The organism is Chitinimonas naiadis (assembly GCF_054780835.1).
This window is the reverse complement of the sequence record NZ_BAAGVO010000004.1, coordinates 1,236,690-1,292,573: the sequence shown is the minus strand read 5'-3', so window position 1 is coordinate 1,292,573 and position 55,884 is coordinate 1,236,690. Positions and strand designations below refer to the sequence as shown.

At 63.5% G+C, this 55,884-nt stretch carries 53 protein-coding genes (2 of these 53 running past the window's edge); 18 read left to right on the top strand and 35 right to left on the bottom strand.

The window, feature by feature from the left end; all coding sequences use genetic code 11:
- On the bottom strand, positions 1 to 250 hold the 5' portion of the coding sequence (locus ACYVHK_RS12305; RefSeq protein WP_460532082.1) for a hypothetical protein. 104 nt of this gene lie to the left of the window's left edge; the window shows 250 of its 354 coding nt (coding positions 1–250); it begins with the start codon at positions 248 to 250; the stop codon falls past the left edge of the window.
- 2 nt (positions 251 to 252) lie between these two features.
- Positions 253 to 1,962 (bottom strand): tetratricopeptide repeat protein, encoded by a 1,710-nt coding sequence (locus tag ACYVHK_RS12300; protein ID WP_460532079.1) that lies wholly within the window; start codon positions 1,960 to 1,962, stop codon positions 253 to 255.
- 391 nt (positions 1,963 to 2,353) lie between these two features.
- On the opposite strand from ACYVHK_RS12300, the gene ACYVHK_RS12295 reads away from it, so the two are divergent.
- Positions 2,354 to 3,157 carry a hypothetical protein gene (locus tag ACYVHK_RS12295; protein ID WP_460532076.1) on the top strand — a complete coding sequence of 268 codons (804 nt, stop codon included), beginning with the start codon at positions 2,354 to 2,356 and terminating at the stop codon, positions 3,155 to 3,157.
- A 114-nt stretch (positions 3,158 to 3,271) separates the two neighbouring features.
- On the opposite strand, the gene ACYVHK_RS12290 is transcribed toward ACYVHK_RS12295, so the two are convergent.
- The 21 genes from ACYVHK_RS12290 to ACYVHK_RS12190 all read right to left on the bottom strand — a co-directional run bounded on the left by ACYVHK_RS12290 (position 3,272) and on the right by ACYVHK_RS12190 (position 29,944).
- A complete protein-coding gene (locus ACYVHK_RS12290) occupies positions 3,272 to 4,063 on the bottom strand; it encodes a peptidoglycan-binding protein (protein WP_460532072.1) in 792 nt (263 codons plus the stop codon).
- An 82-nt stretch (positions 4,064 to 4,145) separates the two neighbouring features.
- Positions 4,146 to 4,535 (bottom strand): hypothetical protein, encoded by a 390-nt coding sequence (locus ACYVHK_RS12285; protein WP_460532069.1) that lies wholly within the window; start codon positions 4,533 to 4,535, stop codon positions 4,146 to 4,148.
- Positions 4,525 to 8,568, bottom strand: a complete 4,044-nt coding sequence (locus ACYVHK_RS12280; protein ID WP_460532065.1) for an eCIS core domain-containing protein — start codon at positions 8,566 to 8,568, stop codon at positions 4,525 to 4,527. Before ACYVHK_RS12280 ends, ACYVHK_RS12285 begins: the two co-directional genes overlap by 11 nt.
- Before the next feature lie 58 nt (positions 8,569 to 8,626).
- Complete coding sequence (locus tag ACYVHK_RS12275) at positions 8,627 to 10,093, bottom strand: eCIS core domain-containing protein (protein WP_460532062.1); 1,467 nt, start codon at positions 10,091 to 10,093, stop codon at positions 8,627 to 8,629.
- A gap of 27 nt (positions 10,094 to 10,120) precedes the next feature.
- On the bottom strand, positions 10,121 to 13,456 hold the full coding sequence (locus ACYVHK_RS12270; RefSeq protein WP_460532059.1) for a DUF6519 domain-containing protein: 3,336 nt from the start codon (positions 13,454 to 13,456) through the stop codon (positions 10,121 to 10,123).
- Positions 13,457 to 13,527: 71 nt separating this feature from the next.
- Positions 13,528 to 15,234 carry a phage tail protein gene (locus ACYVHK_RS12265; protein ID WP_460532056.1) on the bottom strand — a complete coding sequence of 569 codons (1,707 nt, stop codon included), beginning with the start codon at positions 15,232 to 15,234 and terminating at the stop codon, positions 13,528 to 13,530.
- Positions 15,235 to 15,258: 24 nt separating this feature from the next.
- Positions 15,259 to 18,222, bottom strand: coding sequence for a baseplate J/gp47 family protein (locus ACYVHK_RS12260; RefSeq protein WP_460532053.1), 2,964 nt, complete (start codon positions 18,220 to 18,222; stop codon positions 15,259 to 15,261).
- Positions 18,223 to 18,227: 5 nt separating this feature from the next.
- On the bottom strand, positions 18,228 to 19,433 hold the full coding sequence (locus tag ACYVHK_RS12255) for a baseplate J/gp47 family protein (RefSeq protein ID WP_460532050.1): 1,206 nt from the start codon (positions 19,431 to 19,433) through the stop codon (positions 18,228 to 18,230).
- Positions 19,434 to 19,832 (bottom strand): GPW/gp25 family protein, encoded by a 399-nt coding sequence (locus tag ACYVHK_RS12250; RefSeq protein ID WP_460532047.1) that lies wholly within the window; start codon positions 19,830 to 19,832, stop codon positions 19,434 to 19,436.
- Between the two features lie 2 nt (positions 19,833 to 19,834).
- Positions 19,835 to 20,653: a phage baseplate assembly protein V gene (locus ACYVHK_RS12245; RefSeq protein ID WP_460532044.1), complete on the bottom strand. Its 819-nt coding sequence runs from the start codon at positions 20,651 to 20,653 to the stop codon at positions 19,835 to 19,837.
- Complete coding sequence (locus ACYVHK_RS12240) at positions 20,650 to 21,873, bottom strand: phage late control D family protein (RefSeq protein ID WP_460532041.1); 1,224 nt, start codon at positions 21,871 to 21,873, stop codon at positions 20,650 to 20,652. Before ACYVHK_RS12240 ends, ACYVHK_RS12245 begins: the two co-directional genes overlap by 4 nt.
- Entirely contained in the window at positions 21,870 to 22,226 is a 357-nt protein-coding gene (locus ACYVHK_RS12235) for a hypothetical protein (protein ID WP_460532038.1), read from the bottom strand. Before ACYVHK_RS12235 ends, ACYVHK_RS12240 begins: the two co-directional genes overlap by 4 nt.
- Complete coding sequence (locus ACYVHK_RS12230) at positions 22,226 to 22,876, bottom strand: hypothetical protein (RefSeq protein WP_460532035.1); 651 nt, start codon at positions 22,874 to 22,876, stop codon at positions 22,226 to 22,228. Before ACYVHK_RS12230 ends, ACYVHK_RS12235 begins: the two co-directional genes overlap by 1 nt.
- Positions 22,873 to 23,127 (bottom strand): hypothetical protein, encoded by a 255-nt coding sequence (locus tag ACYVHK_RS12225; protein WP_460532032.1) that lies wholly within the window; start codon positions 23,125 to 23,127, stop codon positions 22,873 to 22,875. The genes ACYVHK_RS12230 and ACYVHK_RS12225 overlap by 4 nt, the downstream gene beginning before the upstream one ends.
- The gene (locus tag ACYVHK_RS12220) at positions 23,114 to 24,460 is read right to left on the bottom strand and encodes an ATP-binding protein (RefSeq protein ID WP_460532029.1); all 1,347 of its coding nucleotides are present in this window, start codon (positions 24,458 to 24,460) and stop codon (positions 23,114 to 23,116) included. Before ACYVHK_RS12220 ends, ACYVHK_RS12225 begins: the two co-directional genes overlap by 14 nt.
- Entirely contained in the window at positions 24,457 to 25,491 is a 1,035-nt protein-coding gene (locus ACYVHK_RS12215) for a Pvc16 family protein (RefSeq protein WP_460532026.1), read from the bottom strand. The genes ACYVHK_RS12220 and ACYVHK_RS12215 overlap by 4 nt, the downstream gene beginning before the upstream one ends.
- Complete coding sequence (locus tag ACYVHK_RS12210; RefSeq protein ID WP_460532022.1) at positions 25,491 to 25,910, bottom strand: hypothetical protein; 420 nt, start codon at positions 25,908 to 25,910, stop codon at positions 25,491 to 25,493. Before ACYVHK_RS12210 ends, ACYVHK_RS12215 begins: the two co-directional genes overlap by 1 nt.
- A 547-nt stretch (positions 25,911 to 26,457) precedes the next feature.
- The gene (locus tag ACYVHK_RS12205) at positions 26,458 to 27,288 is read right to left on the bottom strand and encodes a hypothetical protein (protein WP_460532019.1); all 831 of its coding nucleotides are present in this window, start codon (positions 27,286 to 27,288) and stop codon (positions 26,458 to 26,460) included.
- Positions 27,289 to 27,323: 35 nt separating this feature from the next.
- Positions 27,324 to 27,833, bottom strand: a complete 510-nt coding sequence (locus ACYVHK_RS12200) for a phage tail protein (RefSeq protein WP_460532015.1) — start codon at positions 27,831 to 27,833, stop codon at positions 27,324 to 27,326.
- A gap of 15 nt (positions 27,834 to 27,848) precedes the next feature.
- Entirely contained in the window at positions 27,849 to 29,432 is a 1,584-nt protein-coding gene (locus ACYVHK_RS12195) for a phage tail sheath family protein (protein ID WP_460532012.1), read from the bottom strand.
- A gap of 110 nt (positions 29,433 to 29,542) precedes the next feature.
- The gene (locus ACYVHK_RS12190) at positions 29,543 to 29,944 is read right to left on the bottom strand and encodes a hypothetical protein (RefSeq protein ID WP_460532009.1); all 402 of its coding nucleotides are present in this window, start codon (positions 29,942 to 29,944) and stop codon (positions 29,543 to 29,545) included.
- 614 nt (positions 29,945 to 30,558) lie between these two features.
- On the opposite strand from ACYVHK_RS12190, the gene ACYVHK_RS12185 reads away from it, so the two are divergent.
- The 5 genes from ACYVHK_RS12185 to ACYVHK_RS12165 all read left to right on the top strand — a co-directional run bounded on the left by ACYVHK_RS12185 (position 30,559) and on the right by ACYVHK_RS12165 (position 34,620).
- The gene (locus ACYVHK_RS12185) at positions 30,559 to 32,166 is read left to right on the top strand and encodes an eCIS core domain-containing protein (protein ID WP_460532006.1); all 1,608 of its coding nucleotides are present in this window, start codon (positions 30,559 to 30,561) and stop codon (positions 32,164 to 32,166) included.
- Positions 32,167 to 32,311: 145 nt separating this feature from the next.
- Positions 32,312 to 32,644: an antibiotic biosynthesis monooxygenase family protein gene (locus ACYVHK_RS12180; protein ID WP_460532003.1), complete on the top strand. Its 333-nt coding sequence runs from the start codon at positions 32,312 to 32,314 to the stop codon at positions 32,642 to 32,644.
- Positions 32,645 to 32,771: 127 nt separating this feature from the next.
- Positions 32,772 to 33,332, top strand: a complete 561-nt coding sequence (locus tag ACYVHK_RS12175) for a hypothetical protein (RefSeq protein WP_460532000.1) — start codon at positions 32,772 to 32,774, stop codon at positions 33,330 to 33,332.
- 348 nt (positions 33,333 to 33,680) lie between these two features.
- Positions 33,681 to 34,199: a DUF1993 domain-containing protein gene (locus tag ACYVHK_RS12170; protein ID WP_460531997.1), complete on the top strand. Its 519-nt coding sequence runs from the start codon at positions 33,681 to 33,683 to the stop codon at positions 34,197 to 34,199.
- Positions 34,200 to 34,227: 28 nt separating this feature from the next.
- Positions 34,228 to 34,620, top strand: coding sequence for a VOC family protein (locus tag ACYVHK_RS12165; protein WP_460531994.1), 393 nt, complete (start codon positions 34,228 to 34,230; stop codon positions 34,618 to 34,620).
- Between the two features lie 125 nt (positions 34,621 to 34,745).
- Here ACYVHK_RS12165 and ACYVHK_RS12160 read toward each other — a convergent pair whose 3' ends face one another.
- Positions 34,746 to 37,271: a S9 family peptidase gene (locus ACYVHK_RS12160; RefSeq protein ID WP_460531991.1), complete on the bottom strand. Its 2,526-nt coding sequence runs from the start codon at positions 37,269 to 37,271 to the stop codon at positions 34,746 to 34,748.
- Positions 37,272 to 37,646: 375 nt separating this feature from the next.
- Here ACYVHK_RS12160 and ACYVHK_RS12155 point away from each other — a divergent pair, with 375 nt between their 5' ends.
- Entirely contained in the window at positions 37,647 to 37,940 is a 294-nt protein-coding gene (locus ACYVHK_RS12155) for a hypothetical protein (RefSeq protein ID WP_460531988.1), read from the top strand.
- Positions 37,941 to 37,985: 45 nt separating this feature from the next.
- On the opposite strand, the gene ACYVHK_RS12150 is transcribed toward ACYVHK_RS12155, so the two are convergent.
- On the bottom strand, positions 37,986 to 38,621 hold the full coding sequence (locus tag ACYVHK_RS12150; protein ID WP_460531985.1) for a hypothetical protein: 636 nt from the start codon (positions 38,619 to 38,621) through the stop codon (positions 37,986 to 37,988).
- 96 nt (positions 38,622 to 38,717) lie between these two features.
- Between ACYVHK_RS12150 and ACYVHK_RS12145 the strand changes: the two genes are divergently transcribed.
- From ACYVHK_RS12145 to ACYVHK_RS12135, 3 genes are all read left to right on the top strand, one after another.
- Positions 38,718 to 39,767, top strand: coding sequence for an AraC family transcriptional regulator (locus tag ACYVHK_RS12145; protein ID WP_460531981.1), 1,050 nt, complete (start codon positions 38,718 to 38,720; stop codon positions 39,765 to 39,767).
- Between the two features lie 128 nt (positions 39,768 to 39,895).
- Entirely contained in the window at positions 39,896 to 40,357 is a 462-nt protein-coding gene (locus ACYVHK_RS12140; RefSeq protein WP_460531978.1) for a hypothetical protein, read from the top strand.
- 149 nt (positions 40,358 to 40,506) lie between these two features.
- A complete protein-coding gene (locus ACYVHK_RS12135) occupies positions 40,507 to 41,073 on the top strand; it encodes a hypothetical protein (protein WP_460531975.1) in 567 nt (188 codons plus the stop codon).
- Between the two features lie 73 nt (positions 41,074 to 41,146).
- Here the strand turns inward: ACYVHK_RS12135 and ampC are convergent, their stop codons facing one another.
- From ampC to ACYVHK_RS12105, 6 genes are all read right to left on the bottom strand, one after another.
- A complete protein-coding gene (ampC, locus tag ACYVHK_RS12130; RefSeq protein ID WP_460534055.1) occupies positions 41,147 to 42,304 on the bottom strand; it encodes a class C beta-lactamase in 1,158 nt (385 codons plus the stop codon).
- A 74-nt stretch (positions 42,305 to 42,378) separates the two neighbouring features.
- Positions 42,379 to 43,260: a serine hydrolase gene (gene bla, locus ACYVHK_RS12125; RefSeq protein ID WP_460531972.1), complete on the bottom strand. Its 882-nt coding sequence runs from the start codon at positions 43,258 to 43,260 to the stop codon at positions 42,379 to 42,381.
- A 36-nt stretch (positions 43,261 to 43,296) separates the two neighbouring features.
- Positions 43,297 to 44,187 (bottom strand): serine hydrolase, encoded by an 891-nt coding sequence (gene bla, locus ACYVHK_RS12120; RefSeq protein WP_460531969.1) that lies wholly within the window; start codon positions 44,185 to 44,187, stop codon positions 43,297 to 43,299.
- Positions 44,188 to 44,446: 259 nt separating this feature from the next.
- A complete protein-coding gene (locus ACYVHK_RS12115) occupies positions 44,447 to 44,788 on the bottom strand; it encodes a YbjQ family protein (RefSeq protein WP_460531966.1) in 342 nt (113 codons plus the stop codon).
- 110 nt (positions 44,789 to 44,898) lie between these two features.
- The gene (locus ACYVHK_RS12110) at positions 44,899 to 45,597 is read right to left on the bottom strand and encodes a DUF2711 family protein (RefSeq protein ID WP_460531963.1); all 699 of its coding nucleotides are present in this window, start codon (positions 45,595 to 45,597) and stop codon (positions 44,899 to 44,901) included.
- A gap of 569 nt (positions 45,598 to 46,166) precedes the next feature.
- A complete protein-coding gene (locus ACYVHK_RS12105) occupies positions 46,167 to 46,799 on the bottom strand; it encodes a TetR/AcrR family transcriptional regulator (protein WP_460531960.1) in 633 nt (210 codons plus the stop codon).
- A 102-nt stretch (positions 46,800 to 46,901) separates the two neighbouring features.
- On the opposite strand from ACYVHK_RS12105, the gene ACYVHK_RS12100 reads away from it, so the two are divergent.
- The 3 genes from ACYVHK_RS12100 (at position 46,902) to ACYVHK_RS12090 (ending at position 50,027) form a co-directional block, all read left to right on the top strand.
- Entirely contained in the window at positions 46,902 to 48,095 is a 1,194-nt protein-coding gene (locus tag ACYVHK_RS12100; RefSeq protein ID WP_460531957.1) for a TCR/Tet family MFS transporter, read from the top strand.
- 268 nt (positions 48,096 to 48,363) lie between these two features.
- Positions 48,364 to 48,861 (top strand): GNAT family N-acetyltransferase, encoded by a 498-nt coding sequence (locus tag ACYVHK_RS12095; protein ID WP_460531954.1) that lies wholly within the window; start codon positions 48,364 to 48,366, stop codon positions 48,859 to 48,861.
- A 170-nt stretch (positions 48,862 to 49,031) separates the two neighbouring features.
- Positions 49,032 to 50,027, top strand: coding sequence for a choice-of-anchor tandem repeat NxxGxxAF-containing protein (locus tag ACYVHK_RS12090; protein ID WP_460531951.1), 996 nt, complete (start codon positions 49,032 to 49,034; stop codon positions 50,025 to 50,027).
- A gap of 79 nt (positions 50,028 to 50,106) precedes the next feature.
- On the opposite strand, the gene ACYVHK_RS12085 is transcribed toward ACYVHK_RS12090, so the two are convergent.
- Complete coding sequence (locus ACYVHK_RS12085) at positions 50,107 to 50,526, bottom strand: hypothetical protein (RefSeq protein WP_460531948.1); 420 nt, start codon at positions 50,524 to 50,526, stop codon at positions 50,107 to 50,109.
- A gap of 456 nt (positions 50,527 to 50,982) precedes the next feature.
- The gene (locus tag ACYVHK_RS12080; protein WP_460531945.1) at positions 50,983 to 52,038 is read right to left on the bottom strand and encodes a S24 family peptidase; all 1,056 of its coding nucleotides are present in this window, start codon (positions 52,036 to 52,038) and stop codon (positions 50,983 to 50,985) included.
- Between the two features lie 104 nt (positions 52,039 to 52,142).
- Between ACYVHK_RS12080 and ACYVHK_RS12075 the strand changes: the two genes are divergently transcribed.
- On the top strand, positions 52,143 to 52,343 hold the full coding sequence (locus ACYVHK_RS12075; protein ID WP_460531942.1) for a hypothetical protein: 201 nt from the start codon (positions 52,143 to 52,145) through the stop codon (positions 52,341 to 52,343).
- A 99-nt stretch (positions 52,344 to 52,442) separates the two neighbouring features.
- Here the strand turns inward: ACYVHK_RS12075 and ACYVHK_RS12070 are convergent, their stop codons facing one another.
- Positions 52,443 to 52,682 carry a hypothetical protein gene (locus ACYVHK_RS12070; RefSeq protein WP_460531939.1) on the bottom strand — a complete coding sequence of 80 codons (240 nt, stop codon included), beginning with the start codon at positions 52,680 to 52,682 and terminating at the stop codon, positions 52,443 to 52,445.
- A gap of 173 nt (positions 52,683 to 52,855) precedes the next feature.
- Between ACYVHK_RS12070 and ACYVHK_RS12065 the strand changes: the two genes are divergently transcribed.
- From ACYVHK_RS12065 to ACYVHK_RS12050, 4 genes are all read left to right on the top strand, one after another.
- The gene (locus ACYVHK_RS12065) at positions 52,856 to 53,101 is read left to right on the top strand and encodes a hypothetical protein (protein ID WP_460531936.1); all 246 of its coding nucleotides are present in this window, start codon (positions 52,856 to 52,858) and stop codon (positions 53,099 to 53,101) included.
- Between the two features lie 171 nt (positions 53,102 to 53,272).
- On the top strand, positions 53,273 to 54,070 hold the full coding sequence (locus tag ACYVHK_RS12060; RefSeq protein ID WP_460531933.1) for a YdaU family protein: 798 nt from the start codon (positions 53,273 to 53,275) through the stop codon (positions 54,068 to 54,070).
- Positions 54,054 to 54,812 carry an ATP-binding protein gene (locus ACYVHK_RS12055; protein ID WP_460531930.1) on the top strand — a complete coding sequence of 253 codons (759 nt, stop codon included), beginning with the start codon at positions 54,054 to 54,056 and terminating at the stop codon, positions 54,810 to 54,812. The genes ACYVHK_RS12060 and ACYVHK_RS12055 overlap by 17 nt, the downstream gene beginning before the upstream one ends.
- An 80-nt stretch (positions 54,813 to 54,892) precedes the next feature.
- Entirely contained in the window at positions 54,893 to 55,429 is a 537-nt protein-coding gene (locus ACYVHK_RS12050) for a hypothetical protein (RefSeq protein WP_460531927.1), read from the top strand.
- A 73-nt stretch (positions 55,430 to 55,502) separates the two neighbouring features.
- Here the strand turns inward: ACYVHK_RS12050 and ACYVHK_RS12045 are convergent, their stop codons facing one another.
- Positions 55,503 to 55,884: the 3' portion of a type 2 periplasmic-binding domain-containing protein gene (locus tag ACYVHK_RS12045; RefSeq protein ID WP_460531924.1), read on the bottom strand. 410 nt of this gene lie beyond the right edge of the window; 382 of the gene's 792 nt are visible here — the last part of the coding sequence; its start codon lies off the right edge, out of view; the stop codon is at positions 55,503 to 55,505.

Below are 55,884 nucleotides of genomic sequence, written 5' to 3'. Positions count from 1 at the left end.
CTGCCCAGCGAACATGCCCTGGCGTGGTCGAAGTGGCGCTGGTCATGTCGTCCACTACCGGACCGTCGCCGATACGTGCGCCGCGTGCCATCAGTGCGCCCAGGGCAACGATCACGATCGCGACGATGGTGCCGGTATCCGCCAACTGGAGTGGGCTGGTGCGCTTGAGGAGCAGAGCGGCAACTAGGGTCAGGATCGCAGCCACCAGATTGGTACCTGCGATGAATTTAAAGGCGGATTTCAGGCGCATGATCAGGATGGATCGGGTTTGGACTTGGCAAGGTATTGTTCGAGTGCACGGGCTTCCTGCTCTCGCTTGAGCTCCTTTAGCATGGGTACCAGTTGCGCCACTCGCTGGATATGTATCGGGTCGTTTAATGGTGCTGATTTGGCCAGTGTCAGGGAGGCTGCTTTCATCAAGGCCTCGGCATCTGCGTTTTGTTCGTGGAGCGCCAACAGCAGCGCACGTTCGAACTGGTCCATCATCAGGTTGGGGAAGTCGGGCTCGGGTGCTTGGCTGCGAATATGCTCAGCCCTGTCGAAATAGGACTTTGAGTCGGCATACTTGCCTAGCATGATCAGGTCAGCGCTGATGCCCAGCAGGGCCGGGATGCTTGCAGGCGTCAGTTCACCTTCTCGTGCGGCGATCAACTTCAAGGCCCGCAGATACTGCGATTCTGCTTCCTCTGCCTTGTTATCCATCGTGTTCAAATTACCCAGCAGGGTCAGGATGGTACCGGCTTCCTCAAAGAAGATTTCGGGATGCTGGTCCACGATGGCAAGGGCACGGTTAGCATGAGTTTTCGCTCGATCCCATTGCTTTGCCCGGTTTGCCGCGGTTGCTATTACTGATAACACGCGTACTTGATCAACAGGTCTGGCTTGCTTGTCTCTATCGAGGAAGCTTATCAATTGCTGGCCGTAAAGCGCGACTTGCTCATTGTCTTTCCGCTCAACGCTGTCCCTGAAGAGTATGGTGAGTGGCAAGAGGCGCTGCGCACTGGTAGAGCCCCACCGCTTTTCGAGTATCTGTAGTGAACGCTTCGCCTTGGTTGTTGCTGGCAGGCTCATTCCATTATCTCGCTCGATTCTGGCTAGTGTGGCCAGTGGAATGGCCAGGCCTTCGTAGTCCTCTCCAAGCTGCTGTTCAAGCAGGGCGATGCCTTTCTCTAGCAAAGGACTAGCCTCATTATCACGCCTCAACTCGGCGAGATTGATGCCCAGATCGACCATGTTTTGTGCAGTATCCGGATGTGTTGGACCGAGCTTTTTCTCTCGTATTTTGAGTGCCCTAGTCAGTAGCGGAGCCGCTTTGTTGTAATCGCCATGGATTTGGTAATGCAGGCCTAAATGGTGGAGGCCTGCGGCGGTATTCTCATGTTGCGGTCCGAATACCTTCTCGCTGATAGCTACGCCACGTTGTTGCAGTGCCTCGGCGGCGGCGAATTCATTGGGGGCTGAATACGTATTGGCAAGGTTGTTCAATATGGTTGGGAGAAATTTTCCCTCCTTCCCTTCTGCGCTCTCCGCAAGTTCTAGCGCTTTTTGCAGGGTCGTCCTGGCTTCTTGCAATCGATTCTGCAGGATATACAGATCGCCAAGGTTGCTCAGCGCCTCGCTCACCGACATGGCATTCGGCTTCGGAGATTGCTTACTGAGTACCAATGCACGCAGGTAAAACGGTTCTGCAACCTCCAAACTCCCTTGCATTCGGTGTAGTACGCCGATGGCAGCTATGAGGGATACAAGGGCTGGTTCGTCTTGGCCATATTTCATTTCTGCGGTTTGCAAGGATTGATAGGCCAGTTCAAGTGCTGCCTGATAGTTACCCTTTAGATAGAGCGCCGAAACCTCTTTTTCGGCCCGCTTGATAGCTGCATCGTTCGCAGCCCCTGCTGCGGCGGAAGCGGTGAGTGTCAGTGAGAGGGCTAGGGCGGCAATACTCAGTGAGTGAAATCGCATCAAGTCATCTACTCAAATATGGTTGAAAACCGACGAAAATTGGGTCGAGCCAGTTTGCATAGAATGGACCGAGCAAGGCTGCCAATACTGGATTTGACGCTATTTCAGGGTTACTTAGGTAGGCCGTAATTTGTCTATACGAGCGCTATACGGGCATAAAGAATGCCAGGGAAGATCGTAACAATTACTTACAACAAAATCAGTGCAGCCTTATGTAGCTGTTGTACATTAGAGCCTTCCTCCTCCTCTGGCCCACCCGCTTCGGCGACGTGGGCCTCTTTTTTTGTGCGGCGTGGGCGCCAGTCTAGCCCGAAGCGGGGTGAAAACGGCTATAAACCCAGCTGCCGTGCGCCCTGGTGGGCCCGGCGCATACCCAGCTACGGTGACGCCCATGCTTCAGTCCTTACTCTCTACTCGTTGGTTCGCCTGCCTGATCCTGCTCACCGGCCTGTTGAGCGGTTGCGGTGCACCGCTCTCGCCCGATGCCTTTGGCAAGACGCCCGAGGCCTTGTTCATGCGCAATATGGTGGAGCAACTATCGCGGCGGGATTATGTGGCGATCGAGGCGCAGGGTGATAGCCAGCTCGATACGGCCAATATCCGCCATGGGCTGGAGCGCATGGCGGCCTTGCTGCCCAAGGAGGCCCCGCTCGCCAGCGAGCCGGTGGCCTGGAAGGTGACGACGGTGGCCAACGGCACCCGGGTGGCGACCGTTGCGGCGGAGTACAGCTACCCCGGCAAGCGCTGGGTGCTGGTCTCGGCCCAATTGTCGGGCGAGCCGGGGCAGTTCCGCATACTCGGGTTCCGCATCGAGCCCTTGCCGGTTCCCTTGGCCGAGCTGCATGCCTTCAACTTCCATGGCAAAGGCGCTGTCCACTACCTGTTCCTGCTGCTGACGGCCGGTGCGGTCATGATCACGCTGGCGGCGCTGGTGCTGTGCGTGCGGACCCGTGAGCTCAAGCGCAAGTGGCTGTGGATCGTGTTCATCCTGTTCGGCGTCGGCGCGGCGACCTTGAACTGGACGACCGGTGAGATCGGTCTGAACCCGCTCTACTTCAACCTCCTCAGCGCGGGCGTGATGCGCACCGGCTGGTCGGGGCCGTGGCTGGTCACCTTCTGCCTGCCCGTGGGCGCGCTGGTATTTTTATGGAAGCAGCGGCAGCGGCTGGTGGAGGCCGATGTGGTGGTGGAATAAGCCTTAAGGGTCTGCTGCCGGCTGGGCGAGCGTCGAGATGGCGAAAGAATACGGCGCAAGCTCCTCGGGACCTTGCGCCGTATTGCATTGGTCAGCCAAAGCGGGGCGATGTATTCAGGACAGTAACCTGGCACCCGTCTGGTAGGCCGACTGGAAATCCTCCCAGCCATGCGTGCCGCCGTTCACCTGGCGGCGGGCGGCCTTGAAGTCGCCTTGCAGGATGGCGGTCTTGATGGCGAGGGCGTGGTCCTTGAGGAAGAGTGCCAGCAGGCTGGCGGCGGTGTCGGGGTCGTTGGCGGCTTCCGGGTTGCTGACGAGGTCTACCGGTGGGTTGAGCTTGGGGCCGTAGTGGGTGTAGTTGGCGCGGCCAGTAAGCTGGATGAAGCCACGACCGGCGAAGGAGGCACCGTCCGGCGCGCCGCGGTTGCCGAGGTCCTTGCGGTTGTCGTACAGGTCGAAGTGGTGACCGTTCGGTGAGGTATTGAAGCGCGAGATGCCTTCGGTGATGGGGCGGAAGCTCGCGGTCTCGGCCCGGATGGTGGCGAGTGCGGCGAGGGTCATTACCTTGTCCTGCAGCCCATAGCGGGCGAGGGCGGCGAGGACGATGGGCAGGTGGGTGCTGATGTTGCCGAGCGGCGTGCCAGGGAACATCTGTGCGACGATCTGCACGTTGACCACACCGGCGATGCTGGGCAGCGGGGTAGTCGGAATGAGCCCGAGTGCCGAGAGGGTGATGGGGCCGGCGATGCCGTCGGCCAGCAACTGGCGGCTGAGTTGAAAGGCCATGAGGGCGGCGCGCGTGCCCTCGCCGAAGATGCCGTCGGCCGCGCCGGGCGGGAAGCCGGCGTCGAGCAGTGCGCGCTGCAATTTGATGATTTCTTCCTTGGTGCTGAACTGATTGATCATGGCTTGCTCCTGCTGACTAAGTGGAACGTAGAAGCCGGGTGATCGCCGGGCTGCGCGGCCAGGGGCCGTAGGTGCGCTGCGTTCAGGGCTCGAGTGCGGCGGCTTGTGGCCGCGAGGTGGGTTGTCGTTGGGTGTTTTGCAGCCTGGCCCGCTGAGCGGCGTAAAGCCCGATCAGCAGCACCGGCAGTTCCAGCGCCACCCAGGGTGAGGGAAAGCTGGCGGTGGCAATGACGACGCTGACCGAGAGCACCAGCAGCAGGTTGCCGAAGGCCAGCCCGCGTTGGCGGCCATAGGCGGCCAGGTGAAAGACCGCCAGCCAGACCAGGGTGGCGATGCGATAGCCGTTCTGGCCGGTGTGCTGGAAGTACTCGACCAGCGCGGCTGCGGGCCAGGTCAGCAGCGCGAAGACATAGGGCTCTGCCAGCAACTGGTAGTGCAGGCGGCTCAGGGGGGCGAGGGGCTCAGAGTTCACTGCGGTGGTCCTCCAGGATGCCGTCACGGGGCGAGACACCGTACTGGTTGATATCGCGCTCGCCGCTCGGGATGTTCTCGACGGCGTCGCCCGAGCCGATCTGGGCGTCGCGGGTACCGTCCGGCCGCAGGGTGTGGGCGATCAGGCTCACGTTATTGGGTACCGAGGCTTCTTCCTGCACCACCTCGCGCACGGCCAGCCAGCGGCGTTTCTCGGCATCGGTCCGGGCGGCGCGGGCGTTGGCGAGGGCGCGGTTGGCGTCGCTGGTGCGCGAGGGCATGTTGTAGTTGGCGGTGACGACAAAGTTGACGATCTTGCGATTGGCCGGCCGGTCGGCATCGACCGCATCCTTCACCAGTTTTTCGAAGCCGTGCAGCATGGACGTGTCGCGGCGGTTGTTGGCGCCTTGCGAGAGCGGGGTCAGGTTGGTCCAGGTGGTGCCGGGGCCGCCGAGGTTGTGGTTGAGCAAATGGCCCAGCACGTAGTAGCTGCCCGTCGCACCCAGGCTGGAGCGGCGCTGGTTCAGCCGGGTATAGGCGGGCGTGTGGAGGGAGCGGCTGGGGGCGCTGCCGGTGAAGCTGCGGTTGTGGGTCAGCCGCAGTACCGTTGCGCTGCTGCCATAGCCGGCACCATTGGTGCCGCCATAGACCGGCAGGGTGGAGGGCGAGTTGCCGCTGCTGGGCATGAAGCGGGCAGTCACCACGGCCAACTGACCCAGCAGCCGGTCAATCTCCGCCGCCGGGTCAGCCGCTGCTGCCCCCGCGCCCCTGCCCCCACCGCTGCCGCGAGCCGGCGCACCTACACGCGCGGCAGCCGCCGCCCGGATGGCCGTATCCAGTTCCCCTGCAATGCGGGTGGCTTCTGCCTTATCGGCGCGTTTATTGGCGGGCACGTCGACGGCGCGGATAAATTCCGAATAGTTGGTGGGGTCGCCGGAGGCCACCATGAGGTGGGTGCTGCTGCCAGTGCCTTCGAGGTAGACGTTGTGCTCCTCGCCATCCTCTGCATGGAAGCCTCGCCTGGCCTCCCACCAGTTACGTACGGCGGCGACGCCACGGCGGGCCATGTCGAGCAGCGATTGCCCGAGCCGGATGGCCCGGTCGATCACCCAGTCGATGGCGCCATTCACGCGTTCCTGCAGGCCGGCCAGGATCTCCCGCAGTCGGGCCGATAGCCGTCCCAGCCCCGCCTGGTTGGCGAGAAAGCCGATGGCGATCGGCATGGCGGCGCCGAGTGCGCCCTCCATGATCTCGGCGCCAGGCTCCACATCGCCCCGGGCGATGCTATTGATGCCGTCCAGCACGCGCGAGACGATCTCAAGCAGCTCGCGCAGGTATTCGATAAACGACTGGATCGCGTTGTAGATGGCGATGATGGTGTTGATGGCCGGCATGATGCCGGTGACGTCCAGCAAGGAGGTCAGCCAGCGGGTGGCCCAGCCGATGACGCGCTCGGTGATGAAGCCGGTCACGCCTTCCACCACCTGGTCCCACAGCGTGGAGAGGCGTTCGGTCAGCTCACGCCACAGGCCGGCCGGGCCTTCGGTGATGAGGACCGAGACAAAGGACCAGACACCGGTTGCGACATCCAGCATGCGCCGCAGCCGGGCCGTGGTCTCGGCGCCTATGCGCTCGGACAGCCGGCTGAAGATATTGTCGACGGTGATGCCGAGCACTTCCATCACAAAGCCGAGGATGCCGCCGAGTGAAAAATCGGTTGGCGGCTGGATGCCTGCCTCGCGCAAGGCGCCGAACAGCCAGCCGGTCAGGCCGTTCAGCAGGTGGGTGCCGATATTGCCGAAGAAGCGCATGAAGCCCGCGCCCATGGTGCGAACCAGATTGATCAGGAAGCCGATGGGGTTGGTGAGGATGTCGCCAATGGCGGCCGCCGCCTTGGCCAGCACCTGGATGACCAGCTCGGGTGGCAGGCCGAGGATGCGCAGGATGGATTGGAAGAACAGCCAGGCGGCACCGGCAATATCGCCATCCACAAACAGCCGGCGCAGGATGCGTAGCGCCGTATCGCGCACGCGCGGCCAGAGTTCCGGATCGCTGAAGAACTGGCCGAACACCGGGATGCGGGCCAGGATCTGGTTCTGGATGAAGTTCTCGATGGGGACGCGAATACACTCCGGTACCCGTTGCCAGATGGAATTGAGAATGAGGATGGGGAGTTGCAGGATATCGGCGTAGATGCTGATGACCTTGCGTACGGTCTCCAGCACCAATTGCAGGAAGGGCGAGAGGGCGTCGAACCCTTGCACCAGCAGATTGAATAAGCCGCTGACCTGCTGTTGTGCCCAGGTGGTCAGCGTGGTGACGAGGTCGGCCAGCCAGGTGAAGGCCGAACCCAGCCAGGACAGCAGGGCGTTGGTGCTAAGCCGGCTGATCAGGCCGCTGATGGCGGTGCCGATGTCGCCGACCTTCTCGGTCAGCCAGGCGCCGGCGCCGACGATGATGCGGCGTATGGTGGCGATGATGGTCTCGACCGAGGGCAGGACCGAGGCCAGCGTATCGCGGTTGTCAGCCACGCCGTCGCCACCCTCCATGCCGGCGCCGGCATCGTTGAGCTGGGTGGAGAGCTGCTGGGCGTTCTCGCCCATCTCGCGGATGAAGGCCGGCGGGATCAGCTCGGCCACCTTGGCGGCGAATTCCGCCACCGGCTGCCAGACCGGCCGTGTCTGCTCCTTGACCCAGTCCCAGGCCTCGCCGGCCTTGCGGGTGATCCAGCCCAGCACGCCGCCTTCGTTGTTGCCGCTGGCGGTATCGCCACTGCCAAAAAGGAGTTCGGAAAACCAGTTCCAGATCCGCTCGGCGGCTTCGCGCACCGGTCGTATCCATTCCCAGAATCGCCGGCCCAGGTCTTGTATCCCTTCCCAGACTGCACCGCCAAAATCCTGCAGCCATTGCACCGCCGGAGCGCCAAAGCTGTTCCAGAGATCGGTAAAGAAGGTGCCGATGGGGGCGAGGAATTCGGTCAGCTTGTTCCAGGCAACACCGGCGGTCTCGACCACGAAGGTCTTGAGCTCGGTGATCGCTGCCATCAAGGGCTCGCAATTGCCGGAGGCCAGCGCCACCACGATGCCGGCGGCGCGCTCTACCAGACCGGCGAACAGGGTGATCAACTGCTGAGGTCCTTCGAACGGCACCAGGGCGCGCAGACCACCGATGAAGCCATCCCAGGCGCGGGCAACCTGGCGGCCCAGCCAGGGCAGGATGCCTTCCTCCTGGATGGTGCGCACGGTACGGGCGAACTCGGGGGCGATGGATTCGAGCAGCTCCCAGCCGAATTCCTGCACCTTATCCCAGGCCCAGTCGGCTATGTCGCCCAGCGTGCTGGCCGCGCTGTCGTAGAGGTCGCTCCAGAAGCCACGCCGTACCGGTGCGGTCTCGATCGCATCAGCCTGGGCGCGGTGTTGGGCGACGTGCGCCAGCTCGTGCGCCAGCAGGTGCTCGCCAGCCGGGTGATCGGGCTGGAAGCGACCCCGATTGAAGGCAATGTGCTCACCCAGCGTGAAGGCATGGGCGCCGACGGCCTCGTTGAGGCTGGCGGCCTCGCCGTCGGTATGGATGCGCACGCTGGCGAGGCTCATGCCGAAGCGCTGCTCCATCAATCGGCGGGTTGGATCAGGCAGTGGGTCGCCGCCTTGCAGCAGGGCCAGCAGGCGGGCTTCGAGTGGTTCGGGCAGCAGCTTATCGTCGTCGGTGCGACGGCCTTCTTCACGTTGCAGGGTGTGATCTTGCGCCTCGGCCACCTGGGTATCGGCATGGTGGGAGAGGGCGCGGCGCACAGCGCTGGTGGCGTTGCTGATCGCCCCCCCTGCCTTGGCCGTTGCCCCTGCTGGTAATTTGGCTGGGGCGCTGGTCACTCGATCGGCAATGCGCTCTGCCTGGTGCTCGGCTTCATCCTGTGCGCCACCCAGCCGCAGGCGCTGTCGGGGCAGCAGGGCCGGACCGGCTGGCTTGCTGCCCTTCCTGGCGTGCGCCACCGCTGCCGCCTCGGCGGCCTTGTGGGTCTGGGCCAGGGCGGACATGGCGCGCTAGCTCCTGCAGGTCCGACGAGGGGGGGCGGAAGGCAGCATCATGCGGTACTCAGGTCGCGGTAAAACGCGCGGCATTGCTGCGTACGCCGTTGTTGGTGACCACCACGCCACCTGCACCGGCACCGGCCGGGACTTCGGCGACGATCTCGACCCGGGACGAGGTGCCGGCCATGAAGGCCCAGCTCACGATGGTGGCATTGACACCGCCGATGGTGACGCCATCGCTGCCCCCTTGTACCGGGCCGAAGCCCCAGCCCCGGATGGTGACCTGGTCCCCGCCTGTGCCGGTCCTGGGCGAGACCGTGTCTATCCATGGGGTGTGCAGGCGACAGGCCTCGACACTGTTTTCCGCACCCAGCTCCGCTGCCCGGCCGGTACCGGCGCCGGTGGTATCGCAGTTGTGGAACATCTCATGCAGCAGGGAAGACGCCATCATGAAACGGCCGATGCGGAAGGCGCGCTCATTGAAGGCGATGTTGTGGCCACCGAATTCACCTTCGCCGAACACATTGTCGTCGCCGGGCCGCAGGTAGACGTTGGCATTGTCGAAGGCATCCTGCAGCGCATTGGCCCCCTGGCCATTGGTGCAGTTGTCTTCGAAGAAGCTACGGCAGTTACGGGAGCCGATCACCCCGCGCACGATGGCTTCGGCCTGGCCGAGCCGGCGCAGGTGTTCCGCATCGGTAATCACGTTCCAGCCGTGTGGCGCTGGTGCCGGACCGACATTCCAGCGCCGGATGGTGCCGCCCTGGCCGCCTTGCTGTTGCAGGACGTGGGTCAGCTCATGGGCCAGCAGGTGGCGGCCGTGGGACGTGCCCGGCCGGTACTCGCCGGCGCCGAAGAACACATCCCGCCCCACGGTAAAGGCGCGGGCTCCGAGTGATTGCGAGAGCTGCGCGGCTTCACCATCGGCATGGACTTTGACGCCATCGAAGCGCTGGCCAAAGCGGGGTTCGAAGAAACCGCGCTCGCTGGCCGGCAAGCCGCTACCGCTGCCCCGGCGCTGCTGGATGCGGGCGGCGGTGCTGGCGGGCAGGCCTCCTCCGGCGCCGCCAGCGTCGCTACTGCCGGTCGTTGGGCCTGCTGCGGTGTCGTGCTTGCGGGCGATGGCTTCGTCGGGCTTTTTCTCCTTGTCCTGCTGCTTTTCTTCTTCCTCCTGCGCGGGTGTGGTGGCGCGCTGGACCTTGTCTTCTTCCTCGCAGTCGGCGCATTTGCGCTGTATGGGTTCCTCTTGCTCACAACTGCTGCACTGGCGTTGCACGGCCTCGCCGGTGGCGGTAGGGGTCTCGGTAAGCGGCATGCGCATCACCCGCTCGGCCATGGCGTCCGCTTCCTGTTCATGCGCGTCGCCCACGGCGCCGAGCGTGAGCTTGGCCTGGACGGGGGGCGCCAGCGTGCCGGCCCCCAGCGCCTGGGCGACGGATTCCCGCCCGCTGTCATGGGCGCGCGGCAGGTGTACCGGACCGCTGCGGCCGCTACGCTGCAGACTGCGCCGCAAGGTCAGGTGGACGGTCATGATGTCCTCCTCCGGGTTCCGGGCTGCTTAGCCGGGTACCACGTTCATGAGATTGCCGGTGACGCTGCGGAAGCGCGAGACGGCCCGCCAGCTCGGTGCTTCTTCACCGCTTAGCGTGGAGACGTTGGCGGTGTAGGCAGTCCGTTGCGATAGCGTGATGCCGAGCCGGACGCCGGTCGGGACGGTGCCGTGCTCCACCTGGTTGCCATTGACGATGGTGACTTCGCCATAGATCGAATTGCCGCAGTCGTGCAACTGGTTGGAGGTGAGTGTGACGCTCTCATAGCCAGGGATCGTACCTGCTACCAGGTTGTCGAATACCTGGCTGCGCGGTATCCACATGTAGAGGCGATGGATGCGGTTGCCGGTAAAGGCGATGCGACCACGACCGTTCACGAAGGGCTGGTTATCCGGGACGACAAAGTTCTGTGATCGGGCATCGCGCGGGTCCACGCCATTGACCTGGCCGTTGGTGAGCAGGATCTCGCCATCGAACACATTGTCGGTCAGTGATCCAGACAGATCGGTACTGCCCAGCGCCAGCGCATCGCCATAGCCTGATTCGTACAGGATGACCACGAAGTCGCGCAGGGCTTCCCGGATGACAAACTTGTCGGCGCCGGCCGCGTTGATGTCGTCGATGATCTTGGCGGCCATCGGCTTGGCTTCGGTCACCGTCAGGGCACCCAGGCTGGCCTTGCCGAGCAGGCCCACGCTATTGCCCGGCAGTGCGTGGACGATGGGCGCGCGCGCCATGGTCTTGAGGTCGCTGATATCGGCCTTGACCGTGGTGTCCGCTTTCAGGGCTGCATCGCCGGCCGCCAACGGCACGCTGGTCGTGGCATCGGTATTGGCCTTGGCGGCCTTGCTGGTTTTCTTGGCGGTGGTCTTGGCCGTCGCCTTGGGGGCCAGTTTGTCGATACCGGTGAGCTTCTGGTTTTCCTTCTCGCTGATCTGGTCCATCCGGGTGCGCCAGGCCAGCCGTTCACGCCCGGTCATACCTGCGATCTCCTCAGTCAGCAGGTCCAGCTCCTTTTCGAATCGGATGTCGTCCTCGATCAGGGTCTTGTCTTCGAGGATGTTCTTGAAGCGGGCGGTGACCGCCTTGTTACCAATGATGTCCTGGCCCACGAAAGTGACCGTGTGCGTGGCCGGATGGGACCAGGTGTCCTGCATCACATTGTCGCGCCAGATCAGCTCGCTACCGGCGCCGAGCGGGTCGACGCGAACCATGGGCGGCAGGGTTTCCGACGAACTCGCCCGTACGAAGATGTTCCGGTTGCCGACCACCCTGTTGCCGGTCAGCGTGATGGAGGCTGACGACGCGAAACGCAGCCGTACTCCCTCAATGCCGATCTCCTGTGCCGAGAAGCTGGCCGGCTGGTTGGTGAAGTACACCGTGCTGGCGCCGGCCGCCGCCGCGCTGATACGCAGGCTGCGCTTCCCGGTGATGGTAATGGGGACGTCGACGATATGCTCACCTGGCATCAGGCACAGCCACAGGTCGGTGATGTTGGCGGTGGCTGCGAAGGCCTGTAGCTCGGTCTTGAGATTGCCGACCGGGACTGTGGTGGCACAACGGGTGATGCGGGTGCCGCAGAGGTAGTCCAGGGCGTCGAGCACCGTGGTGGCGCCGGAGTTGATCAGGTCCTGGCAGACCGGACTGCCGAGCGGAATCTTGTCGGCATCCAGCGTACACAGGAGTTTGTCCAGCGTACTGCCGACCTGGCCGGGGCCGGCCACCAGGCCCAGCAGCTTGGCCAGTGTGTTGGGCGTGTTGGCGCAGGCCGGGATGGTATAGGGCAGGGCGGCAGCGTTGGCGTTGTAGAGTAGCGCCCAAAGCATGTCGTTGACCGAGGGGTTCTTGGGCAGCGTATCGAGGTTGGGCCAGTTGGCGCCAAGCTGGCTGGCGAGCAGGGCCGCTACGCTATTGGGTGGGAGCGGGTTCTTGAGATCAAAGCCGATGTCCAGCGCGTCGATGGCGCATATCTTGTCCAGCGCCTGCTTGACGTTCTCTACCGCGTCCGGCCCGTACAGCCCCTGGCAGCCTGCCGGCGGCGTATAGGCCACATCACCGGCTTGCAATGCAGTGAGCGGCGGAAAGGCCATGCGGCGCCGCCAGGCGTCGGCCGTCAGGCCGGTAGGTGGTGCGAGCGCGCTGCCGGTGCGGGTGCCGATCTCCAGGTAGCGATGCCGCACGCCGACGGGCAGTCCCCTGTCGAGGATGATGTCGCCGCTCTTGCGTACGGCTTCCCGCACCATGCCCAGCCAATGGTCGCCGGCGAGGAACTGCTTGCCGGCCAGTTCCAGCTCCAGCACCAGCAGGTCGAGGTTGATCTTGACCTTACCGGCCGCGAACAGGACCTTGCCGGCAGAATCGTCATTGCCGGTGGTGTGCAGGTCGGCGCCCCGGTCGCGACCCTCGACCAAGGCACTGGTGGCGAGGTTAATAATGGCATAGCCGTCCCACTGACGGACAAACGCCTTGGGGTCAGTCCCGGTCGGGATGTCGAAGGTCTTTTTCAGCATCCCCACCCGTGGCCGGAAGGTGGCCGGGAAGTGCCGGCCGAGCTGCTTTTCACTGGCGGCATCATAGAATTCCCAGATCCAGTTGCCCTGACCGAAGCCCGCCGGAACCTGGTCCGCGGTGTAGGCTTCGGCGCCGTTGTCGCGTGACCATTTGAGCGCGATATGGGTCTGGTTGGTGAGCTGGAATACCTCGTGGACTTCCACCCGGAACAGGTAGTTGCCGATGCGCTCGTCCACCTCGGCTTCGGCCGCGCAGGGGTCGCACGGGTCACCCGACGACGCGATGGCGCGCAGCGTGAGCGACAGCGGCGCATTCCCCTGCTGGGGGTTGATGTTCGGGTTGGCGATATCGACGCCGAGGTCACACCACTTGACCTGCAGCAGGGTCTGGGTGCGGCTGGCGGTATCGGCCCCGTGCAGGCCGGCATCCATCAGCTCGCCGTCTTCCAGCGCGGTGACGGTACGTTCCCATACATCCACATAGAAGCGCAGGTTGCCGGCCGGCAGGGCCGGCGGGTTGGGATAGTCGGCCTGGCTGGCCGGGGGGATGCCGGCCGGCGCCTCGGCCTGGGCGGGCAGTACGGCTGCGACGCCCTCCACATAGACCCTGCCCGGCCGCAGCAGCGGGGCTGCGGCGGTGCCGATCAAGGCCAGGCCGCCGCTGACCGGCGCGCCGGAGGCCACGACATCGGCCAGGGTGCTGACCTGACGGTAGTCGAAGATATCGCTCTGTTCGTTCCAGTCGGCATCGACAATCATCCGCCCCTGCTGGAGCTGGACGCCGGAGTAACGCTGGGCAGGGCGGAAGCTGCGACGGGATATCTGGGTTTTCATGATCGCTGTCTCTTTGGGATGGCGGCTAGTCGATGTATCGGTCCGTCAACGGTTTATCCGGGTGCCATGGTCTACTTGGGCAGTGGCGGCGCGCAGACCAGACTCGCGTCCGGCGCCAGCACGGCCTCGATGCCGACGGGGAGGGTGTCGCGCAGCTTCTGGATTACCGCCTGTTCGCGCAGGGTGTAGGCCAGCGCATGGCAGGCCCCCATCTCGCCGCCGTCCTCGGCACCAAAACGCAGCCTGTCGTCGCTTTGCGGGTGCAGTACGGCGCAGCCGGGGTCGCCAAAGGTTTCGCTCCAGAAGATCGGCGCGAGCAGGCTGCAACTGTTCTTGTGGACCTTGAGTTTGGAACGCACGCCCTGCGCCAGCCAGTCGAAGGCCGGTGGGATGGGCGGGTCGCCGAGTTGCGGTTCTGGCGGCGGGAAGTATTCGAACCGGCTGTAGCGCACGCAGCCATCGCCCGGTACGTCGAAGCCCACCAGGTCCTTGCGCGGCTGCTTGAGGAACAGGCAGTCGCTGGCCTGCAGTTTCTCGGCCACCAACCGTTCCAGGATGGTGACGTACTCGAGTTCCACCAGGCATAGCGGCGCCAGCATCTGCTTGAACAGGCTGTTGCGGGCGATGGCAACCGGTAGCGGCGAGTCGGTCTTGTGGATATGCAGCTGGCGCAGGGCACAGGATTCGAACCGGGCACGGCCCTGCCAGATTTCCAGCTTGTTATCGAACCACAGCCGCTCGAACGACCAGCGCTTGGGCAGGTCGAGCTCTACCACCCCACGGATACGTACCGGCGCGGCTGTCTTGCCGTAGAGGTGCCAGTACTCGCCCTCGTCGTCGATGCGCTTCTCCAGGCCCAGGGGCAGGCCGAACCCCAGCGTAGTGCCATCCTTGACCGCATCGGCGATGGTGCTCCACTGCACGCTGGCCGGCTGTGGCGAGAAGAAGCCGGGGAAGGGCGGCGCATGCAGGATCACGCGGCGCGGATGGGCATGGCCACGACGCCAGTCCGGCGTACGCAAGTCGGCGGTGTGGCCGGAGACATCCTGGAAGCTACCGGGGAAGCATGGCGCGCCATGAGGCCAGCTCTGCCGCCAGTACACCAGCTCGCCAGAGAAGGTGGTGGGCTTGCCGGCCGGGTTGTTGGCATTGGTGCGGATGGCGCGGGAGGCGCGGCGCAGGTCGACCGTGCCATTGGGCAGGCCGGGGTGCTCGGCTCGACGGTCGGGGTAGCGTGGGTCGTAGTCCTTGTCCGGGTCGCCAAACAGGCCGGGGTTGGGTTCGCCGAACACATCGGCGCGCAGCAGGGTAAAGCCGGCGTGCGGGGTGACGGCCACCTCGCGCCAGCCTTCGCGGATTTCCACTTCCATGCCGGCCACGGCATCGGCGATGTCTTCGATCGCCTGTGGCGTGCCCTTGCGCTGGCGCCAGGCCACGGCATGGCCGATCTCCTCGCGCCGGCCCTGTTCCAGCGGCGACATCAGTTGCACGTCCAGCAGCTGGGCGAGGTAGGGCAGGACCCAGCTCTGGCAGCCTCGGGCCAGGCCTTCGGCATCGGTGCCTTCGGTCTCGGGGAAGATATCGTAGTAGCGCTGCATCAAGGTGCGGTAGAGCGCGTCCAGCAGGTCGCCATAGTCGGCTAGCACCTGCGCCAGGGCGCCGGGCTGCAGCTCGCCGGACGTGTCCTCCACCGCCTGGTCGCGCTCGCGATAGATCGCCGGCAGTTGCCGGTACAGCAGCGTGGCGAAATCCATGGCGCGCTTGGCGTCCTCAGACATGGGCGGCCTCCGTGGCGTAGGGGTTCACAGGAAGAAGTCCTCCACCGTCACGACAATGTCCGGGTTGGATGCCGGCAGGTGGATGCACTGGCGTGGCCAGGGTTGGGCAGCCAGCACCACGTTGTTGGCATCCACGCTCAGTCGCTTGATGGCATTCGGGTCGCTATGGTCGATGGCGAGGTGTATCGCCACGTCGCTGTTTTCCACGCCGGCGACGGCATCGACCACTGCGTAGACCTCGCCGCGGTAGAAAGCCTGGCCCAGCGCCCGGCGAGAGAGTGAAAAGGCATCACGCAGTGCCGCGTACACCGCCTGCTTGACCACCTCCTTATCGAAAGCCTCAGGCCGCACCCTGACCGAGACACGCAGGCCAAAGGTCACCGCCTGGTAGGCGCTGACGGTCAACTGCACACCCGGCAGGGCATGCGCGAGCAGATAGGACTGCAGGTTGTCGCGCAGTGCGGTGGTGAAGCTGCCACCGCCGGCCGGTACGACCACAAGTTCGATCCGCTCGCGCTGCGCCTTGCCCGGTTGCAGCGCGAAGGCATCGGCCTGGGCGACGGCGGCGTTGCCGCGCGCCAGGGCGGCGAAATCCGACAGCGATACGGCGCGTTCCAGCGCCAGCAGTGCGCCGGCAGCGTTGGTGCGCAGTGCCTCGGGGCCTTCCCGTTCGCCACCGCCCGAGGCCGGCATGGGCTGGGCGACAGCCTCCACCAGCGCATGCGGGTGGACCGGTTTGGTCAACTGGTCGGCGGGCAGATTGCCGGCCGAACCCACGCCCTGCCGGTAACGCACCAGCACATTGTTGCCGCCGGTAGGTAGGCGGCGACCATGGCGGCCATCTCCAAACTCGATGGCCAGCCGGCCATCCTCGTTCTGCCTGACCTGGTAGTGGGCGTCGGTATCGCGCGAATCCCCCAGGTTGCCGACCTGGGTCCAGCGCTCGCCGGCAATGCTGACCACCAGGTCGGCACGGACGCCACCGGGCATGCTGGGGTCGGCCACGAAGCTTGCATCGGTGACATCGAGCACGAAGCGCTGGTGGTTGATGGCCGCGTTGCCGCTACCGAGCGCCTTGACCGGCTTGCTCTCGCCATGGCCTGCCAGCGCGACGTTGCCGCGCAAGGTGAAGTTGCCGTAGGTGCTGCCGCTGGGTGGTGGGTCGGCCAGCTTGATCCAGCTGCTACCGCCCGCGGGGCTCAGCTCGCTGATACGGGTGGCGATGCACAGGCTGCCGTTGTCGATCAGCACCCGTCGGCCGGCACGCAGGGCGGGCGGCAGGGCCGCGACCGGGATGATGGGGCTGTCGAGCGCGGTACGGTTCTCGCTGGCATCCAGGCAATAGGCGGTCTCGCTGAAATGGGCATAGACCCGGCTGGGGGTGAGGAAGAACGGCGCGCCGCCGCGATCCTGCCAGCCGGTCTCGCTATCGAGCCGTGCGCTGCCGTTGTCAGCATCCACGCTGACATGCCGCAGCCTTGCCCAGGCCAGCGTGCCGCCGCAAACCAGTACCGCCAGGTCACCCGGTGCGGTGCGCTTGGGCTGGGCGACGACCAGTGGCTCGGTCAGCCGGCCGTTGCTGCTCTTCTGCAAAAAGGTGTCGGGCCGCCAGGGGCCGGCGGTGCGCGGTGCGGTGAAAAGGGTCTGCGGGTTGTCCAGGTGCAGGTCCGGGTCCCCTTCGCCCTGGTCCTGGTTGTTGCGCCAGGTCATGGTTAGCGCGGTATAGCCGGCCAGTTCGGCGCCTTCGCCCTTGCTGGTGGGCGGGAAGTAGTTGGCCTTGATGCATTCGTACATGGGCAGGTACTCCTGCAACTGGCCCTGCTGGTTGGGGGCGTGACGGATGTCTGCGAGCCAGCGGCCGGCCAGCCAGCCCCAGTCGCCGGCGACATAGAGCACGCGCACCTGGGTGTCGTCGCTCTCGAGGTTGCGCCGGTTGCCACCCATATGGGCGATGGCGATGGTGATCGGCACCATGACCGTGCTGTTGAGCAGGTCCAGGTTGCCCAATGCCTTGTAGAAGCCCAGCGTCTCGGCGCGGATCTCCTTGATGCGGCGGAAGTAGGGTTTGCCCTCGGGCCGGCCGATGGCGACGATGTCGCCGGCGACCAATCCCTCCGGCACCGCCGTCAGCCGCAGGCCGGTGCCAACCTCGGCGCCGGTGGTGCGTGGCGCCAGCGCGCTGAGTTTGTCCTTGGGCAGGATGTGAAAGCGGGTATAGCCCCGCAGGAAGCCGTCGTTGGCGGCGACCGGCGGGCTCAGGTCGAGCGTGGTGTCGGTCTCGGTATGGCTGACGCCGACGATGCGGTAGGCCTGCAGCCGGTGCGGGGCGTTGCCGCGCTCGTCCTCCAGCACCAGCGGCTCGCCGCTCTTGACCTTGTCGAACTTACCGGCCAGCGTGAAGCGGGTACCGCTCAGGGCGCGTGGATTGCGGTCATGGCCCAGCGGGCGCAGTGCGTTGAGGCTGGCGTCGCCGTCGAGGTCTTCGAGCGTCTCGAAGATCAACGGCTTGCCACCGTTGCTGGGGGCGTAGCGAACCTGGAAGCCCGCCGCCACCTTGCCGCTCAGGCCGGGCTTGTAGAGTAGCGCCAGCGAGGTGAAAGCCGATGCCGGCGGGTGCGGGGCGTAGTCCAGCATGGCAGTGAGCCGGCGCAGGCTCTCCCATTGCGTGGCGGTGCCTATCCAGCCCTCGTTGGCGGTGGCGTCCAGCGATCCGGCCAGCACATGGCCGGCGCGGGCGTAGGCGCGCGTCAGTTGCCACAACATGTCGTCCGGATTGCGGGCGTAGACCGCCTCCATCTGCTCGCGGGCACTCAGGTCCACGGTGCCATTGCCCAGTTCGGGCTCGGTCGCGCGCCATTGCGGGAAGGTGGTGTGCAGGCGGTCGCGCAGGCGGTCGAGGAACAGGGCGGCGTTGCCGTCCACATAGCTCACGCGGGCGAGGCCGGCACGGTTCCAGCGGGTCAGGTCACGGGGATGTTTTTGCGCCATGGTGCTCAACCTTTCTGGCCGCCATGCAGGCTGAGGCGGAAATAGCCGCGGGCAAGCTGGCCCGGCAGGTTGTCGCAGACGGCGATCTCCAGGCCATCGAGTTCGATCTGGCCCAGGCTTGCCATGTCGGGGAAGCGATCCCCCAGGCGCTTGAAGCGGTTGATGCAGACATTGTTGACGCCATCGAGCGCCATCAGGACCTGCACGATGTCGCTGGCCCACAGGTCTTCGCCAAAACGCAGGCGGCCGGGGGCGAAGAAGCCGCCAGGTCCTGTTCCCAGTGCTTGCTCGACCGCATTGCGGACCTCGGACTGGAAGTGGTTGCCGGCGACCTGGATGGACAGGGCGAGGATGACCCCGACCTCGACTGCGCGGTACAGCTCCACGGCCTGGCCGGCCATGCGGTAGTGCTCGATATAGGGTTGCAGGATGCTGCGCAGGCTGGGGCCGGTGCTCATGCTGAGCGGCGGCAGGCCCCGCTCGCGATGGAAGCGCTCGGTCGCTTGCGCCAGCGCCACCGGCCAGACGCCGGTCTTGTCGATGTCGCGCCGCAGGACGGGCACCACAGCGATATTGATCAGGAGCCAGGAGCCGCTCCAGCTTTGCCAGGCATGCGCCCGCTCCACCAGCGGGTGCGCCTCCAGGCCGTTGGCGTAGTCTTCCAGCGTCACCATGCGGCGCTGCTGGCGTATCGCCCGCGGGCCAGCCTGGCGAGCCAGTTCCATCGCATCCGGGTGGTTCAGCCAGTGCTGCTGTAGGTCGAGGTAGGCCTGCGCACGATCCGGCTCCAATAGCTCCGGCGTGGCGCTGCCGGGCTTGTCCTCGAAGGGGGTATCACCGAGCCGCCAGGCCAGGGCGGTGGCGTCGTAGCCGATCATGTTCAGGAGTCGGCGTACAGTCTCGGGCCGGCGGGCCGTTTCGAGCGTGAACTCGCCGGCCACGCGGTCCAGCATGTCGGAGAGCTTGTCGAGCTGCGAGGCCAGCACCTCGATCAGAGCGACCTCCACGTCGGCCGGCGTCCAGCGCTGACGGGCGGGGAAACGGGCGGCCAGGGCCTCCAGCATGAACTGGCGGAAGCCGTCGTAGTCGCGCACGTCCCAGTCGAAGTCGTCCCCGACCGAGGGCAGGACCTGCGGCAGGTCGACCTGGCGACGGGCGCAATCGGGGCAACCGGCCGAGTATTCGAGATGGATCGCGGGATTGTCGGCCATTTAGCTCATGCCTCCATTGAAGCTGTGCTCCTGGCGCTGGCCGATGGCCGCCAGGGTGTAGGCGATGCGCACATGCAGCTCGCCTTCCTCGCCGCTGACGTCGATTTCGAGGCTGCGGGCATCGACCTCACCCGCCAGCGCCTCGGCCAGGGCGGCGGCGAGCCGGCGCTGGGTGACCTGCCACAAGGGGGAGGCATTGGGTTCGAACAGCAGCGTACGCAGGCCGGCGCCGAACTCAGGCCGGAATACCCGCTCGCCGGCCACGGTAAACAGGATCTGTTCGATCTGGCCGCGGATGTGTTCGCCACGATTCGCGAGGCGCGGTGTAGCGACGCCATCCTTGATCGCAAAGCGCAGCGGGAAGGCGAGGTAGGGTGGGTCGGCGAGCTGGCGTGGCATGGTCAGGCGCTCTTCACTTTGAGGGACAGGCTGCTCATTTCGCCCTGTGGTATGGGCGGCGAGGTGGGGCTGCCGGGCGCGGTGCAGGTGTGGATATGGGTAGCGAACAGCGTGAGGAAGCTCTGGCCCTTGATCAGCGGCTCACCACCCTCGCCGCCGAGCATGACCTGCTGGCCATCCACCACGATCTTGGTGCCCTTGACGGTGATGCCGGCGGCGGCCATTTCCAGCTTGTTGCCGTTGGCGTCCTCCACCGTGGTGCCGCTGCTGCTCATGGTCAGGCTGTTGCCGTTGGCGTCCTCGACGATCACCTGGTTGTTCTCGGCATCCAGCGTCACGCGCGCGCCGTTCTGGTCGGTGATCGCGAGCGTGCCCTTGGGGTCGATATCGAGGTTGGCACCGCCTGAGTGCAAGAGCTGGATATGCTCGTCGCCTTCCTTGTCTTCCAGCAGGAACACATGGCCGGCGGTGGTCTTCCACAAGCGGGTGGTGGTCTGGTCGGCCAGCTCGGCCGGCACATCGCTGGCCTGTTGCCAGAAGGTGCCGGTCCAGATCGGGGTGCTGAGGTTGCCGCCCTCGAACTCCACCCACAGTTGAGCGCCCACGTCCGGTAGGCAGATGAAGCCCTGGTCGGCAATCCCGCCGCAGGGCAGGCAGGGCAGGGCCCAGTCGGTGCTCTGGTCGCCCAGCAGCGCCGGGACCATGACCTTGAGCCGGCCGAGCTTTTGCGGGTCGTTGTTGTCGACCACGAAGCCGCGGTACTTGCCGTAGGCCTTCTGCTCCCGCAGGGTATTGACGAGGGTGCGTTCCAGCTCGCTCACAGGCTGAGCCCTCCGAGTACCGCAAAGCCAGCCCCCATGACCGCCGCCAGCGGCCCGGGACCGGGCAAGCTGGCGAGGTTGTCGCCCCAGGCATTGCGCAGCAGCTTGAAGCGCTGGCGGTAGCCCTGGGCATTGAAATTGTGGGTGACGGTATCGACGTAGTAGATGCCGGACTGCAGGTTGCCGATGCCGTCGATGCCCACCGGCAGGCCGGGCCGCAGCACATGGCCGTAGAGCGTGCCGTCCAGCTCGCCCTCGGCCTGGACCTTGTGCAGGTCGGCATCGTTGGCCTTGGCCAGCGCCTTGGCGCGCAGGCGTTCTTCGTTGTCGCTGGCACCGCCACCGGCCTGGCCGCTGAGGTTCCAGACGCAGGGGTTGAGCCCGGCCGCCGGGTTGCCGGCGCGCTCCGTCCCCATGACCGGTAGATCGGGCTGCACCACCACCTGCCGGGCGCTGGCATCCCCCTCGCCGGGCAGGTCGAAGGAGACGGCATCGGGTTGGTGGGCGTCGCCGGTGACATTGAGCGAGATGCAATTGCCGTCGCGGCCAGCGTAGACCAGGATGGTCGGTTGCGGCAGGGGCTGCTGGGTACGGACCGGCCCGAAGTAGACCTGTCCGCCACGGAAGATCAGCTCGTAGCCGTTGTCCTCGGCCCGTGCCTGCAGGAACTGTATGTCCTTGCCGTCCTGGTTCTCGCCGATGATGCCGCTGCGGCCGCTGGCGTTCTGCGGGTCGGGCGAGAGGCCGGGGTAGCGACCAATGATCTCCATCAGGATCAGGCTGTCGCTGCTGGGCTGCTCGGTGCTGCCCCAGGACTGCCGGCGGTGCTCGCGATCCAGTTGCAGCGATTCGTCCTGGCATTCCACCGTCACCTTGGCGCCGCCGGCATCGGGCGGGTATTCGGTTTTCACCTCGCGGATGAAACCGCGCAGGATTTCCTCGCTGGTGGTGCCGAACACGGCCGAGATGGTGACGCGGTTCCATTCGCGGAACAGGTGCTGGCCATCCAGACCGATCGCATCCTGCACCAGCCACTGGCCCAGTTCGTCGCGGCGGCTTTCGAACACCAGGCTGGCGGTATCCGGCGCGTTGCGGCCGGTTTCCACGGTGGCCTCGGTCAGCAGCGGGTAGAGGCTGTCGATGGGGAAGCCATTGACGGTGATCACGCATTCGGCCGGCGCGCGCGTGGCCAGGGCATCGAGGCTGAGGCTGAAGTTCATGTGCCGCCCTCCGAGCTACGGGGTATCAGCAGCACCTCGCCCAGCTCGGTTGCGTTGCCTTGCTGCGGCTGGGGCGTATCGCTACGCCGGGGGAGCGGCGGCAGGCCGATCAGTTCGAGCTGGGCGGCGCAGAGGACGTCCGGGTTGGCATCGATGATGCGCCACCACAGTCGGGCGTCGTTGTAGTAGTGCACGCCCAGTGCGTCGAGCCGCTGCTCGGGCTGCAGGCCATGCTCCAGCAAGGGCGTGGCCGGGCCGATGACGCGGGCGCGCACGCCCTTGAAGACCGGCTTGCCGTCTTCGCCCACTTGGTAGCGGCGGGCACTGAAATAGCGGGAGCGACGATCGAACATCAGAGCAGCCCTCCCACGGCGGCGGCTGCGCTGCGACCGGTATTGATGGCGGCAAAGCCGACCTGCTTGATCTTTTCCATCAGGTAGAAGGGGTTGTTGCCCTCGATCACCTGCAGGCTCAGCTTCACGGTGGCGCGGTAGGGCACCAGGCTGGGCAGGTGGGCCGATTCGGTCACGTCCACGCCCTTGAGGAAGACCGGCAGCACATGCAGGCCCCACACGAAGAGCAGCACCGAGGCCGATTCATTGCGCTGGAAGGCACGTGGGCTGCCAAGTCCCAGCCCGGCCAGCATCTGCACCCCACCGGGACCCTGGGTCTTGGGTTCCACCATGGTGCGCAGGGTGGCGAGTTCCGGTTCCACGCCCAGCGTACGGGCCAGACCGTCGCCGTCGTTCATGCGGTCGGTCGCGTCTAGCAGGATTTCCACGTCGAAGCTCTCCGGCTCCACCGTCACCCCTTGCGAGACACGCGGGGTCTCGGTCGGCAGGAAGAAATCGAAGCCGCCACGGGTGGCTTGCGTGCTGCCCAGGGTGATGGTCACCGAGCGGTTGCGCGCCAGCTGCTGCGGGTTGAAATCAAACGCCAGCACCAGCGGTGGCACGGCCAGCGCGTATTCGATCAGAAAGCCTTTGACCGGCTTGAGCATCATTGGCCTCCCTGTTGCTGCCGGCTGATGGCGCCGTGCAGGGCGCTGGCGATATGGCTGGCCACGCGATGGTCAGACCAGGCCGCCTGCACCGTGAGCGGCGGTACCCTGAGGCTGGCCAGCTCGCCGCCGACATGGGCCGGCAGGTGGGCGGCCAGGGCCTCACCGGTCAGGCGGGCAATATGCTGGGCACGGTTGCCGCCGAACTCGGGCGGCAGTGTCAGTACCAGGCGCTGGATATCAAGCTGCATCATGGAACTCCTGCGGCAGAAAGCCGGCCAGCGCCCCAAGCGCGGCCGGCGTGCATTCATGGCCGTCCTTGGCCAACTCGCGCCAGATGCCGAGCGCGATATGGGGCAGAGCGATGGCGGTATCGTCGCCGGCCGCAAGGTAGGCGGCGTGGAGGGCGGCATTGCGTATCTGCCCGCCGGACAGCGCCACGGCACCGGCGACCAGATCCAGCGGCAGGTCCGCCACCAGCGGGGCGCGTTGCGGCAGCAGGCGGGTCCAGAGCGTGAGCCGGGCGGCGTCGTCCGGACGGGGGAAATCCACCACCATCTGCAGGCGACGGGTGAACGCGGTGTCCATCTGCCGGCGCAGGTTGCTGGTGAGGATGCAGGGCCCGCGATGGCTTTCGATGCGCGACAGCAGGTGGCTGACTTCCATATTGGCGTAGCGGTCGCGGGCTTCCTTCACCTCGCCACGCTTGGCGAACAGAGCATCGGCTTCATCGAACTGCAGCACCATGGGCCGGCCGTGGGCGGCATCGAACAGGCGGTTGAGGTTTTCTTCGGTTTCACCCACGTATTTGCTGACCACCCGGCCGAGGTCCACCCGGAACAGCGGCCAGCCCAGGCGGTTGGCCAGCACGCTGGCCGCCAGCGTCTTGCCGGTGCCGGAGGGGCCGGCGAACAGGGCGACCGGCCCGCCGACGGCCGCGCCGCCCCAGTCGTCCTCCACCCGCTCGCGGTGGGCGATCCACAGCAGGAACTCGCGCAGCATGGTCAGCCGGTCGGGTGGCAGCACCAGGTCTTCCCATTCGGCCGTGGTGGGTACGGGTTCGGCGCCGGGCGGTGCCGGCAGCTCCCAGGGTCGGCCGGCGAGCCGGGCAACCAGGCCGGTCTCGGCCTCCAGCGGTTGCCAGGCGTCACTGCGTCCGCCGATGATCAAACGTAGCTGGCGCAGCGGCGCAAGTGGGGCCAGGGCGGTGCGCAGCGCCTCGCCCTGCTGGGCGTCGAGCGCCAGCAGCTCATGGATCAGGGCACGGCTGGGGCTGGTCTGGCCGGCGTTCTGAAGGCTCTGGTAGATCCAGCCCAGGCGCGGCTCCAGCTCGGGGCCGACCACGGCTGCCAGGATGTCCCACTCCAGCGGGCTGAGGGCGGTACCCAGCAAGCGCTCCCAGATGCCGTCGGGCGCGCGCAGGACGTCCACCTGTTGCTGCAGGGCGCGAAGGCGGTTGATCTCGGCCTCGGGGATGTCGCGGCCCTGCCGGCTCATGGACAGGCAATAGGCCAGGACCTGCAAGCGCTCCCATTCCGGGGAGAGGGCGTCAAGGCTGGCGGTGTTGAGCGACGGTGCGTTCATCATGCCCCCTCGTGCAGTGTGACCAGCACCGGGTTGCTGCGTACCGTCAGCACCACGCCATCGGCGGCGCGGGTGTAGCTGCGCTCGGCATACAGCACCGCCTGGCCTGCCTGGTAGGGATGACCGGGCAGCGTGATATTGGGCAAGGCAGGGTTGGGTGTATGGTCAGGATCGATAAAGCGGTGCTGCAGCGCAAAGGCCGGTGCCGGCGCTTGCGCCACCCAGCCGTTGGCGCTATCCCATATTTCCCAGCGTAGTTGCACGCTGGCGCCAGGATCGCCCGCCACCCAGACCTTGGCGACGAAGGGGTTGACCGGGAAATCGTCGGTATTGAGCGTCAGTGCCTGCAGGCATTGGCCGGCGACGACCAGGCACAGCGATGGTGCCCAGGCCTCCTGGCTGATGGCCGGATAGGCGGGCCGCACGAGTGGTGTGCTGATCAGGAGGCCGGCACGGAAGTCCGCCGGTTGCTCGTGTACCGCGCGGACATCGAGCCCCAGGCTGCCGACGCGCGGGGCCTCGATGGCGGCCACGCGGGGCAATACCGGCGCGAGGCTGACCTCGATCAGGGCCGAAGGCCGGTAGACGGTATCGCCCTGGGTGGACCAGAGCTGATTGATCTGCTCCAGGCCCAGGTTGAGGTAGATGGTCTGGATCAGATAGGACTGGCCCTCGACCGTCAGCTCGATGACCGGATGCTCATGGAAATGCCGCAAGGCTTCGCCCAGGATGCGCAGGTCATTCTCGCCGCTGGAGACCTTGTCGTCCTCGACGATGGAAAACGGCGTGACCAGGCAGTGCATGCGCAAGAGCCAGGGCTCGCCAGGCAAGACGGCACCGTCGAAGCCCGAGGTCTCGAAACGGAAGAAGAACAGGTTGAGGCTCTGTTTCTCGGCGCCGTCATCCGGTGCCACCGTACCGGGTGAGCCAATGGTGACGCGGATCTCGGAGAAGCCGACCACCTTGATGCCATCCGCCAGTTGCTGGGCATAGTCGCGGCAGGTCTGGGCGAGTGAGGGGATCGCCAGCGACATCAGAGCCTCCGCAGGTAGTGCTTGCTGAGGAAGGCGGCATCGCTCTGGCTGCTGACGTTACGGGCGGGGGCGGCGGGTGGCGCCAGCACCAGCACGTCGATACGGCCGATGGTCAGCCGTGGCGTGTTGTCCGTCACGGTATGGCTGACTGCGGGACTAGCGGTCCCTGCCGTTGTGTGTACGGCTATGCCGGGTTGGGCGTGCAGCGTCTGGCCGTTGCCGGGCCGGGCGTCGCGTCGCGTCGCCTGGGCCGCGAGCTGCGGTGCTGCTGCGGCAGCAGGCGCTGAAGCGGACTGCACGCTGATAGGGATGTCGTCAGCCCGCCGTGGCGTGGCTGCCACGGGGCTGGCGACGGCCATCGCCTCGTCGGAAGCGGGGGATGGCAGGGGCGATGCCGGCGTGGCTGTTGCTGCCGGCAAGGCGTTGAAAAGGTCTCCAGAGAGGGCACCCCGGCCCGTTTCCTGTCTCCTTTCGTCAATGTCGTCATTACGTTGAGAAGGCACCCACGTACGTTCATCCAAAATTGCCGGAATTGGGCCCGGTTTGCTGTGCACGCCAGTCGAAATCGCCGTACTACTCAGGGGAGACATCGGATCCGGAGGAACACTGCTTGCGAACTTATTCAAGCTGTCTGCTCGTCGTCTGATTGCTTCACTTTCACTTGTTGCCAAGCCGTCCTGAAAACCCGCTAGCGGGAGCAAAGCGTCATGAATCACAGCCGCCAATGCCTGATTGCCTGCTTTTGGGCTGGTATCGGGCAAATGGTAAGGGCCCGTTGGTGCTACCGGCGGGGTTGAACCGCCGTCCTTCTGGAGTCGGAAAACCGTGAGTGCACCGTCGCTGCCGGCGTCGCTGTACTCCGGTTGGTAATCGTCACCGTCGGCACTGCGGCGCAGCACCATGGCTGTCGGCAGGGGCCGCAGGGCGTCGGTCAGGGTGTCGTTGAGGATGCCCATGTCGTCTCTCTCACTGGCTCATGCCGCGGGATTGATCGATCAGCATCAAGTAGCGCTGCCGGCGGGCCTTGGGCAGGGCCAGGATGTCGGCCTCGCTCCAGTGGTAGTGCAAGGCCAGCCGGTGTACCTCCGCCAGCAGTGGTGTGGCGTCGCGCGCCAGCACGATATAGGGGTCGATGCCTACCTGGTTGGCGGCACCGCACTCCGGGCAACTGGCACCAACCTCGCAGACCACGGCAGGGGCGATGTCTTCCAGCGCGGCTTCGATCCGCTCGCGCTCGGCGGTACTGAGTTCGCTGGCGAGGTGTGCAGCGTTGGCATGATCGAGCAGCGCAGCCAGCAGGTAGTGCGGCTGTTGTTCGTCTGGCCGGGCGAGCAGGGCGAGCTGGTCGGCCCCGGTCGGCACGCGCACGCGCAGGGCCTGGCCGTGGACCTCGACCGTGGCCTGCGGGAAGCCGGTACCGGCCGGTTTGACTGGTAGCTCGGCATAGCTGAGCTGGAAGTCGAACCGTGCCTTGCACTGGCTGCATTGGGCGGCGAACCAGCCGCCGTCATCCCCGAGGTGCTGGGCCAGCGCCCGCATGAGGTATTGCCGGTCGGCAACGCATAGTGCGTTGATGGCCTGCAGGGAGGGGATTTCATCCCCGAGGTGCTGCAAGGCGGCGGCGAGGACGAGCGAGACCGCGCGCGGGGTGGACGTTGCCGCCTCATCCCCGTTGTGGGCAATCTCGCCGATGGCTAGCTCCAGCCGGCCGTCAGCCGGCCGGAAGGCGTAGTCGCGGGCCAGGCCGTGCCCGGTGGGCAAGCCCCCAGGCAGGGTTCCCATTGCGTGGCCGCTCATGGCCGCATCCCCTTGCGCATCATCGTCGCGTCCGCTCAGGTCTCGGCCGGCTCGGCCACGCTGCTATCGCGTTGCCAACCCTCGTGCTGCAGCACCACGCTCTGGATGCCGACGGCGTTCATGGTGCCGGAGTCGAGATCCGGTACCGCCTGGAACTCGGACACCCAGGCACGGAACACCTTGTAGGACAGCGCAACCTGGCCCTGCATATTGAGCACGTTGATGACGATATCCTTGCGGAAGTTCTTCAAGGACATGGCCGCATCACCCTCCACGTTGTTCACCAGGTTGGCCCAGATCTCGAAGCCGGGGTCGTGGGAGAGACCTTGCTCCAGGGTGATGGGCTCGTAGCTGGTGCCACCGGGCAGGATACGCTCGGTGGACGGGTCACCCGCCGTACGCCATTTGATGGGCTCGGTCTTGCGCTTGAGGGCGCTCATCTTCTTTAGGCCGGCGACGGGCTTGCCGTCGATCAGTACCTGGAATTTGAAGGTACGGTAGGGGTCGAAACGGTGGGTGTTCACCGGAAACATCGGGGCAGCCATGGGATTCTCCTGCGCCTATTGCTGGGCGACTTTCTGTTGAATACGCACGATGACGAATTCCGCCGGTTTGACCGGGGCAAACCCGATCAGCACGATGACCTGACCTCGGTCGATATCGTCCTGGATCATGGTCTGGCCCAAGCCGCAGCGGACAAAGAAGGCGTCCGAGGCTTTCTCGCCCTGGAAGGCGCCGACACGGAACAGGCCGTTCATGAAGGATTCGATATTGGTGCGCAGCGAGGACCACAACCGGTGATCATTGGGCTCGAACACTGCCCACTGGATGCCGTTGTAGACACTCTCCTCGATGAACAGCGCGGTACGCCGAACCGGCACATAGCGCCATTCCGGGTTGGCCCGGGTGGAGCGGGTGCGCGTCCCCCAGACCACCGGCCCGAAGCCCGGCATGCGCCTCAGGGCATTGACGCCAGCCGGGTTGAGGAAGTCCTGTTCCGGGTCTTCCACCACGAACTGCAGGGACGACACACCCAACACCGGGAACTCGATACCGGCCGGGGCTTTCCAGACGCCGCGGCGACCGTCGGTCTTGGCCCACAGGCCGGCTGCGGTGGCGGCCGGTGAGACCAGCACCGTGCGGTCGGCCGCCGGGTTGGAATCCGGGTTGTAGAAAGGATTGTTGATCCAGGTCCAGGGATAGTAGGTCGCCGCGTAGGTCGAGGTTGGCAGACCCAGGTCGTTGACTTCGTTCTCGTCGCTGAGCTCAATGCCAGGGGCGATATCAATGATGACCATGCGGTTGCGGATCGTCTCGCAGTGAGCGATGGCGGCATCGATGATATCGGTCATGTCCTCGTTCGGTCCGGTGTTGGGGTCATCCCCCTTGAACACGCCGGGCAGTAGCAGGATGTTGACGTCGCGTACCTTCAGCAGGGCATCGAACACCGCCTTGTAATCGGCTACCACCGGGGCGTCGCCATCGGCACCGCCGGCGAGCTTGGCGGTCAGCGTTTCCTTGGCGACATGCGCCGCCTTGAGCGTGGCGGTCGCCGTTCCGGCCGGGGAGGCCAGTGTGATCAGCTTGGAACTGACGTTGATCACCCGGATCAGCCCGTTGGGCTTGGCGTCGTCGGCGTTGACCTCGCCCAGGTTCTCGGCCGGCTCGAAGTACTCGGTGTTGTTGGGTGCCTTTTTCATGCGGCCGACTTCTGCGAGGAAGTTGTCCGAACCATTGGGGCCACGTGGTGTCAGGCGCAGGATCAGGTCCCTGGCCCATACGCCGGGACTGATGGCGTTGACGGTCAGTATCTCGGTGGTCGCCGCATCCTTGAGCTTGACGGTGGCGATGCCGGTCGTGCCGCTCTTGGCGATGCGGGTCACATAGGCCTTGGTGCCGCCATTGAGGAAGAAGGCGCTGACGGACAGCCCCAGGTCGTCGCCGCGCTTGGAGCCAACGACCTCCCGCAGGTCACCGAAGGTACGGACGTAGTCGTCCCAGTTCGATAGCAGTACCGGCTTGCCCAGTGGGCCGCGGGTGGCATAGCCGATGAAACAGGCGGTGGAAGTGCCTACGCCTTCAATCGGTCGCGCGCCGCTGGGCAGCTCTTCGATATAGACGCCGGGGTGGAGATAACTGGCCATGTCGGTCCTCTCTTCGCAGCATGTCGGTTGAACGTGGAAAAGCGTTCCCCGGGTAGCGGCATCTGCTGCGCGATACCAGCTCCGGAGTGGCTACGGCGGGGTTCGGAAGGCTAGGGTGTCGGGTCGCGGCCGATCAGTATCTGGATACGGGCGTTCTTGCCTGGCGTGCCAGCGGCAAAGCTGTTGCTGAGCTTGAGCGAGTTGGGTGCCACCGCGAACAGCGTGGCCACGCCACTGCCGTAGATCTGCGGCCCCAAGAGGCTGATGGCCGGGGAGTCGGCCGCACCGGCGTTGGTCTTGAACTGGATCTCCGGCCCGTAAAGGCTGGACTGGATGACCAGCAGCTGGATACGGCTGGCCACGGTGGGTTGCAGCTCCACCAATTGGCTGGCGGTGCCGGCAGGGAGCACGATGTCGAGGACGTCGTAAGCACCGATCTCATCGGTCTGTGCGATGGTCCAGGTCGGGCCGTCAGCGATGGCAACCCTGATATTGAGCGTAACAGTGGACATGCCAGGTCTCCTTCCGAAGACGTGTGCCTAGGATTTAACGAAGTTCAGACAGCGGTATTCAGTGCGTGCTGAGCACAGCGCGCAGGGGCCTAGTGAGGACTGGGCCGAGATGGCGGTCTGGAGCGGGACGGCGGATGGATAGGGCAGCTAGGAGGTGCCAGAACCAGCTGTGGGTTCGGCGAAGAATGCATCAAACAGACGTAAAGCAACCGCAGGCCAGGGAGCCTAGACATGATTCCTCCTCAAACCCTGTATTTGTCTTTCTATTTTGTGCGGTAGGTATACATGCTGCACTGCGACTTTTTCAAGTTGGGCCAGTAATTTGGCGACCAACGGTTTTGAGCGCGATTTTCCTTGGGACAAATGCCCGAATAGGTCGTCAGATCAGGCATCCACAGTGAAAAAGAGGGGGCGCGTTTCAGGCAGGTTACAGTGAGGTTGAACTTGCCTGAATCACGGAAAAGCCCCGGCCTGTCTGACTCTTGCGAACAGAATGACCGTCTGTCGGCAGAACGGGCCGTTTGCTGGGATATCCGCCTTTTTCATCCATATGAATGATAGTCAGCGCCTGCTGTCCGGGCTGACACTGGCGCCATATTCAGGGAGCCGTGATCATGCAGACCTTTGCACGCAAGCCCAAGACATCAAAGCGGACAGGCCGTGGCCGCGGGGTGCCGGCACTTGCTGGACGGCTGAACCCCGGCAGGCAAGCAGGGAGCGGCAACAAGCAGGGATTACAATCGCCGGTCAGCAGCATGGTCGAGATGGGCGGCGCGAGTCTGGCGAACCGGGTGAAGTCACGGTTCGCGTTGGACTTTGCTACGCCAGAACCGGCGGATCGCCCGGTCGGCGTGCAGTTTGTCCCTGCGAACTGGGCGGGCAAGGCGCGTATCCACACCGATGCTTCTGCCGCCGTCGCAGCGCAAACCCGCCATGCCGATGCCTATACCCAGGGCGGTGATATCTATTTCGATGCCGGCCGCTACAGGCCGGACCTGCCAAGCGGCCGCCGCTTGCTGCTGCACGAGCTCGCCCACGTGGCGCAGCAGCGCAATCCCGGGCGTCCTGCCTCCACCGAGGCACTCGAAGCCGAGGCCGACCAAGTAACGACGCATGCCCTTGCAGGACGAAGCAGCCGGGTGCGCCTGAGTGCAGCGCCTGATCAAGCGCTGCACCAGCAGACCAACTGGACGACCGGTGATGTGTTCGCCGATACGGAGGCGGCCAAGCAGATCAAGAACCAGGGTGGGCTGTTCTCTGGTAACGACCAAGCACACGTCAACGTCAGCGCGAGAGGGAAGCTGGCCTACGATGCCGGCCACACGACACCGGAGGATGGATTTCGCTGGAGCAAGCTGAAGAACATTGTTGATAGCGGGCATGTGAAGATATTCGCCGTGCCCGACAGCCATAAGTTCAAGGTCAAGGAATCGGCCAAGGGCCTTGCTGACCGCAGCATTGCCGACATCCGCGGCATTGTGCTGGACCCGACCGTGATGGGTGTCACCTTGTCATCAGGTGGCATGAGCCCGGACGGCACTTACACCATGATCTACTACGACAAGGATGCGGGCATCGGTGCGCTGACCCATGAGCTATTCGGGCATGAGTGGCTGGCGCAGATGGGCTTGCCATCGGGACATCCACCCAGCGGCTCGGCGGAGGAGAAGGCGACCGGGACGCTGATCCCCTCCCATCAGGTGACAGACCCGTTCGGGAATATCTATTCCGGTACCGTGCGCAACTACATCGCCAAGTACATTGAGGCCCTGGGTACCAACGTCAAGGTCAATAGCGCCGGCGGCGGCCAGAAAAGTGTGCCGAAGTCGCCAACGCAGGGGGTGGGCCGGGAAGCGGTCGTCAAGGCCTTGAATGATCTCTACACCCTGGCCGCAACAGACTTGCGTAAGAACCAGTACGACGCGCCGATAGCGCAGGCTTGGCGTAGCCTCTGCAATAACTACGACCTGATGCAACAGAATGCGGAGGCGATCCGTAACACCAATTCCGATCTGACCTACACCAAGGAGATCATGGTTATCCTCTGCGTGCTGCTGTTCAATAGCTGGAAAGCAGATCAGCAGGCCGGGTTTCGTATCCTGCTGGCGGATTACACATTGGGCCGCGCCGGGTTCACCACCAATGAGTTATCCACCCAGGTTGAGGCGGCGGTCGGTGCAGCGCCTGGCCTTTTCAGCCCAGGTTCTGCCACATCGCCCTAGGGCACCAGCAGACATGGGCGTAGCCTGATATGACCCGCTGGCCATGCTGTCGGGCTAGTACTCGGATTTTTATTGATGTAAAGCCGACTTGAAGTTCTAGGATGCCATCATCGTGTGCATGGGCACACTCCTTGGAGCATCCAGTATGTCTCAGCAGCCTGTCGTCCCCAGCACGTCCTTGTTTCGCGTCGACAAGTTCTCGGTTCCGGCGGCGGCCTCAGCCGCTTTTGCCGAACGCTTGCGGCATATCCAGGCACTACTGAGTTCCATGCCGGGCTGCCGTCAGAATCGGGTGTTGACCCAGGTGAGCGGCCCGAGCGAATTCAATATGGTGACTATCGTGGAATGGGAAAGCGCCGACGCGATGGCGGTGGCCCAGGCGGCCACGCAGAAACACTACGCGGAGCAGGGTTTTGATCCCAAGGCCTTCATGCAGCAGCATGGCATCCGGCCGGATATGGGGCTGTACGGCGCGTGATGGGCCTGGCGCCTGGGTTGCAGGATGTCCAGGTAATTTGGACAGTGCGGATCAGGCAGATTTCGCTTGATCAAGTGTCTGCCGTGAGCGACGCTAGATGATCGACCACTCTGTGCCCAGGCAAACCATGCCGTCACGTATTGGCCAGGACCGTTTCGTGCTACAGCGCGATCACAAGGGCCTGGTTGCCATCCTGCCTACCCGCAAGCACTGGCTCAGCATTTTCTTCCTCTGCCTGTGGCTGGTCTTCTGGTTGACTGCCGAAGTCGCAGTCATCAAGGAACTGGTCGGCCACACCAGCCGGCGTTCTCCCGGCTTCATGATCTTCTGGCTGGTCTTCTGGACCCTGGGCGGGATCTGGGCGTCGCTATTCCTGCTTTGGCAACTGGTGGGGACCGAGGTTTTGCGTATTACCTCTACCACCTTGTCCCAGCGCATCCAGGTATTCCGTCTCGGCATCACGCGGCAGTATCCGCTGGATGCCATCACCGGCCTGCGTGTCGTCCATCATGACCCCTCGGGCTACCGCCGACGTCGGACCTTTATTCCACCCTTGCTGGGCAAGGGCAATGGGGCCATTGCGTTCGAGTACGACAGGAAGGCCGTCTATCTGGGAGCATCGCTGGATGAGACCGAGGCGGCCAAGCTGGTCACGGCGTTGACCTGGTATTTGCCGGGGCGCTTGTGAGATAAGCTGGCGGTATTTATGTAGCGGCTGTTGCCGCATTATCCGCACTGTGTGCGGTTTGAATGCGGGAGTGCGTCCCGCGGCCGCCTTACTTTCTTTTGCATCGCCAAAAGAAGAGTAAGCAAAGCAAAGGCGACCCCGACAGCACCGCCCGCTACGCGGGTTCCTTGCGCTTCTCACCCGTCTCGGCCGGAGAGCGAAACTCGCCGGCAAGCCGGCTCAGACAACGCTCCCCGGACGGCCCCGAGACGGGTTGCGATGCTCAGCGGCGCTCACGGGGGCCGTGCGCTCCGTGGTGAGCTACTGCGTGGCTCGTCCGTGAGCTTTGGTCAATCTCAGGAATAACGTATGCCCCTCTCGCTTCATGCCGCCTCCGTTCCCGTTTTCCGTCGCTATCTAGAGCAACTGTCCTCGCTGGTACAGATTGGGGAAGCCCACTGCCATCGCTGCGAACAAGATCCGTCCGACTTGCTGCAGGCACGTCTGGCAGATGACATGCTGCCTTTTTACAAGCAGGTGGAGGTGGCGGTGAATTTCAGCTTTAGAACCTGCTATCCGCTGGCAGGCCTGCCCATCCCGGACTATGTGGGCTACGAACTGAGTTTTGAAGGTTTGCAGTCGTATATCTCACGTGGTCTGGCGTTGCTGGCTGCGCTTGACCCGGCAGACTTCGATCCCGCGACCGAGCGGGTGATCCACGCCGAAGCCGGGCAGGGCCGGTTTGATATTGTGGCCAGCGAGTACCTGCTGCAGTACGGCCTGCCCAATCACCTATTCCACTTCAGCATGGCTTACGCCATCCTGCGTCACCTAGGGGCGCCGGTGGGGAAGCGGGATTTTGATGGGTTTCATGTTTATCCGCGCTGAGCACCGATATTGAATCGAGGAGACAACCATGCAGATCAAACTCGCCAGCGTAACGGTCGATGACCAGGACAAGGCGCTGGATTTCTATACCCGGGTGCTCGGCTTTGAAAAGCTGCACGATATCCCCATGGGGCCGTTCCGCTGGCTGACGGTGACGTCCCCGGAGGGCGCGGTGGGTGCGGAACTGGTGCTGGAGCCGATGGGGTTCCCGCCTGCGCAGGTCTACCAGAAGGCGCTGTTCGATGCCGGCATCCCGTCGACGGCCTTCATCACCCATGATGTGATGGCAGAGTATGCGCGCCTGAAGGCGTTGGGTGTGGTGTTCCGGGGGGAGCCCAAGAGCATGGGACCGATCACGGCGGTGATCTTTGAGGATGGCTGCGGCAATCTGATCAACCTGGTGCAGCCGGCGGTCCAGTGAGGTACCGGGCCAGTCACTGAGCCTTTCCAAATGAAAAAGCCGGGCCTACCCATGGGTAGCCCGGCTTATTCTTTACCGCTAAACCAGCCTGCCGTCGCTTCCTTGCGGCCTGCGACGGCGAGGGCTTACTTGGCGGCGACTGGTGTGCCGCTGGCGCGGGACGGTGCTGCCTTCACGTACTTGTCGAACCAGCGCAGCATTTCATAGATCTGCTGTTCGTTCGATTCCTTGGCGGTATACCAGTGCGGCTCATGCGGCAGCATCACCAGGCGGGTGGTGCCGCCGTTGCCGCGGATTGCCTCGTACAGCTTGGTGGCTTGCAGCGGGGTGGTGCCAGGGTTGGCATCGTCGGCGCCGTGCATGATCAGGAGCGGGGTCTTGATCTTGTCGGCGTAGAAGAAGGTCGAGACCTTCTGGTAGACATCGGCGGCTTCCCAGACCGAACGACGCTCGCTCTGGAAGCCGAACGGGGTGAGGGTCTTGTTGTAGGAACCGCTGGTGGCGACGCCGGCACGGAACAGGTCCGAATGGGCGACCAGGTTGGCGGTCATCAGGGCGCCATGGCTATGACCGGTCACACCCACGCGCTCGGGGTCTGCCACGCCCAGGCGAACGGCTTCGTCCACTGCGGCCTTGGCATCGGCAACCAGTTGCTCCATGTAGGTGTCGTAGGCTTTCTTCGGGTCACCCACCACCGGGAAGGAGGCGTTGTCGATGATGGCGTAGCCTGCCATCAGCAACAGGCGGTAGCCCTTCAGACGGGTGAAGGTGGCTTGCGAGCCGGATACCTGGCCGGCCTTGGACGCATCGGCATAGTCGAGCGGATAGGCGTACAGAATGGTCGGTACGCGGGTGCCTTCCTTGTAGCCGGGCGGGGTGTACAGCGTGAACGACAGGTCAACGCCATCGGCGCGCTTGTACTTCACCAGCCGCTTCTTGATATCGCGTACGGCGGGCGTCGGGTCGGCAATGTGCGTCACGGCGGTGCTGGTGCTGGCATAGACCGCTTCGCCGGCGGGTGCGTCGATCGTTGCGCCCAGTGTGCGGATGTAGGCGTTCGGTGCATCGGTCGGCGACTGGTGCCAGGTCAGGAAGCGCTTCGAATCTGGGCCGGTGAAAGCCAGGAAGCGCTCCAGCACGGTCTTGTCGCTACGGAACAGGCGCTCGGTCTTCTGGGTCTTGAGGTCGTACCGGTCGAGGAAAGGACGGTCGCCATCGGGCGAGGCGCCGTTGCCGGACAGGAAGATGCTGTCACCTTCCTGGCGCAGGACCACGGTGCCGTTCGGCAGCCGGCGCAGCACTGGGTTACCCGGGTTGCCGTATTTTTCTTCGGTCGAGAGATCCCACAGGAGGCGAGGCTGCTGCTTGCTGTCGTCGAGGTTGACGACAAAGCTGCGACGCCAGTGGCGGTTGTGATCGTACTCGTTCAGGAGGGCAATGTTGGCTTGCTCACCCCAGATGATGCCGGCGTAGCGTTGCTCGGTGCGGGCAACCTCGACCGCTGCGGCCTTGAACGGCGCCTTCTGCAGCATGATCTTGTCGCGGGCCGGAACCTTCACGTTCCAGTCACCGCCGTCCAGTGCCTCGGCCCAGACCAGGGTGGCCGGGTCGGTGGGGCGCCAGAGGAAGTCACGCGGACCCAGCGGTTCGCCATGGATAGGCACCCGGTCAGCCAGCGGTAGCGAGGCGATATGCTGGTTCACGGCAGCCGAACGCTTCGAGATATCCCAGACGTCCACTTCACGCGGGAAGCGATCATGCGTGGTGACATAGGAGTAAGGCTTGTGGATGGTGGCGACCAGCAGGTGCTTGCCACCGGGTGCCGGATCGAGCTGGGCGTAGCGGTCCGGCTTGCCGATCGGCGTGATCTTGCCAGTGTCGGCATCGATCAGGGCGATCTGCGCGGTACCGTAGTAGTCGAACAGGTTCTCGTCGTGCGCGTTGTTCAGGGTGTCACGCGTTTCGTAGGTGCTGCTCTGGCCTTTTTCGCCGTCGGCTTCCTGAATGCTCGGGCCGGCTGGCATGGTGGGCGCGACCGGCGGTGGGCCCATGCGCTGCGGCACCAGTTTGACCAGCAGGGTCTTCTGGTCCGGCATCCATTGCAGTTCGTCGCCGAGCATCTGGTTCAAGTGCACACCGTTGATACGGCGGATGGCGCCGGTTTTGCCGTCACCTACCCACAATTCGACCGTGTCGGCCGTGACGTTCTCGAACACAAAGCGCTTGCCATCGGCACTCCAGGCCGGCCCGGTGGCGCAGCCTTCGGGCAGCTTGATCTGGCGCTGGCTGCCATCGGCAACCGTGACCAGATCCGCCGTGGCCGCGCAGGGGTTGATGCCGTAACCGCCGGGGGTGTCATGGCGACTATGGTTTTTGGGTTCGATACGCACGCCACCCAGGCGCAGGAAAGGCGTGGCAACGCGGGCGATGGAGGGGTATTCCTGCAGGGATACCAGCAGCATCTGCTCGCGGGTGGGGCTGATATAGGCCGCGGGTGGCGACGGTGCGCGCATCACGTCCAGAATGTTCTTGGGTGGCTGGCTGTAGCCGGATGCCACGGGCGTAGCGGCCGGTGCGGCGCTCAGCGCCGGTACGAAGCACGCTGCCAGGGCAGTAAGCCCGAAACGGGCCAAAGTGTGTTGAGCGGACAAGCAATACCCTCCTGTATATTCATCCGGGCTTGAGCTTTGTTGCTCAAGCCTGGGATGGGAATGGCTGATTCAGCAGCTTGTGGCTGCTACATGCTGTTGGGGTGTGGACAAGACGAAAGCAAACCCTGGACACGCTGGCTGCCGGGCGGCAGCCCCTGTCCGTCGCCGTGCGGCGATGGAACGGGAGGGCAGAGAATAGCAGATGGGTTGCCTGGTGTTGGCGCTGTTGGCGATAAGCCACACCTGCTTGTTATGGGTGCGATGGTGGCGTGGTATTCTGGGTAATCCCGCTTTATAAGCAACGAGTTAGCATATATTTTATACGCGCTGGATTAGGCAAGTCATTGCTGATGCATCGCTCGCAAGGCCAGGTAAATGACACCTCAGGAAAAGAAACGGTTGAGCTACGCCAAGGATCGAAGGAATACCTACGGAGAGAACAGCAAGTCCTCCCGCAAGAACATCCCCCTGTCCAAGGCGCTGAGTCTCCGTGCCGAGCGGCATGCGCAAGCAACCCTGCTGGTTGAGGTGCTTCGCTTGGCGAATAGCGCCGATGCCGATCTGATTGAAAATCAGCTTCGGGCCACCCCACCCCGCGCTTGGCGGAAATGGCCAGACCAGCCGCTGGGTGAAGTGCTTCAGCGCAAGGTACGTAGCGGCGTGCGCTAGTACGGGCCAGCCCAAAGGATGACCCACTCTCCCATGTGGTTGACCTCAAATCCAACCCAACACCCCACCAAACACCCCCAGCCCGGTCAACACGGTGGTTGCCAAGCCACCCACGACGGTGAGCTGCCGTCGGGTCGACGGCATGTCATGCACCCAGTAGGCCACGGCAAAGAAGGGCAGATAGCCGATCAGCCAGATCAGTAGCGGTGCGCCGACGTTCCACCATGGCCATTCCCAGGTCAGCGCGCCGATATGGTTGAGCCAGAGCTCCACCAGTACGCACAGCACCGAGCTGACGCCGGCGATCAGCCAGCGGTTGTTGATGCCGAGGATTTTCAGTTGCCGGTCCGCCGGCAGGGCGCGTACCGCGAACAGGCCCATGATGGCGAACATGAAGCTGATTTCGATATTGAGGCCGATCAGGATTACATAGGCCGACCCGCCCGGCGTGCCCCAGGCGGGAGCGTAGCCGGTGAAGTGGAACAACAGGCCGTTGCCGATCTCGTTGACCCAGTCCATCAGCCAGAAGGCGATACCGCCCAGCACCACGCTCCAACGCCTGGCGGCGGCCTGCTCGCCATAGGCGTGGATGACCAACAGCAGGATGGGAATGACGTGCCACTGGAAGTGGCTGGGGTCACGCAGCAGGGCGTGCGCCTGCGCGGCGGAGGGGGCGATCATGGCAAGTCTCCGTTGTGGTTGTCTTGCGCATGTTAGAGCGCACGCCCACCTACAGGCTTGACATGGCGGGCCAGTGTTTTGACACTTCAGGCCATCATGCAGACCGCCATTGACATAGCCAACCCAGACCTGCCGGTAGACGGCAGCGTACCCACTGGCTATGTGCGGCTGCTGTTCGATTACCTGCACCAGCAGGGGCAGGATGCCGGCGCGGTGCTGGGCGAGCCTGGCCCCGACCCAGAGCGTGAACCTGCCTATGCGGCGAGCCGCTGGCGCCAGTTGTTAAGGCGGGCCGCGAACCGGTTGGGGGACCCGGCGCTGGGTTTGCAGATCGGTGCCACTATCACACCGGCGCACTTGGGGCCGCTGGGTTATGTGTTCCTGGTCTCCAGCTCGGTCACGACGGCCATGGCGCGCTATATGCGCTACCAGCGGCTGGTGCACGACGTGAGCCCTGTCCGGCACTATCTCGACGGCGGTTTACTGGTGCTGGAGTGGGGAGAGGATGCGCGGGCCATTGGCCTGCTGGCCAACCAGTGCGGGTTGGCGGCCCTGTTGCACTTTGCCCGGCAGATCACGGGCATCCAGGTCGTGCCGGAGGCAGTGCACTTTGTAGAGCCGGCGCCCCAGGATGTCGCACCCTATGTCCGCTTCTTTGGCTGCCCGGTGCTGTTTGGCCAGTCCGCGACGCGTATCCAGTTCCTCGCGTCCTTCCTCGAGCTGCCCTTGCGCCAGCCCGACCCGGCCTTGGCCGCCCTGCTGGAGCAGCAGGTGGCGCGCTTGCTGGCCGCCATGCCGGACAAGGATTATTTCCTGCAGGATCTGCGCCGCCTGCTCTCCCAACTGTTGCTACAGGGGGAGCCGGCGCTGGAGCACTGTGCCGATGGCCTGCATCTCTCGGGCCGTACCCTGCGTCGCCGGCTGCAGGAGCGGGGCTGGTGCTATCGGGACCTGCTGGAAGACACCCGCTACTGCCTGGCGCGGGACTATCTGCGTGACCCGCGGTTGACCCTGCCCGAGATTGCCCTGCTGCTGGGCTACTCCGAGCAGAGCGCCTTCAGCCGGGCGTTCCGGCGCTGGAGCGGAACGACGCCGCAGCGTTGGCGATGGTCTGCGCGGGCATCAACTACAACCCTTGGGTTGTAAGTGGGTTTTACAATCTATGACTTGTAAAGCTTGCGGGCACGGACGCGATTCAAGACCTAGCCGAAAATCGCGCAAGCACGACCTAACACGCGTGATCAGATGCCGCCAGACGGGTTTGGGGCACAATCATGCAGGTACACCGCCCAAGTACCTGCTTTGCTGTGGTCGGTGATATTGCTTTGTATTCTGCCGCGCCCAGCGAGCGTGAGACCCCTTGTCATCGCGGATTGCTGACGGCGGCATTGGGCCAAGCGCAGGCGCAGGAGTTGTCAACGGCCAAGGGCTGGTCGAGCGCGGATATCAGTGCGGCAAACCGGGGCTGTACGCTCGCGGTCGTGGGCCCGCAGCGTAAGGCATTTCTGGAGAAAGGTGCCGAGCAAGGCAATGCCGGAGCCGCCAAGGAGTGGGAGGTCGTTGAACCCATTCTGAACAAAGAGTTTGGCAAGACCTGTAGCTGCGTGATCAATGATGTTGCCGCCAAAATCAGCCGTGATCAGTTCTTCAAGGACGGGCAGGCCGCGATGGCCAAGGCATTGAGAGATATCGTCAAACCTCAGGCTAAATGCTCGCGCGATATGGAAGCCATGTAGAAAGCGGTGCTGCAGAAACGGCTTGAAATGAGAAGCGCCAGGGAATCGCTTTCGTTCAGATTGCTTGATCCTGGTGGAAAGCAGCAACTGGCTGAGTAAGTTTATCAGCGGACCAGGCAGGACGGCTCGTAGAGGGGGATAAGTCACGAATGAAAACAAAACCAAAATCGCCGCGCTACCAGATGGAGAACACGCTGGAAGGACTGCGCGTCACTATTCCGGCCGAGCGGCACAGCTTTATCATGCTGTTTCTGATGGTCTGGGTATGCGGCTGGTTGGTGGGCGAAGTGCTCGTGATTGGTCAACTGTTCAACCCGAAAGCCGACTCATCCTATTTGTTCCGTCTGTGCTGGTTTGTGGGCTGGACGCTAGGCGGGGTCATGGCGATCTGCTCATTGATCTGGCAATGCGCAGGCAGGGAAATCGTTACCTTGAACGCGGCTGTCTTGCTGCATCGCGTTGAAGCATTTGGCGTCGGTCAAGATCGTGCCTACCCGGTAGTAGCGGTGAAGGATCTTCGAGTTTTCGAGCGGCCGCTCTCAGATGAAGGTCACCAGTCCTTGTTTCCCCCGATTCTGGGTTTTAGTAGCGGGCCTATCGCCTTCGACTATGCGGGCAAGACCATCTGGCTTGCTTCCTCCTTGGAAGTTGGGGACGCCAAGGTACTGGTAAGTGCCCTGGCGGCGAAGCTACCTCAGAGGGTGTTTCAATCCTGACCACCCCGCGCTGCGGAGTCTGGCAAGCGTGTGCCTTCGCTGGGGCGTAATTTGCCCCCGACCGCAGCGCCAACTATTTCATGGCGGGTGCAAGCTGAATCAAGATCGCATGGGCCGCTTTTATACGCGCCGGAATCGGGTAGTTCTTGTTGGCCAGCATCACAATCCCGATCTTCTCGGCCGGTATAAACGCTGCGTAGGCACCAAAGCCGCCGGTGGAGCCCGTCTTGTTGAAGAGCGTGGGACCTTTGGGAAGCGTCGGATTGGCAAGCTGGTGCGCAGGGTTGGGGTCCCAGATCATGGCTTCTGAATTACCAGCCTGCAGTTGCTTGAGCGAAACCGGGTAGGGGTACTGTTCCCAACCCAGGCCCTGCACCATGGGGCCGACCTGGAAGTAGCCCACGTGAGTGCCTTTCACGGCCTGCTGCATGGTCTCCGGCAGGGTGCTCGGGTCGATGTTGGCCTGCAGATAGCGGATCATGTCGGCCGAGGTGGATTTGATACCGTAGGTCTCGGCGGCGAACCCGCCCGGGTTGGCCCGCACGGCCTGGTTGGCCTTGTTATAACCCCAGGCATAGCTTGGCATTGCCTGCTCGGGCACTCGCACATGGGTGTGTGCCAGGCCCAAGGGGGAGAGCAGCTGCGTTGCCATGGCATCGGCAAAATCCTGCTTCAGTGCCAGTGCGGTGACATGGCCGAACAGGCCCAGGCTGGGGTTGGAGTAGCGGCGTTGCTTGCCGGGCGCGGCGGTCGGTTTCCACTGTTGGTAGTAGCTGGTCAGGTCGCCGCTGTTTTCGACCGTTTCCGGGAACTGCAGCGGCAGGCCGCCCGCGGTGTAGGTCCCCAGGTTGAGCACGCTGGCCTTGTCGATGGCGCTGCCTTTGAGTTCCGGCATGTAGCGGGAAGGATGGTCGCCCAGCGATAGCTTACCCTGGCTCAGGGCGTGGCTGGCCAGGGTGGCGGTGAAGGTCTTGCTGACGGAACCCAGCTCGAACAAGGTCGCCTCGGTCACCGGCGTCTGGGCCTCCCGGGAGGCGACGCCGTAGTTGAAATAGCGCACCTGGCCCTTGATGGTCACGGCGACGGCCATGCCGGGTACGTCGTACTCGGTCATGAGCGGGCGTATGGCGGCATCGACGGCGGTGCGCAGGGTATCGGTGCCTTCTGCGGCCTGGGCTGGCAGAAAGCTGGCAGCGATGAAGGCCAAGGTGCTGCGGCGGGCAAAGGTGATGGGGGTAAACAAGTGGGTCTTCCTCGGTGTCGTTGGTTTGCCGGGCTCTAGGGTCGGCTAAAGGGCGCTGCGGTTCAGGTGAGCGTCTCGGCCACGATCCGCGCTGCCATCGCCAATACCTCGTTGCGATAGGGCGCGTCCGGGGTCGGATGCGTGAAGTAGATCGCCAGCACGATGGGAGGGCGATCCTTGGGCCAGACCACACCCACGTCGTTGGCGGTGCCATAGGCGCCGCTGCCGGTCTTGTCTGCCACCTGCCAGACCTTGGGTACGCCGGCCCGTATGCGGGTTGCGCCGGTGGTGTTGCCCAGCATCCAGTCACTGAGCTGCACTTGCTGCACCTTGCCCAGTGCATCGCCCAGCAACAGCCGCTGCAGGTCCCTGGCCATGGCGGCCGGGCTGGTGGTGTCGCGCGGATCGCCCGGCAGGGCGGTATTGAGTTCGGTCTCCCAGCGGTCCAGCCGGAAGGTCTCGTCGCCAATCGAACGGGCGTAGGCCGTCACTGCGGCTGTCCCGCCCACCAGCTTGATCAGCAGGTTGCCGGCGGTATTGTCGCTGTACTGCAGGGTGGCGGCGCAGAGTTCGGCCACGGTCATACCTGTGCCCACATGCTGCTCGGTAATGGGCGAGTAGCTGACCAGTACGTCCTTAGCGTAGGTGATCCTTTGCTGCAGCAGGCCGGGCTCGGTCTCGCTGCGTTTGAGTACGGCGGATGCCACGATGACCTTGAAGGTACTGCAGAACGGAAAGCGCTCATCGGCACGGTGGCTGCTCTGCGCACCGTTGGCCGTGTTGATTGCGGCAACGCCCAGCCTGCCGCCGCTGGCGGCTTCCAGGGCGGCCAGCCGGCTCTGGGTGGTGTAGCCGGCCAGGCTGTCGGGGAGGGAGGTGCAGGCGGCTAGCGGCAGGGCGGCGGAGGCAAGCAACAGATTGCGGCGGCTGGGGGAGTGGGGCACGGGTTTCTCCGGTGTTCGGGTTGGCTGGACGCGGGCTTAGGCGAAGGTTTCCGCGACAATCCTCGCGGCCATGGCCAATACCTCGTTGTGATGGGGGGCGTCCTGGTCCGGGTGAGTGAAGTAGATCGCCAGCACGATCGGCGGCTTGTCCTTGGGCCAGAGCACGCCGACGTCGTTCGCACTACCGTAGTCACCGCTGCCGGTCTTGTCCGCTACCTGCCAGTCCTTGGGCACACCGGCCCGTATGCGTGTCGTACCGGTGGTGCTGCCCAGCATCCATGTCACCAGCTGCTGGCGTTGCGCGTTGCCGAGCGCCTGGCCCAGGGCAAGTGCCTGCAGGCTTTTCATCATGGCTGTCGGGGTCGTCGTATCGCGTGGGTCGCCCGGCAGGGCGGTCTTGAGTTCGGTCAACCGGCGGTCGAGGCGAAAGACTTCGTCGCCGATGGACCGGGCATGGGCCGTAACCGCCGCCGTGCCGCCCAATTGTTCGATCAGCAGGTTGCCGGCGGTGTTGTCACTGTACTGCAGGGTGGCAGCGCAGAGTTCGGCCACGGTCATGCCGGTGGCTACGTGCTGCTCGGCAATGGACGAGTTGTTGACCAGCGCGGCCTTGGTGTAACGGACCTTTTGCTGCAGCAGGCCGGGCTCGGTCTCGCTGCGCTTGAGGATGGCGGATGCCAGGAGAACCTTGAACGTGCTGCAAAACGCAAAGCGTTCATCGGCACGGTGGCTCAGTTGCGCGCCGTTGGCGGTGTTCAACGCGGCGACCCCGAGCCGGCCGCCGGAGGCCGCCTCGAGCGCAGCCAGGCGGCTGGTGCTGCTGGCTTGGTTGGGCTGTGCCGGTTGCGAGGCCCAGGAGGTACTGGCGGCCAGGGGCAGGGCGGCGGAGGCAAGCAGCAGGTTGCGGCGGCAGGGGGAGTGGCGCATGGGGTTTCTCCGGTGATTGACAGGGGCATCGGCCTGTTCAAGGCCGGCCGATTGCAATGACGGGAGAGTCTGCCGCAGGCCTACTCAGGCGGGGAGGGCATGTGGTGTAACGTGTGGAACATCCTGCTGCGCCATCGCCGGTTGCACGCATTGGCTTAGCCGAAGGCGTGACCGACGAGGGTCTGTTCCATGCAGGTTCTGGCATGGTTCAAGTGACCTGCTCCGCCGGTACTGCAGGGGTGCAGGCCCCCAAGGCGGTTCAGGCAGCAGGGCGTTCCGGGACAACGGTCACGGCGGTGCCGTAGCAGAGGACTTCGGTCAGGCCGGCCATCAGCTCGGTGGCGTCGTAGCGCATGGCAATGATGGCGTTGGCCCCATGCTCCTGGGCATGCCGGCACATCAAGGCATAGGTCTCCGCGCGGGCCTGCTCGCAAAGCGAGGTATAGATGGTGATATTGCCGCCGAACAGCGACTGCAGGCCACCGAAGAAATTACCGACGATGGAACGCGAGCGGACGGTAATCCCCCGCACCACGCCATGATTTTTGACCACGACATAGCCCGGAAGGGTAAGGGCGGTAGTGACCATTGCGTCTTGCATGGTGGGTCCTTTCCATGAAGTGACGAGAATTGGACGGTGTGGTCAGGAGGCTGTGAATGGTTAGTTCAGATTCCATCGCTACGGGGTGTAGGACCTTCTCCGCAGGAGCCTCACTGTGGGTGGAGACTCCAATACACTTGGGTTGTTGGCGTGCATGAGAAGCCCTCCAGATTAGATTGCTCTGCCAAGCGGGCGATCACTGCTGAGGAGGCACAGAAGAAGGAGAAATGGCTATCCCAATGGGTGGTCCAGAGTATGCGTTTGTCTGGTGTAAACACATTGCAAGGGCCGGAGGTTAGCTCGGTATCGTCGGCTTTCAGGTCTTCGATCCAGTGAAGCTTTCTTTCTGTACAAAGCTCATCGCCTACCCATACCCATTCGTATCCCTGCTGTTGAATAAAAGCCAAGACCTTGTCCTGGAGTGACCAGGAGAACGCGCCTTCGTTGGGTGGCGCAATGGATTGGTGTTCGAAAAGGTCGCTAATTGCCTTGACGTACCTTGCATTGGCTTGGGTGGTCCTAATTGCACCGATCTTAGCTCGCAGGCCAAGATCAACTTCTGCCAGCGTATCTAACCCGGTCATTGAGCGCACCTGCTCCCATCGTACGGGCTCGCAGCCCGCTTTTAATTCCGTATTGCTCAAGCAGACGTCTGAAAGGAAGCGTTCTTTTTCCATCTCTACCAGGCGGATGAATGGGCTAAGCATCACATATACCGATTCAAACGTTCCCGCGTAGTACTCCAGAACCAAGCCATTAACTGGGCATGTGGCATAGGCGTCAACTGGGGGGAGAGTACGAGTGGTCATCAAGTATCGCTTTTTTGTCGTGCGTATTAGCAGAATCGTAAACCGCACGATGGAGTTATCTATCGTATGGGGCGCTGTGTAGCTGATCGTGCATCGTCAAGATCGATTGTCCAGTTGGCATAGCGTCTGACGTGGTCTTTGCGGCTGGAAAGGCATTTGCGACACACTGCCAGTGTGGTTTCGCGATCAATATGGAGCGCAAGGCGCAGCTGGTCTTTGAACTGCTCCGCGAAGTTGCCACTTTCCAATCTATCCGCAATGCATGTGACGACCTGTGTACGGTGGGTACGCCCGAGCGAGCAATGCTTCAGACGTCGGGCCATCATGGATCGCGCCCGACCATGCCAAGTGCGTCTTGTCTCGGCCAGAAAGAATTGAATGCATTGTTCAATGCCCCAAGGTTCCGGCTTCAGCAAGCAATCGGCCAGGGCATGCAACGCTGGCTTGGAGTAGGTAGCGATTTCCGCATGCGGTGTGGGTATGGCGGTGCGGTGTATTTCGCGCATGGATATTTGATCAAACCATCAGACGAATTACTGATCAGGATTCATTACGCTGGCCTTGCTTGCTCAAGCATAAGGCGTCCCCGCCATCGCCGCATTCAACCCCTTGCTGCCCTTATCCACCAGTGCGAGAAAGACCGCTTTCGCCGCTTCGACATCCTGCCCCTGCCTGAAGGTTTTGTGTGCCTGGGTGAGGGCCACCGCCCAGGTGGCGACGAGCAGGCGGGCGGCCAGGTGGGCATCGGGGTCGGCCGGTTCCCGTCCTGCGCCTTCGGCCAGTGCCGCCGCGACCACCTGCACGATCTCGTCACCGATCGCCCTGGCCCGCGCCTTGAGGGTCTCGCTGCTTTCTATGGTCTCGATAAAGCGTTGGCCGCCGGGGGTGAAGCTGACATAGGGGCCCCGCTCTGCCACCAGCCGCTGCGCGAGCAGGCGCAAGGCTTCGATCGGGGTGACGCCGGGTGCGCGCTGCCGTAGCACTTCGCGTAGCAGCTCGCGGCCGGCTTCGTCGCGATCAAAAAACATATCTTCCTTGCGCGGGAAGTGATTGAACACCGTCATCCGTCCGACATCGGCAGCGGCTGCGATTTCGTCGACCGTGACCTGATCGAAGCCGCGCTCAAGGAAAAGGCGCGTGGCGGCGTCGGAAATGGTCTGACGGGTTGCGAGGCGCTTGCGGGATTGACGGTCAGACGGCATTGACAGGGAGTCCTTGATCACTTAATTTGTGTACTGAGTACATATTTTGATTAAGTATATGAAAACACAAGTTGATCGTGTGAGCGAGAGGCCGTGCTTGTCATGAACCGGCCGCTCATCGCTATCTTCACCGCCATTGTCCTTGACGCTGCGGGTATCGGTCTCATCTTTCCGATTCTGCCTACGCTGCTGCAGGATGTAACCCACGCTGGCAATGTGGCGCCCTATATCGGCATCATGACCGCGCTGTACGCGATCATGCAGTTCATTTTCGCACCGGTGCTCGGTTCGCTGAGCGACCGTATCGGCCGGCGGCCGGTGCTGCTGGTCTCGCTCGCCGGCGCAGCCATCAACTATCTGATCCTGGCCTTTGCGCCCAGTCTCTGGATGTTGCTGCTCGGTCGCGCCATTGCGGGCCTGACCAGTGCCAATATCTCGGTAGCGACCGCCTATATCACCGACATCACGCCCGAAGATCAACGTGCCCGCCGTTTTGGCCTGTTTAATGCCATGTTCGGTATTGGCTTCATCATCGGCCCCGTGCTCGGCGGCGCGTTGGGTGACTACTGGCTGCGGCTGCCCTTCATTGCGGCAGCGGTGCTGAATGGTGTGAATCTCCTGCTGGCGTTCTTCATGCTGCCCGAGTCGCGCACGCCGACGCGGGAGAAGATCGACCTGGCCGCGCTGAACCCGCTGCGGCCGCTGCGCTGGGTGTTCTCGATGAAGCGCCTGCTGCCCGTTACCCTCATCTTCTTCATCTTCAGCGCCACCGGCGAGGTCTACGGTACGTGCTGGGCGCTGTGGGGGAGCGATACCTTCCAGTGGAACGGGCTCTGGATCGGGCTTTCTCTCGGTACCTTCGGTGTCTGCCAGACCCTGGCCCAGGCCTTCCTGCCTGGCCCGGCAGTGAAACTGCTGGGTGAGCGGGCGACCATCCTGGTGGGCATTACCGGCGCCTGCCTTGCTCTGCTGGTCATGGCCTTCGCAACCCAGGGCTGGATGATCTTCGCGATCATGCCGATCTTCGCCCTTGGCGGCATTGGCGCGCCGGCCTTGCAGTCGTTGGCAACCCGGCAGGTTGACGAGCGCGAGCAGGGCCAGTTCCAGGGCGTGCTGGCCTCGGCCGTTAGCCTCGCTTCCATCGTCTGTCCGCTGGTGTTCTCAAGCCTGTACTTCGTGTTCCAGTCGCAATGGCCGGGAGCGATCTGGCTGACCGTCGTCCTGATCTATGCACTCATGGTGCCGCTGGTGCTGGGCTTGCGGCTGGAGCGGCCTGCCACGGCGCCAGCGATGTAGTGCAGACAGCAGACGGAGGCCTTTAAATCCCGTCGTAGGGGCGGCCATGTGCATCTATCTGCGCCTACTTGGTGGCAGCTTTGGTACGCGAGGTACATGGCCAGTTGTCCCTCATCGCTCTGCAAAAAGAGCGGGCACCTTGATTGGCATCAAATGCAGGTAGCAGTACCCGAAAAAACGTCTCGACTACGTCATGTCCTTCCAGCATTGGCCATCCCTACGTACGATGTTGGCCATCATCACCGAAAACCGCAGCAAGGAACCACCCATGAACCTCGTCATTCGACCGGCACGCCCCAGCGATGCGGCAGTGATCCTGCACTTTATCCGCGAGCTGGCTATCTATGAAAAGGCCGAGCACGAAGTCGTTTCGACCGTGGAGTCGATCACGCAGCAGTTGTTTGGTGATGCGCCGCATGTCCACGCACGGATCTGCGAAGTGGACGGCCAGGCCGCCGGGTTCTCGATCTACTTCTTTTCGTTCTCCACCTGGCAGGGAAAGAAGGGCCTCTACCTGGAAGACCTCTATGTCTCGCCGGATTTTCGAGGGTCTGGCGCGGGCAAGCGCATGCTGCAGGATCTGGCGCAGATTGCGGTGGAGGCAGATTGCGGCCGCTTTGAGTGGAGTGTGCTGGACTGGAATGAACCGGCGATCCGCTTCTACGAATCGCTCGGTGCCAGCGCGCAGAGCGAATGGGTACGCTATCGACTTACCGGAGATGCGCTGCGCAAGGTCGCCTCTGGTGAGGCCGCTGCCGTAGCCTGAGACCAGGTGGTTTGGGTTGAGGGAAGCGAACCCAACGCGCGTCGTTAACGTCTGTGCCTGGATCAGAAGCTCGCTTTCTGGTGCACATCCGGCATACCTGAAGTATGGTTCAATTCGTCCTGAACCCTTGTTGCCCGATTGGAATGACAGTGCGCTTCAGGCCTTACACTTTGACGATCATCGCCGCGAATGATGGCCGATTTGTCGACTTCGCGCCCTATGTGGCCTCCATCAGCGACGATGGCGTCGTTGCCTTCCAGGCGACCTTGCCGGACGGGCACAGCGGGGTATTTACCAGCGATGGCAGGGCGATCACCGATGTTGCCGTAACGACGACGGCCAACTGCCCGGTATTGCGATTCTCCAGCCACCCGGATATCAACCGGGCTGGCACCCTGACCATCTATGGTGTGTTGAGGAATGACGAGGACGCCTTGCTGCTGTACGCCAACGGCCAGCTGAGCGTGACCGGCGTACGCGAGCAGTTCGCCGGCATTGGCCCCTTGGGCCCGACCATGAACGAGCAGGATGACGTGGCGTTCCGCGGCACCTTGCAGGATGGCCGGGCGGGTATTCATCTCCGACACGGGACCGAGTCCATCACGGTTGCGGCAGTGGGTGAGTCCTATCGTGGTTTTGAAGGCTTGCCGGTGGTCAATAACCACGGCCAGGTCGTGTTCCGGGCGGACATGCAGGATGGCCGACAGGGTGTCTTCTTGTACGAGGAAGGGCGGTGTACGACCGTGGTGATGACGGGTGACGCCTTTGCCGAGATCGCACGCTTTCCTATCGTGAACGACCAGGGCACCGTCGCGTTCGTCGCCACGCGTAGCTCCGGTGAGCCCGGGATATTTACCTCGACCGCAGGCAGCACGACTTGCCTGCTGGATGCCGCAGCCGGGTTCGAAAGCTACCGTGGGGTGCTGATCAACAACGCGGGGCTCGTTGCTTTCTACGGGACCCCCATCGGCGGGGCGCTTGGTATCTATGCTGGGCCGGACCCACTCAGACATCGGCTTATCGGTCTTGGCGACACCTTATTTGATGGCACGGTCGTTGATTTTGCCCTGAACCCCGTCTCCGTCAATGAACGTGGACAACTGGCCATCCGTGTCGCGCTCAGCGATGGGCGCCAGTACATCTTGCGGGGTGATCCGGCTAGCTGAAAACATGCGGTGATAGAAATGCAAAGACGGGAATCAATCATGATTGATCCCCGTCTTTTTCATTCTGATCAACTGCGATTTAAATGCACTTCAAATCGTCAACCACCACCTTGCTGATCAACTCTTTTCTATCCTTGGCGATTTGCTTGAATGAAGCCTTGAATTTAGCCCGCTCTTTCGCCTGGTAGGCCTTGGACATGGCCGTGCTGTTACCCAGGGAGGAGCCATCGGCGCTGTAGAACCGCACACCCATGGTCAGGAACATCTTGCAGGATTTGCCGTAGGTCACGTAGCCATTCAGGTCGAACCGATCGTCAAGACTGGCTTCCAGCTTTACTTCCTCAAGGGTGGCGACACTCGATACGGCGGGGCTGACTTCGACCTTCATTTCCTGGAAACCATTTCGCACCGAGGTACGAAGGTTATTGATGCCATCCCGAACGGGGTTGGCGCAACCGAATAAAAGGATCACGGGGAGTACTGCTGCTAGCTTCTTCATCTATTGTCCGTTCTTTTAATCTAAATAAGAAAAGTCCCATATGATTTATGGGTATTCCTCCACTTTGCGATGAAAACACTAACATGCGGTCATGAAAAGGCAGCGGTAAAAATAAGGTATTTTTGCCTGCAGATTGAGAGAGCGTTTTTTTATGTTTTCTGAAACAAATACGCCATGTAGGGAAGAGCGAACGAAATCGACGATGGAACGTGGCTATCGTTTCTGCCGGGGCCTCCGAAGGGAAGGGGCCGCAAAGGGGTAGCAAGCTACTTGGCTCCAGGGGTGCGGGTAGGCTGGGAGCACCCGCAAGGGGTAGGCCGGGATGGTAAGGCGCCGGCGGCGTCAACAATCCCGCTCAGCGTAGCGAAGCCCAACAGGTGTCTCGATCAACCTTGGGCGTTGGGCTTCGCTGTACTCAACCCAACCTACGCCCGTTCATGCTATCGCGGCTGATCTCTACAAATCATTCTGCACCTGCACCGCCCGCCCCAGTACTCGCAGCACGTCGCCATGCTCCGGCGTGACCGTCCAGTCCGGGTAGCGGGTCTTATCGGGGTTGTCGCTGGTGACGCGGACGGCACCGTCGGGTTCCATCATCAGGCGCTTGATGTAGAACTCGCCCTGGTAGTCGATCGCGTAGATCTTGCCGTTGCGGATGCGGGTGTCGTTGGTGTTGAGCGTGACGGAGGCGCTGTCGGTGATGGCGGGGGACATGCTTTCGCCCTCGGCCTGGACCGAGACGAGCTTGGCTGGGTCGAAGCCCATGCGCTCGCACCAGGCGCGGCGGTAGCGGTTGGGGGAGCCTTTGGCGTCGATCTCCCATTGCAGGCGGCCGGAGCCGGCACTGAGTTTCAATGTCAAACGTTGTACCTGTATCTCATCGCTGGTCAGCGGGTCGTTGTCGTCGAACGCCTTGATGGGCCGGGGCTCGCTGCGGATGTTGCCGAAGTCGCGCGGGCCGAGGGGTTCGCCCATGGCGTCCGGGCCGGTCGTGGGGGCGGGGTCAAGGCGGCTGAGCTTGCCCAGTAGCTTGGCCGCCTGGGCCGCACTATCGGGATTCTCGTCTCCGGCGGGATCGGCATCGGGCCCGCTACCAAACAATAGCCACTCCGGCGTGCGGCCCAGTGCCTGGGCAATCTGCACGAACTCCTGCAGGGCTTCTTCGTCCAGCATCACGTAATCGAGCAACCAGCGCGGGTTGAAGCGATCAAGCGGCGGCTCCTGCTGTGGCAGGCGCAGGCCCAGCGCATCGAGCCGGCGCTGGATACGCGGCGCCAGATCCTTGGCGACCACCTCGCTGAAGTGCGGGGTATCCATCCAGCCGCGGTGTTTACCAAAAGCCTGTTCCAGCCGACGGGCGAGTGAATCGCCAATCTCCTTGTTGGTCTTCGGGCTGATGATCTGACTGATATAGGCCGGCGCGGTCTCGGCACGGCGGGCGAGGGCGGCTTGGCCCCCGGCTTCGCTGATGAGCTGGCGCAGGTTGTGGCGGCGTATCTGTTTGGAGTCCATGCCGCGCATTTAAGCAAAGTTTAGCTAATAGCGAAAGCATTTTTTTGCATCAAATGTGCAGAAAGCTATTGTTTATCGTTTACCAAGTAGCTAAACTTTGTCGCATGAAGCTAAAGGATTACTTCAAGCTAAAGCCTGGAAATCGACTCAAGCTGGCCAGGGCAGCCGGCACGGAAGCGGCCTACCTCTCCCAGATAGCAGGGGGCCACAAGATACCTTCACTACTGATGGCGCGTGCCATACGTGATGCAACCGAGGGACAGGTCAGCTACGACGACCTGCTGCCGGAAGCGGAGGCGATATGAGCAGCGTGCCACGCAACCGCCCCGCCCGTTCCCGGGCGGGGCGGCAGGACAGGACCTTTTCTACCGTCCTGGCTACGCCATCCCAAGGGCGTTGTGCTTTCAGGAATTCCCCAGCGGCTCCGTCAGGGCCTGCCAGGTCTCTTCATACGTTGTCAGCGCCTGTTCCCGCATGGCGGCGCCCAACAGGAAGGCCGTGGTGTGCTCGTGCTCATGCTGCATGGCCTGTGCGAGCCGTGCCTTGTTGGGGTGGGTCGAGATCAGGGCGCGCAGGGCGTCCTGCAAGGCGGCATAAGCGCCAAAGTTGGCCGCGTTTGGGTCTGTCTGGTCTGGGCTGCTCATGGCGCTTCCTGAGGTGGCTGTGGGTCGTCGTACCAATTTAACACGGTCGTTGTGCAGTTCTTCCCAAGGGCATTTCCAGAAGCCACATTTTCGTCGCGATGCGGCGTTACTCGTGAAGCAGTGGCTTCTGGAAGCACCCTCAAAGCAGTTTTCAACACATAAGGAATATCGATATGGAACACATCAAGCTCGAATCTGCCGCCCTCGAACACACCACCACCGCCGTGGCGACGGATGCCTCGCCCGACACGGTTAGCAGCCAGCGTTTTGGTTGTGCGATGTATGCCCTTGCCCGGCCGGTTGCTCGTCGGCAGCAGCGGGTATTGCCCACCTGGCGGGCCCTCGGCCGGGAGTTGTGGCTGTGCCCGCAGATTCTCGCCAGCCGGCTCTACTACTGGGCGCAGCATCGCAACGATTGATGCGCTGACCGGACCATCTCATTGCCCCGATGTGCCCTGCTGAGCAAGCAGTAAGGCAGGTTTGAATGCAGGCCCGGCTCCGGGCCTTACTGACAGGAACGAATCCATGATGATGCTGACCCACGCGGCCGGCAGGGCCCCGCTACGCTTGCGTTTAGCCGGGGACATGCAATGAAGCTGATCTGGTATCCCTTTTTCGTGGCGGACTATGCCCGCGATACGGCCCAGCTCTCCATGCTGGAAGACGGCGCTTTCCGTCGCCTGCTGGACCACTACTACCTGACGGGCAGCCCCTTGCCGGTCGAGCCGGTGCAATTGCATCGTATCTGCAGGGCGGTGCTGGCCGATGAGCAGGCGGCGGTGAATACCGTCGTGGCGCAGTTCTTCACCCTGACCGAACGTGGCCTGGTGCATGAGCGAGTCGAGGCAGAGCTGCGCAAGAACAGCGAGATCAGCAAGAAGCGCAGCACGGCGGCGCATAAGCGGCATGGCAAGGTGGTCGCTGCCGATCCTGCATTGCCGGAAGTAACTTCAAGTGCACTGCAAGTGCAGTTACCTGTGCACACACAATCACAGTCACAAACAACTAACTCCTCTCTCGTCGTACGTGCGGGCAGCGCGGCGGCAGGCACACCCTTGCCGGCCGACTTTGCCGTCACCCCTGCCCATCAGGTACTGGCCAACAACCTGGGGCTGGATCTGGCCGCGCAACTGGACTTGTTCCGTGACTACTACACCGCCAGTGACGAGCGGCTGGTGGACTGGCACGCCAAGTTCTCCGGCTGGCTGCGCCGTGCACCCGGTTTTGGTGGCTCTGCCTATGCCGGCAAGCCGGCACGGCGCGGTAGCAACCCGCGCCATGTGCTGGCGCCGACGGACTACGCCCAGGATGCCAGCCAGTACGGCAGTACCCCACTGACCCTGGCGCAGATCAACGAGCTGGAGGCCGAGCATGCGTGCGCTCTCTAAGTTGCTGAGCCAGATCGGCACCCTGGCCTTGCAGCAAGGGGAGTGTGGTGAACACGGTGTGTTCGAGGCCTATACCCTGCCTGAACAGCCCGCGCGCTGCCCCCATTGCCATATGCGGCAAAGCCGGGCGCAGGATGCGCTGCAGGCCCAGGCGCGCCGTATGGCTTGCCTGATGGATGTCTCCCATATCCCGGCTCGCTATGTGGGTGCCGGCTTCAAGACCTTTTTGCCGCATACGCCGGCCCAGCGTGAAGTGGTCGCCCGCTTTCGCCGCTATCTGGCGGGCTTTGGCCGCGCGGTGGAGCAGGGCGCCGGCCTGATCGTCACCGGTGGCTTGGGGACGGGCAAGACGCACCTGGTCTGTGCCCTGGCCAACAACATCATCCACCAGTACGGCCGCTCGGTGCGCTATTGCACCAGCCAGGACATGTTGGCCGAGATCAAGGCTGCCTATGGGGCCGAGAACAAGAGCGAGGCGTCGGAGATCGAGCGCTTTGCCAGCTACGACCTGCTGATCCTCGACGAAGCCGATGTGCATCGCTCGACCGAGACCGATCTGCTGCTGATCTTTGCCGTGGTCAACCGCCGCTACAACGCGCTCAAGCCCACGGTGCTGGTCTCCAACCAGTCTGTTGCCAAGCTCAAGGACTACATCGGCCCCCGTGCGGTGGACCGGGTGCTGGAACACGGCGAGGTGATCGCCTGCGACTGGGCCAGCTATCGCACCCGCGCGGCCGCCTGATCCCGTCTACGTCACCGTCGCCAACTCATTCGATATCCATGCCGCGCAGTACCGGGCGCGACCACTCAAGGAGCATCTGCATGCAATTCAAATCCGCCGAACATCTGCTGGCCTGGACCTTCGAGACCCTGGCCACGCCCATCATCCGCATCTCCCGTTATGAGCAGAGCGTTGCATCCTCCGGCAGCCGGCCGCAGGACTACCTCTCCAAGCACGACAAACATGCGCAGGCCGCCCGCGTGCAGGCCTATCTTTCCACCCTGCCTGTCGGCCAGAAGTGCGTGCTGTTCGGCCTTTATGAACCTGCGATGCGCGACAGCGCGGTGCTTGCCCTGGCCAGCCAAGTGGAGACACGTTTTGGCCTGCAGGCGTCCGGCTACGCCGTGCGTATGTGGCTCACCCCGCAACGCAGCCAGGGCCGTACCGTGGGCAGCGAGCGCGAACTAGCCCGCCTGGCCGATACCTCGCCCTCCACGGCACGACGCTACAAGAACGCGGTGTGGGATGAACTCGACAAGCTGCGGCTGCAGGGGCTGGCGGCGGTGGAAAAGCGCTTTGTAGAGCTGTTGGCGCGGGATGAGGTGAGTGAGATCAAGGAGGAAATGGCGCTGGCGTAAGCTGGCCGGGTAAGGGCGTACGGCGCAATGCCCTGCGGGGATTGCGCCTTAGCCTGGTAGAGAGCAGGTCGCCTCAGTATTGGATCGTAAACATCCGCACCAAGGGCGTGGCGGTGTTGGGCCCGAACCAGCGGTTGTAGATTCGCGCCGCTTCACCGGATTTTTCCAGCTGCCCCAGGGTAGCGTTCACCTTGCTCAGGAGGGCCTTCTCTCCCTTGTTCACCCCGATCCCGTATACGGTGGTGGCCAGTACGATGTCGGTGATTTCGTATTTGGCCGGGTTGGGCAGTTTCTTCTGTATACCCAGCAACAGCACTTCGCCGGTGCTGATCGCATCCAGTTTGTCTTGTGCCAGGTAAGTCGCGGCTTCCTGAAGACTATCGAAGGGGACGATGTTGGCCGCATGGAGCTGCTTGCGTACTTCAGTCTCCGAACTGGTCCCCCGTGAGACACCA

Bases quoted from the DNA above. Each gene is read 5' to 3' on its own strand.
- ACYVHK_RS12300 (WP_460532079.1), bottom strand. From the start codon at position 1,962: ATGCGATTTCACTCACTGAGTATTGCCGCCCTAGCCCTCTCACTGACA.
- ACYVHK_RS12295 (WP_460532076.1), top strand. From the start codon at position 2,354: ATGCTTCAGTCCTTACTCTCTACTCGTTGGTTCGCCTGCCTGATCCTG.
- ACYVHK_RS12290 (WP_460532072.1), bottom strand. From the start codon at position 4,063: ATGATCAATCAGTTCAGCACCAAGGAAGAAATCATCAAATTGCAGCGC.
- ACYVHK_RS12280 (WP_460532065.1), bottom strand. From the start codon at position 8,568: ATGTCCGCCCTGGCCCAGACCCACAAGGCCGCCGAGGCGGCAGCGGTG.
- ACYVHK_RS12275 (WP_460532062.1), bottom strand. From the start codon at position 10,093: ATGACCGTCCACCTGACCTTGCGGCGCAGTCTGCAGCGTAGCGGCCGC.
- ACYVHK_RS12270 (WP_460532059.1), bottom strand. From the start codon at position 13,456: ATGAAAACCCAGATATCCCGTCGCAGCTTCCGCCCTGCCCAGCGTTAC.
- ACYVHK_RS12265 (WP_460532056.1), bottom strand. From the start codon at position 15,234: ATGTCTGAGGACGCCAAGCGCGCCATGGATTTCGCCACGCTGCTGTAC.
- ACYVHK_RS12260 (WP_460532053.1), bottom strand. From the start codon at position 18,222: ATGGCGCAAAAACATCCCCGTGACCTGACCCGCTGGAACCGTGCCGGC.
- ACYVHK_RS12255 (WP_460532050.1), bottom strand. From the start codon at position 19,433: ATGGCCGACAATCCCGCGATCCATCTCGAATACTCGGCCGGTTGCCCC.
- ACYVHK_RS12250 (WP_460532047.1), bottom strand. From the start codon at position 19,832: ATGCCACGCCAGCTCGCCGACCCACCCTACCTCGCCTTCCCGCTGCGC.
- ACYVHK_RS12240 (WP_460532041.1), bottom strand. From the start codon at position 21,873: ATGAACTTCAGCCTCAGCCTCGATGCCCTGGCCACGCGCGCGCCGGCC.
- ACYVHK_RS12235 (WP_460532038.1), bottom strand. From the start codon at position 22,226: ATGTTCGATCGTCGCTCCCGCTATTTCAGTGCCCGCCGCTACCAAGTG.
- ACYVHK_RS12230 (WP_460532035.1), bottom strand. From the start codon at position 22,876: ATGATGCTCAAGCCGGTCAAAGGCTTTCTGATCGAATACGCGCTGGCC.
- ACYVHK_RS12225 (WP_460532032.1), bottom strand. From the start codon at position 23,127: ATGATGCAGCTTGATATCCAGCGCCTGGTACTGACACTGCCGCCCGAG.
- ACYVHK_RS12220 (WP_460532029.1), bottom strand. From the start codon at position 24,460: ATGATGAACGCACCGTCGCTCAACACCGCCAGCCTTGACGCCCTCTCC.
- ACYVHK_RS12215 (WP_460532026.1), bottom strand. From the start codon at position 25,491: ATGTCGCTGGCGATCCCCTCACTCGCCCAGACCTGCCGCGACTATGCC.
- ACYVHK_RS12205 (WP_460532019.1), bottom strand. From the start codon at position 27,288: ATGAGCGGCCACGCAATGGGAACCCTGCCTGGGGGCTTGCCCACCGGG.
- ACYVHK_RS12200 (WP_460532015.1), bottom strand. From the start codon at position 27,833: ATGGCTGCCCCGATGTTTCCGGTGAACACCCACCGTTTCGACCCCTAC.
- ACYVHK_RS12195 (WP_460532012.1), bottom strand. From the start codon at position 29,432: ATGGCCAGTTATCTCCACCCCGGCGTCTATATCGAAGAGCTGCCCAGC.
- ACYVHK_RS12190 (WP_460532009.1), bottom strand. From the start codon at position 29,944: ATGTCCACTGTTACGCTCAATATCAGGGTTGCCATCGCTGACGGCCCG.
- ACYVHK_RS12185 (WP_460532006.1), top strand. From the start codon at position 30,559: ATGCAGACCTTTGCACGCAAGCCCAAGACATCAAAGCGGACAGGCCGT.
- ACYVHK_RS12180 (WP_460532003.1), top strand. From the start codon at position 32,312: ATGTCTCAGCAGCCTGTCGTCCCCAGCACGTCCTTGTTTCGCGTCGAC.
- ACYVHK_RS12175 (WP_460532000.1), top strand. From the start codon at position 32,772: ATGCCGTCACGTATTGGCCAGGACCGTTTCGTGCTACAGCGCGATCAC.
- ACYVHK_RS12170 (WP_460531997.1), top strand. From the start codon at position 33,681: ATGCCCCTCTCGCTTCATGCCGCCTCCGTTCCCGTTTTCCGTCGCTAT.
- ACYVHK_RS12165 (WP_460531994.1), top strand. From the start codon at position 34,228: ATGCAGATCAAACTCGCCAGCGTAACGGTCGATGACCAGGACAAGGCG.
- ACYVHK_RS12155 (WP_460531988.1), top strand. From the start codon at position 37,647: ATGACACCTCAGGAAAAGAAACGGTTGAGCTACGCCAAGGATCGAAGG.
- ACYVHK_RS12150 (WP_460531985.1), bottom strand. From the start codon at position 38,621: ATGATCGCCCCCTCCGCCGCGCAGGCGCACGCCCTGCTGCGTGACCCC.
- ACYVHK_RS12145 (WP_460531981.1), top strand. From the start codon at position 38,718: ATGCAGACCGCCATTGACATAGCCAACCCAGACCTGCCGGTAGACGGC.
- ACYVHK_RS12140 (WP_460531978.1), top strand. From the start codon at position 39,896: ATGCAGGTACACCGCCCAAGTACCTGCTTTGCTGTGGTCGGTGATATT.
- ACYVHK_RS12135 (WP_460531975.1), top strand. From the start codon at position 40,507: ATGAAAACAAAACCAAAATCGCCGCGCTACCAGATGGAGAACACGCTG.
- bla (WP_460531969.1), bottom strand. From the start codon at position 44,187: ATGCGCCACTCCCCCTGCCGCCGCAACCTGCTGCTTGCCTCCGCCGCC.
- ACYVHK_RS12115 (WP_460531966.1), bottom strand. From the start codon at position 44,788: ATGCAAGACGCAATGGTCACTACCGCCCTTACCCTTCCGGGCTATGTC.
- ACYVHK_RS12110 (WP_460531963.1), bottom strand. From the start codon at position 45,597: ATGACCACTCGTACTCTCCCCCCAGTTGACGCCTATGCCACATGCCCA.
- ACYVHK_RS12105 (WP_460531960.1), bottom strand. From the start codon at position 46,799: ATGCCGTCTGACCGTCAATCCCGCAAGCGCCTCGCAACCCGTCAGACC.
- ACYVHK_RS12100 (WP_460531957.1), top strand. From the start codon at position 46,902: ATGAACCGGCCGCTCATCGCTATCTTCACCGCCATTGTCCTTGACGCT.
- ACYVHK_RS12095 (WP_460531954.1), top strand. From the start codon at position 48,364: ATGAACCTCGTCATTCGACCGGCACGCCCCAGCGATGCGGCAGTGATC.
- ACYVHK_RS12085 (WP_460531948.1), bottom strand. From the start codon at position 50,526: ATGAAGAAGCTAGCAGCAGTACTCCCCGTGATCCTTTTATTCGGTTGC.
- ACYVHK_RS12080 (WP_460531945.1), bottom strand. From the start codon at position 52,038: ATGGACTCCAAACAGATACGCCGCCACAACCTGCGCCAGCTCATCAGC.
- ACYVHK_RS12075 (WP_460531942.1), top strand. From the start codon at position 52,143: ATGAAGCTAAAGGATTACTTCAAGCTAAAGCCTGGAAATCGACTCAAG.
- ACYVHK_RS12070 (WP_460531939.1), bottom strand. From the start codon at position 52,682: ATGAGCAGCCCAGACCAGACAGACCCAAACGCGGCCAACTTTGGCGCT.
- ACYVHK_RS12065 (WP_460531936.1), top strand. From the start codon at position 52,856: ATGGAACACATCAAGCTCGAATCTGCCGCCCTCGAACACACCACCACC.
- ACYVHK_RS12060 (WP_460531933.1), top strand. From the start codon at position 53,273: ATGAAGCTGATCTGGTATCCCTTTTTCGTGGCGGACTATGCCCGCGAT.
- ACYVHK_RS12055 (WP_460531930.1), top strand. From the start codon at position 54,054: ATGCGTGCGCTCTCTAAGTTGCTGAGCCAGATCGGCACCCTGGCCTTG.
- ACYVHK_RS12050 (WP_460531927.1), top strand. From the start codon at position 54,893: ATGCAATTCAAATCCGCCGAACATCTGCTGGCCTGGACCTTCGAGACC.